Genomic DNA, 57671 nt, shown 5'->3' on the forward strand with positions numbered 1-57671 from the left:
TCGGGGGAGCACTGCAGGGCGAAGTCCAGGGCGATCTCCAGGCCCAGCTCGCCCGCCCTGGCCACGAAGCGGTCGAAGTCCTCGATCGTGCCCAGATCCGGGTGGATCGCGTCGTGGCCGCCCTCGGGGGAGCCGATCGCCCAGGGCACGCCGACGTCGTCCGCCCCGGCGGACAGGGTGTTGTTGGGGCCCTTGCGGAAGGTCGTGCCGATGGGGTGGACGGGCGGCAGGTAGACCACGTCGAAGCCCATCGCCGCGATCGCCGGCAGTCGGCGCGCGGCCGTCTCGAAGGTGCCGTGCGGACGCTCGGGGGTGCCCTCGGAGCGGGGGAAGAACTCGTACCAGGAGCCGTACAGCGCCCGTTCGCGCTCCACCAGCAGCGGCAGCGGATCCGAGGCGGTGACCAGGTCCCGCAGCGGATACCGCCCCAACACCGCATCCACGTTCGCCGCGAACGCCGCTTCCAGCCTCGACTCGGCCGGCAGCGAGTCGTCCCGCAGCGCCTCCGCGGCGGCCAGCACAGTCGCCCGCCCTGCCTTGTCGGGCACACCGGCGGCCGCCTGCTCGTACAGCTCGCCGCCCTCCTCCAGGACCAGACCGACGTCAATGCCGGCCGGAACCTTGATCCGAGCGGCGTGGCGCCACGTGGCCACCGGATCGCTCCAGGCCTCCACATGGAACGTCCAGCGGCCCACCGAGGGCGGCGTCACCTTGGCGCCCCAGCGGTCGCTCCCCGGGGCCAGTTCGTGCATCGGCGTCCACGGGCCCGGGCGGCCGTCCGGGTCGGTCAGCACGGCATTGGCGGCCACGGCGTCATGGCCCTCACGGAACACGGTGGCGGTGACCTCGAAGGTCTCGCCGGCGACCGCCTTCGCCGGATACCGGCCGCACTCCACGGCCGGCTGTACGTCCCGTACTGGGATGCGGCCGATCGTCCCGGTCCTGGCCCGGGTCCTCGTCTTGGTCCTGCCCATGGTTCACCTCCACCGTGCTCGAGGCCGGGCACCAGGCCCGGCCGGGGGTCCAAGCTGTGCCGGAAGGCGGCTACCTCCCGGCGAGGAAACGCCACCGTCGTGATCTCGACGGACCCGGCCGCGCAGCGGCGCGGACGGAGGCCCGTTCGTCCTGCTCCCGGAGGTACGCCGCCGGGGTGATGCGCAGATACCGATCGGCCGCGTCCGCGGCCTCGCGCGCGCAGCGCTTGCCCATCAGCACGCACAGCGTGTAGCCGGCGTCCTCGAACGTGGCGCGCACCGCACGGTCGGCCGGGGCCGCGAGCATGGCGCGTTCCCAGGCCCGGTATCGCCGCAGTTGCCGGGCGACTTCGGCTTTGGCCGGTAGCAGCATGGCGCCGTTCACCTTCCGGGCTGCTCGATGACGCGTCTCCCGACCGTCGGGCGGAACCCGTGCGCGCACACGCACGGGTTCCGTTACGGGCATCGAGGTCTTCACACATGGTGCATGGTCGACGACGCAGCGTCCTGTTGGAGCTTCAACTACCTCAGATGTCTGCTCGTGTTGCACGAACGGCGTACCGCACCCACCCTGGAGTGACTCAGAAGCGATCAGCGCTCACGCTCCGTGCTCGGGGACCCGTCCCGCAGGGGCGAGGAGAGCGGGAGCTTTCGCGGTGAGGAGGTAACGACGGTGAAGACCGCAGTGCCCTGCTACTACCACCTCGACGTGGAAGTGAGCCCCGAACGGGTGGGTCAGGTCAGCCGAATTCTGGCCGCTCACCTCCGGTACTGGGACCTGGAGACCCTTGTCGAGCCCGTCCGCCACGGCACCGAGATGCTGCTGCGGGCCATCGACGAGCACGCGACGGACAAGAACACCTCGATCGAGATGTGGTGGAACGGCCAGCACCTCATCACCGCCATCGGCGACAACGACCGCGCCCTGCGCCCGGACCACGAGCTGCGTGCCTGCCTGCAGCACCTCGCCGCGATGAGCGACGGCTGGGGCTGCTGCGCCACCGAGACCGGCAGCAAGGTCATCTGGTTCTCGCAGCGCGCCCGCGCCGGCGAACGTGCCCCGCTGGTTCCGGCGGCGCCCGCGCCCAGCCTGCGCGAGGCGCTGAAGGTGCCCCGCGAGGTGCCGGTCACGGCCATCGCCGACGCGGCGGGCATCCGGGACGGCGCCCTGGAGGAGGCCCGGTGACGGCGAGACGGAGCCGCAAAGAGGTTCGCACAGGGGTGCCCGCCTGGAGCGGGCACCCCTATCCGCTGGGCGCCGCCTTCGACGGACAGGGCACGAACTTCGCCCTGTTCAGCGAGGTCGCCGACCGCGTCGAGCTCGTCCTCGTCGACGACAAGGACCGGCACACCCCCATCCCGCTCACCGAGGTCGACGGCTTCGTCTGGCACGGCTATCTGCCCGGCGTCGGCCCGGGACAGCGCTACGGCTACCGGGTCCACGGCCCCTGGGCCCCGGACCTCGGCCACCGGTGCAATCCGGCCAAGCTGCTGCTCGACCCGTACAGCCGGGCGGTGGACGGCCAGGTGGACAACCACGCCTCCCTCTTCGAACGCAGTCCCGGCGCCCCGTCCCCGGCGGACAGCGCCGGGCACACCATGCTCGGCGTGGTGACCGATCCGTACTTTGACTGGGGCGACGACCGACCGCCCCGGCGGCCGTACGCCGACACCGTCATCTACGAGGCACACGTACGCGGCCTCACCCGCACCCACCCCGACGTCCCGCCCGAACTGCGCGGCACCTACGCCGGCCTCGCACACCCCGCGATCGTCGAGCACCTGACGTCCCTCGGTGTGACCGCCGTCGAGCTCATGCCGGTCCACCAGTACGTCCAGGACGGCGTCCTGCTCGACCGGGGCCTGTCCAACTACTGGGGCTACAACACGATCGGCTTCTTCGCTCCCCACAACGCCTACGCCGCCCACGGCACCCGCGGCCAGCAGGTCGACGAGTTCAAGTCGATGGTGAAGGCGCTGCACGCGGCCGGCCTCGAAGTGATCCTCGACGTCGTCTACAACCACACCGCCGAGGGCAACGAGCGCGGCCCCACCCTCTCCTTCCGCGGCATCGACAACGCCTCCTACTACCGCCTGGTGGACGGCGACTGGGCGCACTACTACGACACCACCGGCACCGGCAACAGCCTGCTGATGCGCCACCCGTACGTGCTCCAGCTGATCATGGACTCACTGCGCTACTGGGTCACCGAGATGCACGTCGACGGCTTCCGTTTCGACCTCGCGGCCACCCTGGCCCGCCAGTTCCACGAGGTGGACCGCCTCTCGGCGTTCTTCGACCTGATCCAGCAGGACCCGGTGATCAGCCGCGTCAAGCTGATCGCCGAGCCGTGGGACGTGGGGGAGGGCGGCTACCAGGTCGGCAACTTCCCGCCGCTGTGGTCGGAGTGGAACGGCAAGTACCGCGACGCCGTACGGGACTTCTGGCGCGGCGAACCGGACTCGCTCGGCGAGTTCGCCTCCCGCCTGACCGGCTCCTCCGACCTGTACGCGCACAGCCGGCGCCGGCCGCGGGCCAGCGTCAACTTCGTCACCGCGCACGACGGGTTCACCCTGCGCGACCTCGTCTCGTACAACGACAAGCACAACGAGGCCAACGGCGAGGGCAACCGCGACGGCGAGAGCCACAACCGGTCCTGGAACTGCGGGGCGGAGGGCGAGACCGACGACCCGGCCGTCCTGCAACTGCGGGCCCGACAGCAGCGCAACTTCCTCGTCACGCTGCTGCTCTCCCAGGGCATCCCCATGCTCTGCCACGGCGACGAACTCGGCCGCACCCAACGCGGCAACAACAACGCCTACTGCCAGGACAACGAGATCTCCTGGATCGACTGGCACCTCACCGACGACCAGCGCGCCCTCGCCGACTTCACCCGCTACGTCATCGCCCTGCGCGCCGCCCACCCCGTCCTGCGCCGCCGCCGCTTCTTCCAGGGCGAAACACCGACCCACCCCGAGCAGCCGCTGCCCGACCTGGTGTGGCTGCAGCCGGACGGCCGCGAGATGTCCGACGACGACTGGCACCGCTCCGACGCCCACTCCCTGGCCGTCTTCCTCAACGGCGACGCCATCGCCGAACCCGACTGGTGCGGCCAGCCCGTCGTGGACGACTCCTTCCTGCTGCTCCTCAACGGCTACTGGGAACCGGTGGAGTTCCGCCTGCCGGACGCCACGTACGGCGACCGCTGGACCACGTTGATCGACACGGCCGAATCACAGGGCCCCCCGGACGAGTCGGAACACAAGTCAGGGACCGCTCTCCTGATCGAACGCCGCAGCTTGGTCCTCTTGTCGAGACCCTCGCGACAACGCCCCTAAAGGGGGCGCGGGGACTGCGCGACAAGTCCCCACGGCGCCGCACACGACGGACAAACGCATCGCGGCCCCCCGTAGTCGCACTCAACGACCGCTACCGTTCGCGACGCGAAGTCACCGTGAACTGCGCCCCATCCGGATCCCGCAACACCGCCTCGTCGCTCCCCTTCGACAACACACTCCCACCGTGCAACTCCGCCGCCCGCGTACACTCCGCCACGTCCGCGACAGCGAAGTGCACCTGCCAGTGCGGCCGAATCGTCGGGTCCGGCGCAGCCTCCAACGCCCCCGACTCGATACGCGCCACGACATCGCCCCCACTGCGCAGCACGACCTCACCGCCCTCGTAGCGCACCTCGCAGCAGCCGGGCCGCTCCGACGCCCAGTCGAGGACCTCGCCGTAGAACATGGCGGCGTCGAACGCGTCGCGGGTGTGGAGGCGGATGAAGGTCGGCGCGGCGCGGCGCCAGTTCTCCCAGTTGGACATCAGCTCCCCCTCCCAGATGCCGAACGTCGCCCCGTCCCGGTCGGCCAGCAGGGCCGCCCGCCCCGGTGGCAGCGACAGCGGCCCGACGGCCGTGGTGCCGCCACGCTCCTGCACCCGTGCCACGGCCTCGTCCGCACTGGGCACGGCGAAATACGGCGTCCACGCCACCGCCATCTGCCACATGGAGGCGACCGCGGCGATCCCGGCCACCGGCACGCTCTCCGCCAGCGCGACCCAGAAGCGATCGCCCAGCTTGGCCGGCCGCCAGCGCCAGCCCAGTACGGCCGAGTAGAAGTCCTGGGTGGCCTCCAGGTCGCGGCTGGTCAGGCTCACCCAGCAGGGTGCGCCGAACACGGAGTGTGTGGACACGACCTCGGCCGTGCCCCTGGAGGTTCTTGCGTCGTCGTTCATGGCAGTCGCGTCCTGGTCTCGCCCGACCGGCGGCCACCGGTCTGCTCCCAGTGTCCAACCGGATCCGCTCCCGGGCCTGTCGAGTACCCCCGGCAGGGCGCCGAAACGGGCCGATGCCGGGTCTCGTCCTTCACTGGCACACGACAGGCAAAGAGACGAGGATGGAGGCGTGGCAGCGACACCCCATGAGCCCGCCGACGAGACCGACCGGATCCTGGCGCTGGAAGAGGAAGTCGACCAGCTCAAGGAGGCCGTGGTCTCGCACGCGGTGGTGGACCAGGCGATCGGCATGGTCGTGGCGCTCGGGCGCGTGTCGCCCGACCAGGGCTGGGCTGTGCTGAAGGACGTCTCCCAGCACACGAACATCAAGCTCCGCAACGTCGCGGAACTGATCCTCATCTGGGGCCGGGACGGGAGGATGCCGCCCGAAATCCGCGTCGAACTCGAAGAGGCCCTGGAGCGTTACGGCCCGACGCAGATTCCGGGATCGGCACAGGAGTGACTCACCCTTTCGGGTTTCACCGTGCTTCGGCGAGCAGTTCCTCCCGCAGATGGGCGAAGCAGCCGCTGAGCAGCCGGGAGACATGCATCTGTGAGATGCCGAGCTGACTGGCGATGCGGCTCTGGGTCATCCCGCCGAAGAAGCGCAGGTAGAGGATCGTCCGTTCACGCTCCGGAAGCCGCTGCAGACACGGCTTGACGGCAACGCGGTCGACGACCACGTCGTACGCCGGGTCGGGGCCGCCGATCGCGTCCCCCAGCGCGTAACCGTCCGTGCCGGGCATCTCCGCCTCCAGCGACAGCGCGGAGAAGCACTCCAGCGCCTCCATTCCGGTGCGCACCTCGCTCTCGCTCAGATGCGCGTGCTCGGCGATCTCGGGAATGGTGGGCGGGCGCCCCGGGGTCCTCTGCGACAGTTCCTTCGCGGAGCTGCGCACCCGGTTGCGCAGGTCCTGGACCCGGCGCGGCACGTGCAGCGTCCACATGTGGTCACGGAAGTGCCGCTTGATCTCGCCGGTGATGGTGGGCACCGCGTACGCCTCGAAGGCGTGGCCGCGTGCCGGGTCGTAGTGGTCGACGGCCTTCACCAGTCCCAGTGCGGCCACCTGGTACAGGTCCTCGAGGGACTCGCCGCGGCCCTTGAACCGGACGGCGATCCGCTCCGCCATGGGCAACCAGGCCTGGACCAGATCGTCCCTGAGCGCCTTGCGGTCCGGCCCGTCGGGCATTTCCACGAGCCGGTCGAACGCCTCCGCGGTGTCAGGGGCGTCGTCGTGCGGATGCTGCTTCGTTCTGGTGGTGGCACTCATCGGTGCGCACCTCCTCAGCAGGTGCTGGCTGGACAGACACCGTGGGAGGCGCGGTCTCGGACCTCATGGAGGACACCCAGGGGCCTGGGGGGGCCGGCTCCCACGGACGTGCCTCCTGTCCGAAGCACATATGGGTCAATTCCCTGTGAAACGGCATCCGAAACAAAATTCATGAATGCCACTACGTGTTACCGCCGGATAACTATGTGTTTGTCCCGTGTTTGTGGAGAGACGGGGTCCCACTGCCGCCCTTGGGCTGTCACCTCTGCTGCGACGCCCTGCGCGGCCTCCTCACTGCTGGGCCGCCTGGCTCGCTGATCTTGGCCCGCGAACGTGATGTGCGGCACGTGGGTGAACACGCCCGCCGGGCCGGAAAGCGGATTCTTCCTGCCCACGGCTTGATCGGTGATCAAGAGGGCGAATGGGCTGGCCACAGCGCATTCTGCTCATTTGACAGTGCACTGAGCGCAAAGATAGGAAGCAGCTCTCTGAGGTCGAGAGGTGGACTGTGTACGAGCCGAACGTGGTCGGGGACTGGCACGAGTACGACGAGCATGCCGGTCTGCGTGTCCGCGTCCACGGGCTGGAAGCCGCCGAGCCGCCGCGCGGACGGGACGAGGCCGCCGAGGGGCTGACCTACTTCCGGCTCCGCGTCACCGTCGAGAACCGCGGCGAGAGGCACCTCGGCATCCACCTCGAGGACGGTCAGATCGACGTGCGGATCGGCCGCGACGGCGAGGCCGCGTTCATCGACTGGCGCAACTCCCAGTTCATCGAGGGCTTCGACGTCTACCCCCTGCGCCGGGCCACCGCCGTGCTCTACGCCGCCGGCCCGGAGGAGAGCCTGAGCCAGGTCGACGTCCAGATCCAGCTGCGCGTCGAGGAGGAGTGGGCCGACCGCCGGCTGTGGACCGGTGGCCTCGGCCTGCAGGAGAGCACCGGCCCGCACACCGTCACCCTGCGCGACGGCCTCGCGCGCCAGGTGAGCAACTTCCTGCGGGACCAGGCCGAAGAGGGCACCGCCTGACGCGAGAGCGTCCGCCCTAGTGCGGGATGCCGTCGATGATCTCGCGGGCACCCTGACGCAGCAGCGCCACGGCGACCGACGTGCCCAGCGTGGCCGGGTCCAGCCGGCCCGCCCACTCGTGGGCGTTCAGCCGCGTCTTGCCGTCCGGCGTGAACACACACGCCCGCAGGGACAGCTCGCCGCCGCGGTCCACGCGCGCGTACCCGGCGATCGGGCTGTTGCAGTGCCCCTGAAGGACGTGCAGGAACATGCGCTCGGCGGTGGCCTCCCGATAGGTGTCCGGGTCACCGAGGCCGCTCACCGCGTCGATGAGCGCGGTGTCGCCCTCCCGGACCTGCAGCGCGAGGATGCCCGCGCCGATCGGCGGCATCATCGTCTCGGGGGAGAGGACCTCGCTGATCACGTCACCGCGGCCGATGCGCTCCAGGCCGGACACCGCCAGCAGCAGCGCGTCCGCCTCACCGGCGGCCAGCTTCTCCAGCCGCCGGTTGGCGTTGCCGCGGAACGGCACGCACTCCAGATGCGCGTGCGTGGCGGCCAGCTGGGCGACCCGGCGCACCGATGACGTCCCGATCCGGGTCCCGGCCGGCAACTCGTCCAGCGTGAGCCCGTCGGGATGGATGAGGGCGTCCCGGATGTCGTCCCGCTTCAGAAACGCGGCGAACGTCGTCCCCGCGGGCAGCGGCCGGTCGGCGGGGATGTCCTTGAGGCAGTGCACGGCGAGATCGGCCTCGCCCGCCAGCAGAGCAGCGTCGACCTCCTTGGTGAACGCCCCCTTGCCCTCGACCTTGGACAGATCGCCCATCCATTTGTCACCGGTCGTCTTCACCGGCACGACCTCGGTGCGCACACCGGGGTACAGAACCGCCAACTCGGCGCGGACACGCTCCACTTGTGCGAGCGCCATCGGCGAGTCGCGGGAGACGATACGGATCAGTTCGGGGACGGACATGACGCCACGATAGACCGTCAGAACCTCGCGTCCGCACGGTACTGCCCCATTTCCGTCCCGCCCTTGCCGCCCGCCCCGTCCCTGACACCCGCGCCCACCGGCACACTCAGCACCGCCAGCGCCCCCACCGTCACCAGGCCCCCGACCAGGAACGTGCCGCGCACCCCGACCGCGGACAGCAGCGTGCCCCCGAGCAGCGCACCCGCGGCGACACCCACGTTGAAGGCCGCAGAGTTGGCCGCCAGGGCCGTCTCGGTGCGGCCCGGCGCCACCCGGAGCACCTCGTTCTGCGTCGCCATGAAGGCGGGCGCGACCGACGCGCCCAGCAGCATGATCAGTACGACGCTCGCCGCCGGGACGGGGCCCGTCGCCCACAGGCCGAGCAGCGCCACCGCCTGGGCCGCCACCGGCACGGTCAGGGTGGCCCGCGGAAAGCGGTCGAGAAGCGGCCCGGTCACCGTGATCCCGGCCAGCGCCGCCCCGCCGAACGCGAACAGCACGGCGCTCACCGCGTCCTCGCCCAGTCCGCTCACCTCGTCGAGGAAGGCGACGACGTATGTGAACGCGGCGAAGGCACCGGTGACCGACAGGGCGGTGACCGTCAGCACGACGTAGAACCTGCCTCGGTCGGGGGCCGCGCCGTAAGCGGAGTGGCCGTCCTGCGGGCGGGACGACGGCAGCAGGACGCCGATGGTCACGAGGGACACCAGCGCGAGCACGCCGAGCAGGGCGAAGGGCGTCCGCCAGCCGACGTGTGTGCCCAGCCAGGTCCCGGCCGGAACCCCGGCCACCGTGGCCAGGGAACCGCCGACGGACAGCAGCCCGATGATCCGCCCCCGGCGCTCCGGGGGGAACAGACCGACCGCGACCGGTCCCATCACCGCCCAGAACAACGCCTGTGCCAGCGCCGTCGCCACTCTCGCCGCCAACAGCACGCCGTACGACACTCCGCCCAGCGCCGACACCCAACTGGCCGCGGCGAGCAGGCCCAGGAGTCCCGCGAGCAGATACCGGTGCGGCACGGAACGGGTGACATGGGCCAGGGGCAGTGACACGACGGCCACGGTCAGGCCGTACCCGGTGACCAGGGCGCCGACGGCCGCGAGCGGCACCCGCAGGTCCTCGGCCATGAGCGGGAGCAGGCCGACGGGCAGGTTCTCGGTGGTGTTGAAGGTGAACGCCGCCAGCATCAGCGCCGCGACGACGGCAGCCCGCTGCCAGGGGGCGGGACGTATGCTGCCCATTCAACTGCCTTTCCGACCGGGGGAGTCGGGGCAAGCGTGCTGGGCCGCGGCGGGCGGCTCTACTCTTTCGGTCCAGGACGAATCCTCGGTCCGGGGCGCATCGTTGCTCAACTCGGAGGCCCGGAGGTCGCCATGCCGCTCGCCCTGCATCTCGGCACCGCCGACCTCACGCGCTGCCGGTTCGCGATCTCGCCGCTGTGCCAGACCCACGAGGCGCTGCGGCTGCTGCGCCGGCCGTCCCGGCACGGCTACCACCGGGGCTGGCTGTGCCGTATGCGACGTACCGTCGCCGACCTCGACCTGGCACCGCTGTGGCTGTTCATCCCGCCGCCCGGCGGCTACACCCCGGACTTCCTCGGCGCGCCCCCTCAGGAGCCGTACCCGTCCTTCGACGACGAGCTGGCCCGCATGCGTGCCACCGACCCCGCCCTGGCCCACGCGGAGATGGCCCGCTCCCTGGCCTGTACCCCGGGTCTCGCCGAGTCGCCGCGGGGGCGGGCCGCGCTCGACGATCCCGCCGCCACCGTCCGGCGCCTCGCCGACCTCACCGAACGGGCCTGGCACGCCCTGCTGGCCCCGGACTGGCCGCGCCACCGAGCCGTTCTCGAGGCGGACATCGCGCACCGCTCGCGGCAGGCGGCGAACGGCGGCCTCGACACGCTGCTCACCGGTCTGCACCCGGCCGTCGACTGGGCCGGCCACACCCTCACCCTGCGCCGGTACGGCGACGTGCCGGACGCCCAACGCCCGGACGGCAGAGGCGTGTTGCTCATGCCGAGCGTGTTCGTGTGGCCGGACGTCGTGGGCGGCTTCGCCCGGCCCTGGCAGCCGACGGTCATCTACCCCGCCCGAGGCATGGGTCGTCTGCACAGCGCGCCCGAACCGCGGCCGCCGGAAGCGCTGGCCCGGCTGGTCGGCCATCAGCGCGCGGCCGTTCTCGCCGGCCTCGGCACCGCGTCGTCGACGACGGATCTGGCCCGCCGTCACGGCCTGGCGCCCTCGACCGTGTCGGCCCACCTGTCAGTCTTGCGGGAGGCGGGCCTGCTGGAGTCCGGGCGACAGGGCCACTACGTCCTGTACCGGCGGACGGCCCTGGGCGACGCCCTCGTCGAGGGGGACGCCGGCCCAGGGGCCGAATGACAGCGACCCGGTCGGGGGATCAGGCGTTCGGGTCGAACGCGATGCCGGAGGGCTTGGCCGACGCCAGGTGGTTCGCGAAGTTGGCGTCCTTCAGGCCGAAGTTGGCGCTGCCGAAGTTGTACGCGACCAGCTTGTCGCGCACACCCGACGGGTAGCCGTTCCAGCCGACCAGCGGCGGGTACTGCCAGGTGCCCTTGTGGTTCTCCGGCGGCTCGTCGTTGGAGCCCGCGAGGCGGAAGCAGTGGGTGCTGATGCCGTCCTTGTGGTACACGATCTTCGCGTGCGTGCCGTCGAAGCGCACCGAGGACGCGGCGCTGATGGTGAACGAGCCGTGGTTGGACGTCGAGACGTACCGCACCGCGTTGTTCTGCACCCACACCACGACGTGCTCCCAGTCGTGCCGGTGCCCGCCTATGCTGCTGCCCGCCACCGCCTGGTCCTTCTCGAAGTACAGGGCGTACATGTAGGCGCACCAGCCGTTGTTGCACTTGTAGCGCGAGTACCCGTTGGTGTTGTCGAGGTCCGAGGCGTCGCGGCAGTTGCCGTTGAGCGAACCGGTCGGGTTCAGACCACCGTTGACGGTTCCGTCGGGGCCGATGGCGGGGGTGGAGTAGCAGCCGTCCGTGTCGTAGTCGTAGGCCGGCTGGTACGTCTGCTCGGCCGCCTCGGCGTTGGCGGGGAGCGCCGCGGGCGGGGCGGCGAAGGCGGTGCTCGGGAAGGCGATGACGAGCGCGGCGGCACCGGCCGTACCGGTGATCCAGCGCCTGCGGTGCGTGCGGGACGTCTGTGACGACACTGCGTCCTCCTCCTGGTTCGGGCGCAGCCCAACGGCTGTGGGGGGAAAGGCAGTTCAGGATCCTGGCTTTCCACTTCCGTGCCAAGAGCCACGGACGTACCGCTGGTAACGATCAGCGCAACAGTTGGGACCGAAGCCGCGGCATAGGCTCTTGCGGAGCCGTGTCAACGTTTCGTCGAGCCGCGTCACCCGGTCCCGTCGGGCCGCGTCACACGCTCTCGTCGGGCAGGTCGGCCGCCGACGCCTCCGGCGTGACGTCGAGCCTCAGGCGCAGCCAGGACGGCTGGCGCAACAGCCCGGAGCGGGTGCGGACGCTGTAGCGGACCTCTCCGACCAGCCGGGGCCGCACCCAGTGCGCGCCCGGCACCCGCGGGGCGGGGTCGAAGGGGCAGGTGTCCGTCTCGGACACCCGCAGCAGTTCGGCCAGTTGCGACCGCTCGGCCTCGCTCCAGCCGGTGCCCACATTGCCGACGTACCTCAGCCGTCCGGCCGCACGCTGTCCGACCAGCACCGCGCCCGGCAGGCCCGTGAGCCGTCCCTTGCCGGGCAGCCAGCCCCCGACGATGACGTCCTCGCTGTGCATGTTGCGGATCTTGATCCAGGCGCGCGAGCGCACCCCGGGTTCATACACCGAGTCGAGCCGCTTGCAGACGAGCCCTTCCAACCCGTGCTCGCGGGTCGCCTGCAGGGCGTCGGCGCCGTGTCCGACCACCGCGGCCGGTGTCGACCAGTACGGCCCGGCGAGGCCCAGCTCCTCCAGCTGCCCGCGGCGCCGGGTGTAGGGCAGCGTGACGAGGGAGCGGCCCGCCAGGTGCATCACGTCGAACAGCACCAGGTGCACGGGCGTCCGGGCCGCCATCCGTGCGGCCCGTGCGGGTGCGTGCGCCAGACCCATGCGGGACTGCAGCAACTGGAAGTTCGCGCGTCCCTGTTCGTCCAGCGCCAGGATCTCCCCGTCCAGGACGGCCGCGGTGGAACCCAGCGCCTCACCGAGCGGCCGCAGTTCCGGATAGGCGGCCGTGATGTCCTCGCCCGAACGGGCGCGCAGCAGGAGGCTGCCGTCCCCTTCGAGATAGACCACCGCGCGCTGGCCGTCCTGCTTGGTCTCGTACGCCCAGCGCGCGTCCTGGGCGGCGGGCGGCAGGGTGCCGGTCGTGGCGAGCATGGGAGGGATCAGCGGCAGGCTCACCTGTCAGTTGTCGACGGCTCCGACCCCCGCCACGCACGCCTGCCGCGGTTTTCCCCTGAACGGCGGCCCTGGCGTCCTTCGTCCGACCGGCGGAACGGCTCTCAGTGCTCCCCGCTCGGCGGCACGGCCCGTACCAGGCCCGACTGATAGGCCATGACGACGAGTTGGGCGCGGTCTCGGGCGCCCAGTTTGGTCATGGCGCGGTGGACGTGGGTGCGCACGGTCAGCGGGCTGACGAAGAGCTTCTCGGCGATCTCCTCGTTGGAGTGGCCCTCGGCGACCCAGGCCATGACCTCCCGTTCGCGGGCGGTGAGGGCGGCCAGGTCCTCGGGCGCGGTCGACTGCGAGCTCTCGGCGGGAGAGGACAGGAACCGGGTGATCAGCGTGCGGGTCGCGGTGGGGGAGAGAAGGGACTCGCCGGCGGCCACGGTCCGGATGCCGTCGAGCAGCACGTCCGCGGTGACGTCCTTGCCGAGGAAGCCGCTCGCCCCGGCCCGCAGGGCCTGTGCGACGTACTCGTCGATCTCGAACGTGGTGAGGATCAGCACGCGCACCGCCGCGAGGTCCGGGTCGGCGCAGATGGCGGACGTGGCGGCCAGTCCGTCGGTGCCGGGCATGCGGATGTCCATCAGGACCAGGTCGGGGCGGTGGGTGCGGGCGAGGGCGACGGCCTCTGCGCCGTCGGTGGCCTCGCCGACCACCTCCATGTCCGCGCAGGAGTCGATGAGGATCCGGAAGGTGGCCCGCAGCAGGGCCTGGTCGTCGGCGAGGAGTACACGGATGGTCATGGGCGGGGTTCTTCCGGTTCCGGAGCGGTCGGGTACAGCTTCCAGGGAACGGCCCGGCTCGTCGTCGTGCGTCTGCCGACATTCGTCCGTACTCGGATCGCAGTACGCGCCGCGGGCAAGGTCATCCCCGAGGGGGAGCCCGGACCCGCCCTCACCACACGCACGGCAGCTCCACGTCGATCACCGTCGGCCCTCCGGCCGGGCTCGACATCCGCACCGTGCCGTCGAGCGCCGCGACCCGGCGCCGCACCCCCGGCAGCCCCGAACCGCCGGACTCCTCGGCCCCGCCGTGACCCTAGTCGGCCACCTCGACGCGGAGCCCGCGCCGCATGCGGGCGATCCGGACGGAGGCCTCGGACGAGCCACTGGTCTTGGCGACGTTGGTGAGCGCCTCGGCCACCACGAAGCGGGCGGCCACCACGAAGTAGGCGACCGCCTCCACCGCCGAGGGCGCCCTCGGGCCGTCGCCCTCCACACCCTCCACCTCCACGGTGACCCGCGGCCCGCCCGCTCCCGGCCGCCAGCGCGCGCACGGCGCCGATCCCGCCGCGGTCGGTCAGGATCGGCGGATGGATGCCGCGCACCACGTGCCGCAGCTCCGCCAGTGCCTGCTCGGCCTGCTCCTGGGCGTCGTCCAGCAGCTTGCGAGCGGCGTCCGGATCACGGTCGCAGGCGCGTTGGGCGAGCCCGATCCGCCGTGCGGACCGCTGAAGTCCTCGACCGTCTGGGCCTGTTCGCCGACGACCGGGCCCCCGCCGTCGACCGGTGGCTGGAACGGAAACTCGACGGGAAGTCCCCGGGCATTCATTGCGCCGTCGAAGCCTGGGTTCGCACTCTCCTTGACGGTGGCCCACGGTCTGAGCCTCGCTTCCGGCATACGGCATGGGCCTACCTGCGCGAGCTCCAGCCGGTGCTGCTGGAGTGGTCCAGCCGCTATGACCACCTGCGAGAGGTCACCCCGGAGGACATCATCGCGGTCCCGGACGCTGTCACCGGCAAACAGCGCGAAAGCCGGATCGTCGCCCTGCGGTCACTGTTCCGGCACGCGAAGAAGAACGACCAGATCTTCCGCAACCCGACGATCCGCATCCGTGTCCTCCGGCAGACCGGCGGCGTCCTCCAAGCCCTCGTCCAGGCAGACATCGACGAGGCCGTCGCCACCGCCACCACCCCGGACATCCGGCTCATCATCGCCCTGGCCGCCGTTCACGCGGCACGGCCGAAGATGGTCCGCACCATGCAGTTGGAGGACGTCGACGAGGGCAACCGGCGCATCACCGTCGGCGGCCACATCCGCCCGCTCGACGACCTCACCCGTCGTGTGGTCCTGGACTCGCTCGACCACCGCCGCAACCGCCGAACGCGGCCAACCCCCACCTGCTGATCACCCAGAAGACCGCTGTCGAACTCGGCCCGGCCACTCGCCCACGGCGCCGACCCCCTCCACCTCGCCCTCGTCTTCGGCATCGACGTGAAGACCGCCATCCGCTATGCGGACTCGGCCCGGCAGCTTCTCCAGGCCGACCTCGAAGCCGATCCCGCGTGTTCGCCACGAACCCACGGGGCAACCCCCCGACAATGGCAGTCTCGGACCTCGGGTTCCCGCTGAAGAAGCTTCAGTTTCCACGAACTCGCGGGGATCACGGCCCTGTTCCCCCGAAGCTACGGCAAAAGCGAGCAAGTAAAGCCCTCTGTAGTCAGAGTGACGCACAGTCAGAGCGAGCAAGGTGGGGTCCGGGAACATCGCCGGCCTGGAGGGCGGCGATGTTCCCGGACCCCACCGCCGAACCGGTCCACCTGGGTTGCTCGCCTGGCCTGCGCCGAGATGCGGGGCGGCTCCCCGTGGCGCAGAATTAGTGAGAGCGTCCCAGCAGCAGCAACGGTCGGGCCTGCGGGGGCGGAGCAGTGACTGGCCGGTCCGCGCGTACGGGCGCCCTCCTGCAGACCGCACCGCAGCGACCTATTCCCCGCCAGGTCCAGCCGCGCCGCGCGCGTCCGAGTGCGAGGAAAGGGGAGCATCCGTGACCACGCCAAACACCTCGATCCTGTTCTACAGGTCCGACAACGGCCAAGCCGGCACGGGCACTCTCTCCGGCGGCCGCTGGCAGGCCAAGGCGACGCTGCGCCTCCCGACCGGGTACACGCACGGCGCCGCGAGCCGTGACTCGCTGCTGCTCTACAACCAGAGCACCGGGGCCGGGGAGGTCGGCACCTTCACGGGCGGCACGTACACCCGCGTCAAGACCTACGGGTTCGCCCCGGACTGGACCTTCATCGAGGCGTCCGCCGACTCCGTGATCTTCTACAACGCGACCGGCCGCGGAGTAACGGGCACCCTCACGAACGGCGCGTTCCAGCAGGTCCGCGTGTACAACGACTTCAGCTCGGGCTGGGGCACCATGGCCTCCTCCAGCGACACTCTGGTCGCGGCGGCCCGGCACGGTTCTAGCGAGTTCCCCTGGAGCAACGTGGGGTACGGCACCCTCTCCGGCGGCGTCTACACGGACAAGGGCAGCATCCCGAGGGACGACTTCTTGGGGGCGTTGACCGCCACGAGCGACTCCGTGCTGTCGTGGGCAAGGGCGGGCGGCGAACTCGAGTTCCGGGTGTCCAAGGCTTCCAACGGCACCGGCATCTCCTTCCAGAAGATCGGAACCTCCGGCATCTGGAACAAGGTGGGCCGGACCTCGGACAGCCTGTTCTTCTACAAGGACGACGGAACCGCCTGGACCTCGACGCTGGTGAACGGCAACTACACCAACGTCGGCTCGCTAGCCCAGGTCTCCTCGGGCTGGACCCTCATTGAGGGCGGTGTGTGAGCCCACTCCCCCAGGGACAGTGGGACGGGGGCCTGAGCCAGCAGGGCCAGCAGTCGCACCAAGGGGCGGGCCAAAGCGTTGCCCTCCCCGGCGAGCTGGTCCAAGGACACCTCCCAGGTGTGCCGCACCACGGCGCGGGCGACCTGCGGATGGGAGGCAGTCGGGTGCGCCGCTCCCAACAGGAACCGCAGTTCCTGCTCCAGGGCCGCCTGGCGGCAGGCGGCAAATGTGCGGTAGCGGCTCGTGGGTCCGGCCAGATAGGTGCCAGCCGCGTGCAACGCCAGTGGCAGCCCGCCCAGTCGCGCCGCCAGCTCCCGGGCCTGCTCGGCGGTGCCGGCTGCGGGAGCAGCGTCCAGCAGGACCTGCCCCGCAGGTCGCACCGGCAGCGGCTCCAGCGGCAGCAGCCGTGCGCACGGACCCCAGGTCTGCTCGCTGCCATCCCGGCTGGTCACCACCAGCAGCCCCGGCCGTGCGGACGGATCCAGCCGCGGTAGTCGGCCACCGGATCCCCCGCCGGGCCGATCTCGTGCGGCTCGTCGGCGTTGTCCACCACCAGCAGCCACCGCCGCACGCGGCCCAACTGTCGCCAGACCACATCCGGCAGGCTCGCCTGCCCCGCTCGCGCGGCCTCCAGCTCTGCCTCTGGCAGGCCGCAGGCCAGCGCCGCCTGCACCATCTGCTGCGCCAGCTCGGCGCCGTCGCGCCAGCGCACCCAAAACACTCGCCAGCCCGCCGCCTGGGCCTGGGTGGCCAGTTGCGCGGCCACTGTTGTCTTGCCCATCCCGCCGACCGCGCACAGCACCGCGAACCGGCCTTGTGGCCGCCGAAGCATGCCTGCCAGCACGGCGAGTTCTTCCTCACGCCCGCGCACGCGCCGAACATGCGGGGGGCGTAACGAAGCCTGCGGGCCTCGGGCCAGTCGGCTCACCGGTGCCAGCCACGCCGGGGGCCTTGCTGCGGCATCCAGATGCCGGCCCCCCCAGCAACAGCCCGATGCTGACCGCCACCAGCACGGCGAACACCGGCCAGATCACCCACGCCTGCGCCGCCCAGCCAGGCACCGCGGCACTGGCGTAGTTGGTCACCGGCCCCAGCACGGCCGCCACCAACGCGGCCCCTCCCGCTACCGCCGACCCGGCCCACGCACCCCGTCTACGCCCCATGGTCTGCCGCCCCCGTCCACCGTCACCAGGATGCTCCCGCCTGGATCACGTCCATGGAAGGTTGCGGGTGGTCACGACGCGGGCGGCGGTGTTGCTGCGGTTCAGCGGCCGGATGCCCAGCCCGCTGCTTGAACGCCGTCATCCACCGCGCGGCGCGGCCCGGGCACCAAGGCAGGCAGCAGGTCGAGCCGCTTGTCCATGTCGAGGCGGAAGGTGCCGTACGGGTTGATGTTCGACCAGAACAGCGCAGTCAGTTCCTCGCCGGTCCTCGTCGGACAGCTTCTTCGCCCAATCCGGTTCGGCGAGGACCTGCTGCAACAGCAGGGTGTTGGCGTGCACCTGGGCGGACTGGACTACTGGAGTAGGTGCAGCGCGAGCATCGAGGTCTCGGCGTGTTCCTTGTCCGGGCCGGTCAGAGCGCCGTCCTTGCCGTAGTGCAGGACCATGTTCGTCGACTTCCAGTACTCCACCACCTGAAGCCCGCCGTGGATCTCCCGGCGCAGCTCGGGGCGGGCCAGGTAATCGCACGCGAAGGTCGTACGGACCCCACGGCCCAGTTCTTCAGGAGCGGCAAAGGTGGGGTGATTGGGGCCGCCCCGGGTGAAGCGTCGCAGCACCTGCTCCGCCTCCGCCGTCCCGAGACGGAGCGCGGTGGCGTACTTGACCATCTGGTGCGTGTCCACGTAGTTCGACTCAATCTCGGCATCCGTGCAGTGCCGCAGCAGGCCCTCGATCATCGCCGCGACCTCGGCCGACGAACAAGACTTGAGCTGGGAGTAGATGCAGACGTTCTTGCGCTCCACGTGCCAGTAGCGCGCTCCACCATGTCCACCGCATCTTTCAATCAAGTGACTTAGGTTGTAGGTGTGCAAACCCGCGGCGGCTCGAGGGACTGGCCGTTGCGGTGATCGGCGAAGTCCCGGTGCGGTGGTGATCATGGCAGGCAGGACCTTGCGGGAGGAGCAGGTCAGCGCGACCCGGGAGCTGCTCCTGACCGCGGCCGAGCGGCTCTTCGCCGAACACGGCGTGTACGCGGTGTCCAACCGGCAGGTCAGCGAGGCCGCGGGACAGGGCAACAACACGGCGGTGGGCTACCACTTCGGCACCAAGACCGACCTGGTCCGCGCCATCGTCCGGCGGCACGCCACGCGCATCGAGGAGATCCGCGCCCGCCTGGTCGCCGACCTGGCGGACCCCGACGACGTGCGCGGCTGGGTGGACTGCCTCGTCCGCCCGGCGCTCGAACACCTCGCCGCGCTCGGCAGCCCCACCTGGTACGCGCGGTTCTGCGCGCAGGTCGTCTCGGATCCGGCCCTGCACCGGATCATGGTCGAGGAGGCCCTCACCTCCCCGTCCCTCCAGACGATCATCGAGGGCCTGAATCGGTGCCTGCCCGACCTTCCGGCCGAGGTCCGCACCGAACGCGGCGAGATGGTCCGGCACCTGATCGTCCACGTCGCCGCCGAGCGCGAGCGCGCCCTCGCCGAGCACACCCCCACCCCGCGCCCGTCCTGGGACGCCGCCGCCACGGGCCTCGCCGACGCCGTCGTCGGCATGTGGCTGGCACCCGTCACACCGGGCCGCTGACGCCCCCGTCCAAGGAGCGACGACCGTGACAGCGACTCTCGGCGGAGGCCGCCGCGGAGGCGCCGGACAGGGAGGGCCATGAGCCCGCGTCAGACGGCCCCGCCGATGGGCGGCGCCCCCCACGACCGATCTGCCTGCCAGCGCGCCGCCCTCGCCCGCGGTGCCGGCCAGCACGTCCTGATCGTCGCGGGCGAGCCCGAGCTAGCCGAACTGCTCTCGACCACCCTGGAGCTGGCCGGCTACCGGATCAGCCTCAGCGGCACCGGCGCCGAGGCGCTGGCACGGGTCGCCGAACACCACTTCGATCTGGTCGTCTTCGACACCGCCCTGCCGGACATGGCCGACTTCAGCCGCGAGCGCCGTCCCACGCTCCCGTACCGCCCACCCGTCCTCCTCCTCACCGATTACGACGCCCTGCCCCGGCTCGTGCCCGAACTCGGCCTGGGGGAGCGGGACTACGTCACCAAGCCCTTCCGGGTGGCCGAGGTCCTCGCCAGGATCCTGGTGCTGCTGCGCGGCACCCGCCCCCGCCCGCCCAGGGACAACCCCCTGCGGTACGGCGACCTCGCGCTCGACGACACCGCGTGCCGGGCGACGCGCGGGACGCGGGCGCTGGACCTCACACCCGCCGAGTACCGCCTGCTGCGCCATCTCCTGGTCAACGCGCACCGGGTGCTGTCCAAGGAGCAGATCGGCCGCTACGTCTGGGGCGGCCACCGCGACGACAACGCGATCGAGCAGCTCGTCTCCCGTCTGCGCCGCAAGGTCGACCGGGGCGCCCCGGCGCTGATCCACACGCGCAGGGGCTTCGGGTACTGGCTGGGCCGGGCCGACGCCGATTCCTGACGCCGACGGGACAATCCCCCTGGAGTAGGGCGCAGTTGGGCCCCTCGTGTGATCTGAGCCACGTCAGTCTCCTGTCAGGAAACTGACCGGAAGGCGTCAGACCCCTGTGTTTGCCTGTGCTCATCGAGGCCGATCCCCCCCACCTCCGAGGAGCACCATCGCCGACACCCTGACCGGCACCGCACCCGAAGCGCCGGACGCCGTCCCCGAGTTCCCGATGCCCCGGCAGTCCCGCTGCCCCTTCGACCCGCCGCCCGCCCTCAAGGAACTGCAGGAGCAGGGGCCGCTCACCAAGGTGCGGCTGTGGGACGGCAGCGAGCCCTGGCTCGTGACCCGCTACGCCGAGCAGCGCGCCCTGCTGGGCGACCCGCGCGTCAGCGCCGACACCGACCGGCCGGGCTACCCGACCAAGGCCGGCCCCGAGGCCGGTGAGGGCAAGCTCAGCTTCATCATGATGGACGACCCCGAACACGCCCAGTTGCGCCGGATGGTGACGGCGCCGTTCGCCGTGAAGAAGGTCGAGGCGCTGCGGCCCGCCGTACAGCGCATCGTGGACGGCCTGATCGACGACATGCTGGCCGGCCCCGCCCCGGTGGACTTCGTGGACGTGTTCGCCCTGCCGATCCCCTCGCTGGTCATCTGCGAGCTGCTGGGCGTGCCGTACGAAGAGCACGAGTTCTTCCAGGAGAACACCAAGACCATGGTCCGCACGACCGCCACGCCCGAGGAGCGGGGCGCGGCGAGCCGCGAGGTCGCGGGCTACCTGGCTGGCCTCCACAGGCCATCGAGATGGCCCTGCTCCTGCTGATCGCGGGCCACGAGACGGCCGACTGGACCCCCGAGGAGCTGCGTCAGCTGGCCGGCTTCTTCCACCGCATGGTCGACGACTTCCTGGCCTACGCGGTCGACGAGGAGAGCGAGCAGCAGCCCGCGGCACCGGCCGGGGCCGCCTGACGGATCACCTCGCGCGGATCACGCCGACTTCGAGCGAGGGCGCCGGTCGGCCGAGCCGGGCGCCGTAACTGCCTCTCCAGGCGGCGTCGGCTCCCGCAGCCCGCTGAGAAGCAGCCGGCCCAGCGCCGGCAGGGCGATCAGAGGAAGGAGCGCTGTCCGCAGCGAGGTGGCGTCGGCCAGCGCACCGATGACCGGGGCGGCGAGACCACCCACGCTCACCGTCAGCCCGAGCGTGACACCGCTGGCGGTGCCCACCCGCCGGGGCAGGTAGTCCTGGCCGAGCGTGACGTGCAGCGAGAACGGGACGTACAGGCCGGCCGAGGTCAGGGCGACGAACAGATACACCGGTGGCCCGGGTGCCAGGACCACACCGGCCACCGCGAGCACCGTCAGCACATACGCGCGGCGGACCACCGCCAGGCGCCCGTACCGGTCGGCGAGCCGCCCCCCGGCCACGGTGCCCACCGCGCCGCCGAGATAGAGCACGCACAGCGCGGCCGTGCCGGCCATGTCTCCGCCGCCGGTCCGCTGCCGGACGTGGAGGGAGACGAACGCGCTCAACCCGACGAACACGATCGACCGGCACACGACGGCGCCGGACAGCCGCAGGAACGACCCCCAGTCGTCGCGGCCGACGCCCTCGCCCAGGCTCGCGGACCCGCCACGGCTGCCGGCCGAGCGCACGGCCGCGGCGCACAGGGCCGCCCCCACGACCGCCGGGCCGACGAGCAGGGGCGAGGCGCCCAGGCCTCCGGTGGCGACCACCGAGGCCACCAGCAGCGGCGCGAGGGCGAAACCGACGTTGCCGCCGAGGGAGAACCAGCCCATCGCCGTATGACTGCCGTGCGCGGCGTCGCGGGCCGCGCGGGCGGCCTCCGGGTGGTACGCGGCGACGCCGATCCCCGACACGGCCACCACCGCCAGCGTGAGCGCGTAGGAACCCATGACGCCGCTCAGTGCGACGCCGGCACCGCCCGTCAACGCGCTCAGCGGCAGCAGCCACGGCATCGACCGTCGGTCGGTGAGCGCCCCGAACAGCGGCTGCACCACCGACGACAGCAAGGACGCGGCGAGCACGACGCCCGAGGCGGCGGCGTAGCTGTAGGCGCGCTCGGCGACGAAGTAGGGGACGAGGGCCGCCACGGCGCCTTGGTAGACGTCGACACAGGCGTGGCCCAGGGACAGCAGTGTGATGGCGCGGTTGCGTTTCGTGGACACCCTGCGATCGTCGTGCGGCAGCACCGTGGCCCGCTTTCGATAATCTGTCGAACTGTGTCGAACATCCGCCACACACCGATCGCGCCGACCCGCGCCCAGGTGCTCGCCGCCGGGGAGCGCATCGACGCACACCGGCACGACGACCACCAGATCGTCTACGCGGGCTCCGGCGTCCTCGCCGTCACCACCGACGCCGGGACCTGGTTCGCGCCCGGCAACCGCGCCATCTGGGTCCCCGCGGGCACCGTCCACGCGCATCGCGCCCACGGCCACCTGGACCTCCACCTGGTCGGCCTGCCCGCCGACGACACCCCGCTCGGCCTGAACGCCCCCACCGTCCTCGCCGTCAGCCCGCTGCTGCGCGAGCTGATCCTCGCCTACACCCGCGATCCCGGCGACGACAGCCCCGAGCGCCGCCGCCTGCTCGCCGTCCTGCGCGACCAACTGCGCGCTTCACCCCAGCAGCCTTTGCGCCTGCCCACCCCGACCGATCCGCGCCTGGTCGCGGTCTGCGCGCTCGTTCACGCCGACCCCGCCGACTCACGCACGCTCGCCGCGCTCGGCGCCGCCACCGGAGCGGGCGAGCGCACCCTCAGCCGGCTCTTCCGCCACGAGTTCGGCATGACGTTCCCGCAATGGCGCACCCAGTCGCGCCTTTACCACGCCTTGCGCCTGCTCGCCGAGGACACACCCGTCACGACCGTCGCACACCGTTGCGGCTGGTCCTCCGCCAGCGCCTTCATCGACGTCTTCCGCCGCTCCTTCGGCCACACGCCCGGAACCCACAACCGCCGTACCCGGCGAAGGCGGCCGGGGGCGGATGACGGGTCGTGATCTACCCTCCGGTAGCATCCGGCGGCAGGCCATCCAAGGAGGAGCCGTGCCCCGGTCCCAACGCTCGCCCCTGCTGCTCGCCGGCCTGCTGGCCACAGCGGGCGTCGCCCACCTCTGCGCCCCACGCCGATTCGACGAGATCGTGCCGCGCGCCCTGCCGGGGACGCCCCGGACCTGGACGTACGCCAGTGGAGCCGCCGAACTGGCGCTGGCGGCCGGGCTGGCGCTGCCGCGCACCCGCAAGGCCGCCGCGCTGGCCACGGCGGCCTTCTTCGTCGGCGTGTTCCCCGCGAACGTGCAGATGGCCGCCGACTGGCGGCACCGCCCCGCGCCGCAGAAGGCCGCCGCCCTCGGCCGGCTGCCACTGCAGGTCCCGCTCGTTCTGTGGGCCCGGAGCATCGCCAAGAGGGCGGAGGGCCGGTCGTGAGCGCACAGCTGAAGGTCGGCGACAAGATCGAGGACTTCTCGCTGCCGGACGAGACCGGCACCACCCGCAGCCTCACCGAGCTGCTCGCCGAGGGACCGGTGGTGCTCTTCTTCTACCCCGCCGCCCTCACCCCGGGCTGCACCGCGGAGGCCTGCCACTTCCGGGATCTCGCCGCCGAGTTCGCGGCGGTCGGCGCACGGCCCGTGGGCATCAGCGGCGACGCGGTCGAACGCCAGCAGGAGTTTGCCGACCGGCACACCCTCGGCATGCCGCTGCTGTCCGACGCCGACGGAACCGTCCGCGAGCGGTTCGGCGTGACCCGTGGCTTCTCGCTGGCCCCGACGAAGCGGGTCACCTTCGTCATAGGGCAGGACCGCACGGTCCTGGAGGTCGTCCGCAGCGAACTGCGTATGAACACCCACGCCGACCGGGCCCTCGCAGCACTGCGCAAATGAGCCGAGGGCCCCGCGGAGCCGCGGCCGGTGCGCGCGCCGTGGTTCCGCGGGCGTAACCGCCCGGGCATCGCGGTTGATGCGGTGACGCGCAGGACTCATGCTGGACGACATGGAGCGCGTCTCCGCTGCGGCGATCATCGATGCCCAGGGTGTCGTCACCGGGTGGAGCGAGGGTGCCCACCGTCTGACGGGTCTGACCGCCGAGGAAGCCGTGGGACGGCCGGTGCGGGAGCTGCTCGCCGAGCAGCCGCCGCCCGAAGCCGTGGCCGCGCTGACCGGCACCGCCGTGGTGCGGCACCGGGACGGCTCACCCGTCGCCCTGCAGCTGACGGCGTGCCCGGTGCTGGGCGAGGACGGCGGCCCGGGCGGATACGTGATCACCACCGCATCCCCGGGCGAGCACGAGCCCACCCTGGCCGAGCGGGCCTTCCAGCAGGCGTCCATGTCGATGTCCGTGTTCGACACCGACCAGCGCTACCTGCGGCTCAACGAAGCGGCCTGCAAGGTCATGGGCGTGCCCGAGGAAGTGCTGCTCGGCCGCTCCTTCCCCGAGACCGTGGAGGACGGGGTACACAGCCGGGGTTTCCTGTGGCATCTGCGCCAGGTCGCCGAGACGGGCAGGCCGCTGCGCTACGAGAGCTTCACGGGCGCTCCGGCCCTGAACCGGGAGCATGCCTGGACGACCGACATGTGGCCGGTGCGGGACTCCTCCGGCGCGCTGATCGGGACCGCGCTCGCCGCGTTCGACAGCTCGGACCAGTACTGGGCGCGGCAGCGGCTGGCCCTGCTGAACGAGGCGGCCGCCACCATCGGTACGACGCTGGACGTGGTGCGCACCGCCGAGGAGATGGTCGGGGTCGTGGTGCCCCGGTTCGCGGACTTCGCCAGTGTGGACCTGTTCGACTGGGTCCTCGGCGCCGACGAACCGCCCGCGCTGGCCGGCACGGACATCGCCCTGCGCCGCGTCGCCCACGGCTCCTGCACCGAGGGCACCCCGGAGGCGGCCGTGCACCTGGGCGAGGTGGACTACTACCCGCCCTTCTCGCCACCCGCCCGCGCGATCCTGGAAGGCCGGGTGATCCAGAGCCAGGCGGGCGAACCGGCGTTCATGCGGTGGGTCGCCGAACGCAACGCCCGGGCCCCGGCCGGCCGCCGCCACCGAGTCGGCGCCCACTCGATGATGGCGGTGCCCCTGCGGGCCCGCGGCACCACCCTCGGTGTCGCGGTGGCGGTGCGGATCAAGCAGGCGGACGACTACGTCGACGAGGACGCCCTGTTCGCCGAGGAACTGGCCAGCCGGGCCGCCGTCTGCGTCGACAACGCCCGCCGCTTCGCCCGGGAACGCACCACCGCACTGTCCCTGCAGCACAACCTGCTGCCCCGGGGACTGACCGGACAGGCGGCCGTCGAGGTGGCCCACCGCTACCGTCCCTCCGGTTCGCAGGCCGGCATCGGCGGCGACTGGTTCGACGTGATCCCGCTGTCCGGGAGCCGGGTCGCCCTCGTCGTCGGCGACGTCGTCGGGCACGGCATCCCGTCGTCGGCCACCATGGGCCGCCTGTGCACGGCCGTACGCACCCTCGCCGACGTGGACCTGCCGCCCGACGAACTCCTCACCCACCTCGACGACCTGGTCACCCACCTCGCCGGGGACGACATCGACGAGGTCGCCGAACTCGGCGCCACCTGCCTGTACTCCGTCTACGACCCCGTATCCCGCCGCCTCGACCTCGCCGCCGCCGGCCATCCACCGCCGGTCCTCGTCCTGCCCGACGGCAGCACACAGATCCTCGAGATGAACGCGGGACCGCCGCTCGGCGTCGGCGGACTGCCCTTCGAGGCGATGGAGGTGGAGCTGCCGGAGGGTTCCCTGGTCGCCCTGTACACGGACGGCCTCATCGAGGACCGCGACCGCGACATCGACCACGCCACCGACGAACTGTGCCGCGCCCTGACCGCGCCCGCCGAGAGCCTCGACGCCCTGTGCGACACCGTGCTCAAGGCCGTCCTGCCCGAGGACCCCAGTGACGACGTGGCCCTGCTGCTGGCCCGCACGCGGGCCCTGGGCGAGGACCGCATCGCCACCTGGGACGTCCTGCCGGACCCCGAGCACGTGGCGAGGACCCGGCAGGCCGCCACGGACCAGCTGACCGCGTGGGGACTGGACGAGGCCGCCTTCGTCACCGAACTCGTCGTCAGTGAACTCGTCACCAACGCCATCCGCTACGGTGCACCGCCCATCCAGCTCCGGCTGATCCGTGACCGCACCCTCATCTGCGAGGTCTCCGACGGCAGTTCCACCTCACCGCACCTGCGCCGGGCCCACGCCTACGACGAGGGCGGCCGCGGACTGCTGCTGGTCGCCCAGCTCACCCAGCGCTGGGGCAGCAGGCAGACCGGCAGCGGCAAGACGATCTGGGCCGAACAGCCGCTGCCGCCGGTGTGATCACTCGAAGGGGCAGCCGGGGTTGGGCACGTCCTCGGAGAACGGCGCGCCGTGCGGGAGTATGTAGAACACCTCCAGGACGAGCGTGGTGTCGCCCAGGTTCCGGCCGAGGTGGACGTCGCTCGGTCCGCCCGGCTCGCGCACGACGGTGCCCTGCGGATAGACGCCGTCGGAGGCGCAGTCGGAGTGGTAGTGGCTGAGCGTGCCCTGCTTCACGTATCCGTACACCGGACCGTCGTGGTAGTGCCAGCCGGTGGCCTGGCCGGGCGGCACCGTGACCTCGCGCAGGACGTAGTCGGTGTCGCCGACGGTGGTCTGGCTGATGGTGCGGCCGGTGACGCCCGGGCCCGGGGGTGTCGCGTGGGCGGGGCCGCAGACGAGGACGGTGGCGGTGGCGACGGCGCCGGTGAGGGCGGTACGGAGTGCGATGCGCATGCGGGGAGCCTCCTGGGGGAGATGGTTTCCGCCGCGAACATAAAGGCAGACAAGGCCAGTTGGGGGCGGAACCCGAAGATCCGCAAGGCGCTCAGGTGGCCGTGCCTCCCGGCGGCCGCTCCCGTACGACCTCCTCGGCCGCCTTGTCGTCCCGCAGCCCCAGGAATCGCGGATGCCGCAGCATGCCGTCCCGGGTCCACTCGGTGAAGTAGATCTGCGCGACCAGCTCCGGCCGCGCCCACCGCGCGCCCGCCTCCCGCACCGGCCCGTCGAAGGGCGAGCGGTCGACCCGCATGCCGTCCAGACGCTCCCGCAGATCGAGCAGCGTGCGCCGGTCGAAGCCGGTGCCGACCTTGCCCGCGTACCGCAGCCGCCCCCGCTCGTGATAGCCGAGCAGGAGTGCACCGAGCCCCACCCGGCTCCCGGCCGGCTCGGTGAACCCGGCGACGACGAACTCCTGCCCCTGCGCGCACTTCAGCTTCAGCCAGTCCCGGGACCGGCGCGGCTGGTAGTCCCCGTCGGCCCGCTTGGCGATCAGCCCCTCCCAGCCCCGGGCACAGGCGTCGGCCAGGAGCTCTGCCCCGCCCGCGTTGCGATGGGGCGTCATCCGCAGCGGCGAGCGGTAGGTCAGTGCGCGCCGCAGCAGGGACTTGCGGGCTCTCAGCGGCAGCCGTGCGGTGTCCTGGCCGTCCAGCCTGAGCAGGTCGAAGACGTAGTACGTCACGGCGACACCGCTCGCTTCGACGTCCTGCCGTCGGGTCAGGCCCATGCGCTGCTGGAGCCGGGCGAAGTCGGTGCGGCCGCGCGAGAACGCGACGATCTCCCCGTCGACGGTGAAGTCCGCACAGGACTGCTCGCCGAGCGCGTCCACGACCTCCGGGTAGGTGGCGTCGAGCCGGCGTCCCCTGCGGGACAGCAGCCAGACCCGCCCGCCCTCACGCACCGCCAGCACCCGCACCCCGTCCAGCTTCCGCTCGAACAGCCACTCCTCGCCGGAGAAGTCCCGCCGCTCGCTCAGCGTGGCCAGCATGGGCTGCGCGGCCAGTTCCGCCCCCGGCCGGGCCTTCCGCAACAGCCGCTGCTGCTCAGCGGGAAGGCCGTCCAGAAGAGCCGTCGGCACCGTTCACCCCTCGTCGCCGTCCGCGGCGACCTGGGCGAGGGTACGGCCGGTCAGCGCCGAACGGGCCCGGTACGGGTCGGGGGTGCCGTGCACGTGGGCCCGGCTGCCCTTCGCGGCCTTCACCAGCAGCCATGCCTCCCGGTCGCCGTCCTGCCCGCCGCGGAACCGGGTGAGGGCGTACTCGCCGTGCAGCTTCGATCCCCTCAGCCGGAACGTGGCGTGCCCGCGCTCGATGGACTCGTCGAAGTCCACGGGGCGTCCCTTGCGGTCGTGGCTCAGCGGCTCGTACGTGCCGTGGTCCCAGACGATGACCGTTCCGCCCCCGTACTCGCCCTTCGGGATCACGCCCTCGAACTCCTCGTACTCCAGCGGATGGTCCTCGGTCGGCATGGCGAGCCGCTTGTCGTGCGGATCGTCGGAGGGCCCCTTCGGCACCGACCAGGACTTCAGTACGTCGTCCACCTGAAGCCGGAAGTCGAAGTGCAGCGTGCTGGCGTCATGGATCTGCACCACGAACCGCGGCTCCTCACCCGAGCCCGCCCCACGCCCCTCCGGCTCACGCGTCCGCCCGAAGTCCCGCTTCCCCCGGTAATCCCGCAGCCGGTCCTTCTCACCCACGACCGCCTCCTTCCCGAACGCCCCGAGTACCCCGCCGACGGCCGCCTCAATGCCTGGACCGACGCGTCGCCCAGCTCCTCGACGCGGGGCAGGAGCCCCGGGCCGGTCAGAACTCCTCGTGCGCTTCGGGATCCCCGCCGATGCGCCGGTGGGCGCGGTCCGCGATCGCCGTCATCTGGACGGGGCTGAGGTCGAAGCCGAAGACGTCCAGGTTCTCGCGTTGCCGCCCGGGGTCGGCGGACTTCGGCACGGGGACGGCGCCGAGCTGGATGTGCCAGCGCAGCACGGTCTGGCCCGGCGTCACACCGTGTGCCTCGGCGATGGAGAGGATCACGGGATCGTCCAGCAGGGCGGTGCCGCGGCCCAGGGGGCTCCAGCTCTCGGTCAGGATGCCCTTGCCGGTGTGGAAGGCGCGCAGTTGCGCCTGCGGGAACAGCGGGTGCAGCTCGATCTGGTTGACCGAGGGCAGGACGCCGGTCTCCTTCTCCAGCCGCTCGATGTGCTCGGGCGTGAAGTTGGAGACGCCGATCGACCGGACGAGACCGTCCTCGCGCAGCTTGATCATCGCCTTCCAGGAGTCGACGTACTTGTCGACGCGGGGGAGCGGCCAGTGGATGAGGTAGAGGTCCACGTGGTCCAGGCCGAGGCGGGCGCGGGACTCCTCGAAGGAGGCGAGGGTCTCCTCGTAGCCGTGGTGCCGGCCCGGGAGTTTCGTCGTCACCACCAGCTCCTCGCGGGGGACGCCGCTGCGGGCGACGGCTCGGCCGACCCCTGTCTCGTTGCGGTAGTTCGTCGCCGTGTCGACGAGGCGGTAGCCCAGCTCCAGGGCGCCCACAACCGCCTGTTCCGCCTGCGCGTCGTCCAGCGGCCAGGTGCCCAGACCGAGGGCGGGGATCGTCGTACCGTCGTTGAGCGTGTGTGCCGGGATGCTGATCACTGTCGGACCTTCCCTCGACTGTGCCGTACACCCAGCGTCACGGATAGGGTGAGGATTGATCAACCGGACGGGTGGGGGATGAGGGCGGCGGACGGCATGGGCGGCACCGAGGAGAGGCGGGCGACGGGATCGACGCGTCCCACGTCACGGGACGTCGCCCGGCTCGCCGGTGTGTCGCACACGGCTGTCTCCTTCGTCTTCAACGGCCGCGCCGAGGGCAACCTCTCGCCCGCCACTCAGGAACGCATCCGCGAGGCCGCCGCCCAGCTGGGCTACCGCCCCGACCCCGTCGCCCGCGGCCTGCGCCGCCGCCGTACCGCCGTGATCGGCCTCGTCACCGACGAGATCGCCTCCTCTCCCTTCGCCGGCCGGCTGCTGCGCGGCGCCATGGAGACCGCCTGGGCGAGCGACCACCTCGTGCTGACCATCGACTCCGGCGGCGACCCGGCCAAGGAGGACGCGGCCGTCGCCGAACTCCTCGACCGGCGCGTGGACGGGATCATCTACGCGGCCATGTCCCTGCGCAGCGTCCGCGTCCCCGAGGGCCTGCACCGCACCCACTCCGTCCTCGCCAACTGCCTGCCCGAGGACGACTCCCTGCCCGCCGTCATCCCCGCCGAGCGCGCGGGCGGCCGTACGGCGGCCCGGCTGCTGCTGGACCAGGGGCACCACAGGGTCGCCATGGTGGGCGGCCAGGACGACATCGCCTCCGTCGACCGCCTGCGCGGCTTCCGGGACGCGCTGCGCGCCGAGGGGATCACCGTCCCCAAGGAGTGGGTCGTCAGGAGCGGGGGCGAGATCAGCGGCGGGTTCGAGGGCGCGATGCGTGTCCTCGACGGTGTGCCCGCGGACCGGCGGCCCACCGGGATCTTCTGCTACAACGACCGGGTCGCGGCGGGCGTCCTGCACGCCGCGACCCGGCTCGGCATCGCCGTCCCCCGCGAGCTGTCGGTGGTCGGTTACGACGACCAGGAGCACATGGCCGAGTTCCTCACCCCGCCCCTCACCAGCGTCGCGCTGCCCCACCGGGCGATGGGCGAGGCCGCCGCACGGCTGGTCCTCGACTCCATCGACACCGGCAGGACACCGCCCGCGACCGTACGGCGCCTCGCCTGCCCGGTGATCAGTCGTGCGTCGGTGGGACCAGCTCCCAGCCGGTGACGGCCGCCGCGGCACCCGTGACGACCAGCTCGGGCACGTCGTCCGGCCGCCGGTAGACCCGCTCGGTGACCGTCGCCCGGTCGCCGACGAACAGCTCCAGCAGCGACCCGTCGACGAGGATCCGCACCTCACCGGCCGGCGCCGCCTCTTCGGGCCCTGTCCTGGGCCGGTCGCCGCCGTCGATCGTGACCGTGCCCTGACTGTACGGCGCCTCGCCTGCCCGGTGATCAGTCGTGCGTCGGTGGGACCAGCTCCCAGCCGGTGACGGCCGCCGCGCAGCCCGTGACGACCAGCTCGGGCACGTCGTCCGGCCGCCGGTAGACCCGCTCGGTGACCGTCGCCCGGTCGCCGACGAACAGCTCCAGCAGCGACCCGTCGACGAGGATCCGCACCTCACCGGCCGGTGCCCGCACGACGATCGGCCCCGCTCCCTCGGGTCCTGTCCGGGGCCAGTCCCCGCGGTCGAGCGTCACCGTGCCCTCCCCGGGGTCCAGCAGGACCCTCAACTCCGCGCCCGAGGCCGACCGCAGCAGGCTCACCGTGGTCCGGCCGGACGCGGTGACGGTCAGGTCGTACGCCTCCGGCAGCGGCGTAGGAAGGCCCGGTGCGGTCACGAAGGGCCCGTCCGCACGCAGCAGTTCGAGCTCCGGAGCCGGTACGACCCGCAGCGACCCGTCCGGATGCGTCTCCACGACCCTCGGCGCGGTCAGGACACCGGCCCAGCCCGCCCGGTCGACGTCGCTCTGCTCGCGGGCCTCCCAGGACCAGCCCCACATCAACGCCCGGTCCGGCTCCTGGAGCACGGCGGGCGCGTAGAAGTCCCGCCCGTGGTCCAGCCGCCCGCCCACGCGGGCCTCGAAGCGCAACCCGTCCTCGTCGCCGTACGGCTGGAGACGGCCCGTCAGATACCCGGTGGAGACGGGGTCTCCGTCCCACAGGGACACCACGAGCACCCACTCCCCGCCCGCCGTCGCATACAACTGCGGGCACTCCCAGCCCACCGCCTTGTCGCCGAAGGCCTCCACCGCGACCGGGTCGTTGCCGTCCAGGAGCACCCCGGCGAACCGCCAGTCGGCCAGGTCGTCGCAGTCGTACAGCAGCACCGACGGCGTCCCGTCGGCATGCCCCGCACCGACCAGCGCCCAGCGTCGGCCACCGCACCGGAAGACGAACGGGTCGCGGAACATCACCACGTCCAGGTCGGCGGGCGGGCCGGTCACCACCGGCGCCGGCACTGGCCGCCAGTCGGTCAGCGTCTCGTCCTCCGGTACCAGCGCCCGCGCCAGGCAGATCGAGCCGAGACCGGTGTGCTGCCGGTCGACGCCCGTGTACACGGCCGTAGGCACCCCGTCGTCGTCGACCAGGCAGCCCGACCAGCAGCCCGCCTCGTCCGGGCCGCCGGGGGTCGGGGCGAGCGCGATCGGATGGTGCTCCCAGTGGACGAGGTCGTGGCTGGAGACATGGCCCCAGTGGACGTTCGCGTGCACCGGGGCGTCGGGATTGTGCTGGTAGAAGAGGTGGTGGCGGCCCCGCCAAAGGAAGGGACCGTTCGGGTCGTTGATCCAGTTGGCGGGGGGACGGACCCGGAAGCGCGGGGCGTTCGGCTCCGTGGACTGAGCGGCGACGCTCAACGGTTGACTCCTGCGGACGTGATGCCCTCACGCAGAGGGCGCTGACCGACGACGAACACGGCGACGGCGGGGATCATGGAGAGCACGACACCGGCGAGCACCACCGAGATGGAGCCGGTGCCCAGGTTGCCCTGGAGGGAGACCAGGCCCAGCGGGAGGGTGTAGTTCTGGCCGGAGGTCTCGAGGATCAGGGGGCGGAAGAACTCGTTCCAGTGGTAGTTGAAGGCCAGGACGCCGACGATCGCGAGACCGGGCGCGGCCAGCGGGGCGTACACGGACCGGAAGATCCGCCAGGGCCCGCAGCCGTCCAGCATGGCCGCCTCGCCCAGGTCCTTGGGCATGCCCAGGAAGTACTGGCGCATCAGGAAGGTGCCGAAGGCGGTCGGGAAGGCCGGGATGATCAGACCGAGCAGGGTGTCGGTCAGGCCCATCGACTTCAGCACCAGGAACACCGGCACGATCGTGACCTGCAGCGGCACCATCATGGTCGCCAGGACCAGCGCGAACAGCGGCTTCTTGAACCGGAATTCGAGGCGGGCGAAGGCGTATCCGGCAAGGCCCGCCGTGATCATCTGGCCGATCGCGATCAGCGCGGTCACCAGGGTCGAGTTCAGGGCGAGCAGCCATACGTCGATCTGGTCGAAGACCCCGCGGTACGACTCCAGGGTGGGGTCAGTCGGGATGATCTTCGGCGGCAGGTCGAAGGACTCGGCCGGGGTGCGCAGGGAGGTGGAGATCGTCCAGATGACCGGGCCGAGGGTCAGCAGCGCGCATACGGTCAGTCCGGCGATCCGCGCCCACGGCGCCACCGAGGACCGGGCACGGCTGAGGTTCATTGTCGCTTGGCTCATGGGACTCACCCGGCTCACTGGTAGTGGACGAAACGCCGGCTGAGCCGGAACTGGAGGGCGGTGACGGCCATGATCAGCACGAAGAGCAGGACGCCCACCGCGGACGCCTCGCCGAAGCGGAGCTGCTCGAAGGCGCTCTCGTAGATGACCATCACGACGGTGCGGGTGGCGTCGCCCGGCCCGCCGTTGGTGAGGACGTACGGCTGCTCGAAGACCTGGAGCGCGTTGATGATGCCGACCACCGACGCGACCAGCAGCGTCGGAGACAGCAGCGGCAGGGTGATGTTCAGGTGCTTGCGCAGGCCCGTCGCGCCGTCCAGGGAGGCGGCCTCGTGGATCTCCTTCGGGATGTTGTTGAGACCCCCGACGAACAGCAGGAACGAGAAACCGAACTGCTGCCACACGTAGACCAGGATCACCGTGGCCATCGCCGCGTTCTCGGACGTCAGCCACGGCACCGGAGCGATCCCGACCAGGCCGATCAGCCAGTTCACCATCCCGAAGTCCTGGTTGAACAGGTACTTCATCACCACCGAGATCGACGCGGCGGACAGCACCAGCGGGAAGAAGAACGCCGAGCGGAACATCGACCGCAGCCACACCGGCATGCGCCCGTTCACCGCGAGCGCCAGGACGAGGGCGATCAGCAGCTGCAGCGCGACCGCGAACACCATGAAGACCAGGGTGTTGCGGAAGGAGACGAGCACGGTCGAATCGCCGAAGACCTCACGGTAGTTGGCGGCCCCCGCGAAGCTCGGGTCGTCGATGACGTTCCAGTGGAAGAGGCTCAGCACCACCGAGCCGGCGATCGGAACGACCGTGAAGACGACGATGCCGACGATCGTCGGCGCCAGGAACAGCGTGGCCAGCAGCCGGGCGCCGCGGTCGCGGGCGGACGGCCGGGGCGCGACGGCCGGGGCGGCGGTCGGCGGCTTCGGCCGTACGGCCGGTATCTGGGTGTTCGTCATACGTCACGCTCCATGGCCTTCTCCAGATCGCTCTGCATCCGCCGCAGCGCGGGGGTCACCGAACGCCGGGAGGCCAGCGCGGTACCGGTGTGCTTCAGCAGCACCTGCTCGACCTCGGCGACCTGCGGGGGCGCGGGGATCGGCCCGGTGTCGGGGAACTTGTCGAGGGTGTCGTAGAAGACCTGCCAGTGGTTCGGGCCGGTCTCCCGGTAGCGGTCGGCGGTCAGCATCGAGCGGCGCGCCGGGGTGGTCTGGTTGGTCTCGAACAGCCGCACAAGGGTGTCCCTGCGGGCGGCGTACTTGATGAACTCCCAGGCCTCTTCCTGCTTCTTCGACGTGCGCAGCAGTGCGTAGCCCGCGGCGCCGTACTGCATGCGCTGGGTGCGCCAGCGCGGGAAGTACTGCACGTCGAAGCCGTCGGTCTTCATTCCTGCGAGATGCAGGCCGCCCGCCCAGAAACCGCCCGCGGGCGTGACCCCGACCCGGCCGGTGGAGAACACGCCGATGAGGTTCTGGCCGTTGCCGCCCTCGGGGCGCGTGCACAGGCCCTCCTGGATGAGGGAGGCGAGATAGTCGTACGCCTCCTCCACGCGGGCGTCGGTGGCCTGCGGGGTCGTCCAGCGGAAACCGCCGCCGCGCCCCTGGCGCCGGTCCGCCGGGTAGAAGGAGTCCCACAGCCAGGCGCCGCCCGGCGCCTTGGACTCGGTGAGGAGGTTGGTGTCGTTGGCGAACAGCCACGGCACCACGCCGCCCCAGAGCCGGTTGGTCCAGAAGTACGGCGTGAACTGGGAGCCGCTGGACTTCTTCATGTCCCGCAGCAGCGTGGTGAAGTCGTCGCGGGTCCAGTCGGCCGGCGGGAAGCTCGCGCCCGCCCGCTTCAGCACCTGGGTGTTGAAGTACATGTCGGCCGCGTTGAACTCGACCGGCAGCTGGTAGAGGCTCCCCTCGTACATCATCGACTCCACCAGCGACGGGTGGACGTCGGCGAAGTACTCGCGCAGCTCCTCGGCGTCCCGCTTCACCCAGTCGTCCAGCGGGACGCCGAGGCGCTGCGCGAACAGCTGCACGCCCTCGGTGGCGACGTACACGAGATCGGGCGCCGTGCCCGCAGCGATCTGGGTGAGGATCTTCGCGAAGAAGTCCGACCAGTCGACGGCCTGTACGGCGTTGATCCGCAGCTTGATGTCGGGGTGGACCTTCTTGAAGCCCTCGGTGAGCGTGCGGATGGCCTCCGGCCCGTAGGCGGGGCCGAGCGTGGCGACGACGAGGGAGCCGTCGTCCCGGCCGGGGATGTCGGCTCCGGTGAGCCGGTCCCAGCTCGCGGCGGTACCGGCCAGCGCGGCGGCTCCCGCGCCGTAGGCGCCGTACCGCAGCAGGGTGCGGCGGGTGAGATGCGAGTCGGTCATTCAGGGTGGGCCTAACTCGTGTTAGCCGAATCTGATGACCCAGATGATGTGAAGCGCGTTACGGGCCTGTCAAGAGTCGCGAACGACTTGACCTTTAACGAGTTAGGCCGCACAGTCCTGATCCACATGAGCCGCCGTTCTGAGCCTCGACGACGAGAGGAACGATGTGTGATGCGTGGATTGTCCAGGAGAGCGCTCTTCGCCGGGTCGGCGGCGGGCGCGGCGACCGCACTGCTGCCCGCCGCGAGCCCCGCCGTCGCGAAACCCAAGGCCGCTGCCGCCTGTGCCAGTTACCGCGCCGCGTACCACTTCACGGTCCCCGACCAGTGGAAGAACGACCCGCAGCGGCCGGTGTGGATCGACGGCGAGTACCACTACTACTACCTGTACAACGCGGACTATTTCTCCGGCGTCGAAGGCACCGCCTGGCGCCTGGCCACCAGCACCGACCTGGTGTCCTTCACGGACCGCGGGGTCGCCGTGCCCAAGGACACGACCCCCAACGGCGACGTCTGGTCGGGCTCGGCGGTGGTGGACACGCAGGGCACCGCTGGTTTCGGTGCCGGCGCGGTGATCGTGATCGCGACCATGTCGCCCGGCGGCGGCACCGACCGCCAGGCGCAGTTCCTGTACTACTCGACCGACGGGGGGCGCACGTTCACCCACTACGGCACCGATCCCGTCCTGCCCACGCCCAGCGCCGGCGCCGACTTCCGCGACCCCAAGGTGATCCGCGACGAGGACCGCGACCGCTGGGTGATGGCGCTCGCCGAGGGCACCAAGGTGGGCTTCTACCACTCCGCCGACCTCAAGTCGTGGACGTACGCGGGCGGCTTCATCAGGGAGGGGATCGGGACGCTGGAGTGTCCCGACCTGTTCCGCATCACCGCCGAGGACGGCACGGTGAAGTGGGTGCTGGGCGTCAGCGCCAACGGCAAGGGCTCGGGGCTGCCCAACACCTACGCGTACTGGACGGGGTCCTTCGACGGCAGCGCGTTCACCGCCGACGCCGCCGATCCGCAGTGGCTCGACCACGGCTGGGACTGGTACGGAGCCGTCACCTTCGACAAGCACCGCAGCGACGGCTCGGTGGACCCGTCCGTCCGGTACGCGATGGGCTGGCTGAACAACTGGGACTACGCGCATCGCACGCCCACCATCGACTGCGACGGCTTCAACGGCACCGACTCGACCGTCCGGGAGATCACCCTGAAACGGGCCTCCTCCGGAACGTACTACCTCGCCTCACAGCCGGTCGCCGCACTGGACGACCACGTCTCCCGCACGCTGAACCTGGGCGACCTGGAGGTCACCGGCACCCGCGTGCTCGACTACCGCGGCACGGCCTACGAGGTGACCTGCGAGATCACCTGGGACCGGCTCACCGGCGCCGGCCTGCAACTGCGCCGCTCACCCGACGGGGGCCGCCACGTCGACGCCGGGATCTACGGCGACTACGCCTTCCTCAACCGCCGCCCCACCGTCAACCCCGACGCCTCCGGCCGGTGGCAGGAGAGCCACAGCCCGTTCGAGCCGTCCGCCCGCACGGTGAAGCTGCGCATCCTGGTCGACCGTACGTCCGTGGAGATGTTCGTGGACGACGGCCGGTACGTGCACTCGTCGGCCGCCTTCCCCTATCTGATCGACACCGGGCTCGCGCTGTTCACGATCGACGGAACGGCGGTGTTCCGGAACACGGTGATACGGGAGTTCGCCGTGGGGTGAGCCGGGAGTCCGCCACAGGGCGAGTTGCGGTGAGTAGGGTCGACGGCATGCAGGGCGTGCGCGTGGTGCTCACCGGGGGAAGGTCCCACACCGGCAAGTCGACCGTGGCCCGGGCCGTCGCCGAGCGGCTCGGGTTCGACTGCCGCTCGACGGACAAGCTCGCCCGCCACCCGGGGCGGCCCTGGCGGACGGCGGAGTGGGACCCGCCACCGCATGTCGCCGAGCACTACGCCGGCCTCGACGTGGACGAGCTGATCCGGTCGGTGCTCGACCACTACGCACGCCTGTGGCCGCGCATCGAGGAACTGATCACCGACCGGGCCACCGGAGACGGCCCGGGCCTGGTCCTGGAGGGCTCAGCGCTGTGGCCCGCCCGGGTGGCCGGGCTGACGTCCGTGCCGCACACGGGAGCCGTCTGGCTCACGGCCGACGAGGCGGTGCTGCGTGAGCGCATGCGGTCGTCGGCCCGCTACGAGGAAGCGACGGACCGGGAGCGGCACCTGGTGGACAAGTTCCCGGCCCGGGCCGAACGCTTCCAGACGCTGGTGGCGCAGGCCGTGGACGCGCACGGCCTGCGCCGCATCGACACGGACGGCCGCTCGGTGGACCGGCTGGCGGACGCGGTGCTGACGGCCGTGGACCGGCCCGTACGCTGAGGCCCTGTCGTCACGCCCGCCGAACACTGTCACGATCTTCTTGGAACCGGCTCGGACCCGGAGCCGGTGCGGACGACCGACGGAGCGCGCATGACGACGGGCAGGTCCCCTGCGGACGGGACGGAGCAGGCCATCGGGATCGAGGTGAACCCGGTCGCCGGACACATCGGGGCGGAGATCACAGGCGTCGACCTGGCCGGGGACCTGGACGACGCCCTGGTCGCCGCGATCCGGGCGGCGGTGCTGCGCTGGAAGGTGGTGTTCTTCCGCGGGCAGCGGCTGGACCACGCCGCCCATGTCGCCTTCGCGCGCCGCTTCGGCGAACCGGTCGTGCTGAGGCGGCGCGGGAAGGCCTCCCCGCCGGACGTCCCCGAGATCGAAACCACCGCCGACCGGCTGGAGTTGGGCGGACGCTTCGGCATGGAGCACGACGAGTGGCTGCGCCGCCGCCGGCATACCCTCCTGCGCGGCTGGCACTGCGACCACGGCGCCCGCATCGACCCGCCCGCCGCGACGATCCTGCGCGCCGAGACCGTACCGCCCTACGGCGGCGACACGACCTGGTCGAACCTGGCGGCCGCGTACGCCGGACTGTCCGGCCCGGTCAGGGAGTTCGTGGACGGCCTCCGAGCCGAGCACCGTCTCGGCGTCGGCTACCAGCCCCGGCCCGGCGACGACGCGTACGTCCGCCATCTGCTGGACCATCAGGTCGCCTCGCTGCATCCGCTGGTGCGCGTCCATCCGGAGACGGGGGAGCGGGTCCTCTACGTCAACGGCTACTACGTCGAGCAGATCGCCGACCTCTCCCGGGCCGAGAGCCGGGCGATCCTCGACATGCTGCTCGAGCAGGCGGTGCGCCCCGAGTACACGGTCCGCTTCCGCTGGGAGCCCGGCAGCGTGGCGTTCTGGGACAACCGGGCCACCATCCACCTCGCTCCCGGCGACAACGCCCACCTCGACTTTCCGCGGATCATGCACCGCGTGATGCTCGCCGGGGAGGTGCCGGTCGGGGTGGACGGCAAGCCGTCGGAGCCGATCACCGGGACGGAGCCGGGGCGCTGGTAGCCGACGCGGGCGGATCAGGTGAACGACGCGCGCGGCCCCGGCGCTCAGGAGGCCGCCCGGCCGTGCGAGTGCTTCCCACGCTTTCAGCGGGCGAGCAGTTCCCGTAGTGCCTTCGCGATGTCGTCGGGCGCCTCCTCGGCCATGAAGTGGCCGCAGGTGACCGCGGTGTGCCGCAGGTCGGCCGCCCAGGCGCGCCACAGCGCGACGGCGTCGAAGCCGAGGGCCGCGCCCCAGTCCTGCTGAAGGACACTGACCGGCATGCCGAGGGTGCGGCCCGCGGCGCGGTCGGCCCGGTCGTGCTCGATGTCGATGCCGGCGGAGGCCCGGTAGTCGGCGACGATCGAGGGCACCGCCTCCCGGCAGGCCGCCAGGTAGGCGGCGCGGACCTCCGCCGGGACAGCTCGTGGATCGGCCGTCCAGGTGTCGAGGAAGTGGCCGAAGAAGGCGTCCGGGGCGGCGCCGATCATGCGTTCGGGCAGGCCCGGCGGCTGGGCCATCAGATAGAGGTGGAAGCCGACGGCGGCGGTGACGCCGTGCATCACCTCCCACATGTCGAGGGTGGGCAGGACGTCCAGACACGCGAGATGGGTGACCGTCTCGGGGTGATCGAGTGCGGCACGGAAGGCCACCAGGGCGCCACGGTCGTGCCCGGCCAACGCGAAGCGCTCGTGCCCCAGTTCGCGGGCCAGGGCCACGATGTCCGCGGCCATGGTGCGCTTGGCGTAGACGGTGCCGTCGGTCTCCGCCGGTTTGTCGCTGGCGCCGTAGCCGCGCAGGTCGGGGCAGATCACGGTGTGGTCGGCGGCGAGGCCGACCGCCACATGACGCCACATCAGGTGGGTCTGCGGGAAGCCGTGCAGCAGGACGACGGGGGTGCCGGAGCCGCCGACGGCCGTGTGCAGGGACACTCCGTCGGCGACGGGGACGCGGTGATGATCGAAGCCGGCGATGACAGGTGCCACGGCTCCGCTCCTTCCTGTACGAGTCGACTGGTTGCGATCGACTGGTTGCGGATCGAGTGGTGGAGGATGCCTCTGGGGGATCTTGTTTCTCGATGCTCCTCCGGGCGGATGAGCAGTGGATGAGCAACGCCGGGGCGACCCGCGACGGTGGAAGGCGGTGGAAGACGTGCGGCCAGGCTTCGGCGTGCTCGGGCCGGTCACGGCCTGGGACGCGGACGGGAACACGATCGCCCTGAAGGGACCGAGACACCGCTCGGTTCTGGCCCGGCTGATCGTCGCCCGGGGGCGCGTCGTGCCGGTCTCCCGCCTGGTCGACGACCTCTGGACGGACCCGCCCGCCGACGCGGTGGGCGCCGTGCGCACGTTCGTCGCCGCACTGCGCCGCGCCCTCGAACCCGGTCGCCCGCCCCGCAGCCCGGCCAGACTGCTGGTCACCGACGGCCCGGGCTACGCCCTGCGCGCCGCGACGGACGCGGTGGACGCCTGGCGCTTCGAGCACACGGTCGCCGAGGCCGCGACGCTGCCCCCCGAGGAGGCGACCGTACGGCTGGTAGAGGCGCTCGGCTGGTGGCGCGGCCCCGCCTACGCGGAGTTCGCCGACCAGCCGTGGGCGCGGGCCGACAGCCGCCGCCTGACCGAGCTGCGCCTGCATGCCGTAGAGCTGCGTGCCGAGGCGCTGATGTCCCTCGGCCCGGCCGACCGGGCGGCGGCGGATCTTCGCGCCCACGCGGCCGAGCACCCCTGGCGTGAGAACGCCTGGCGCCTGCTGGCGCTCGCGCTGTACCGCACGGGCCGGCAGGCCGACGCGCTGGACGTGCTGCGCCGGGCCCGGGCGCTGCTGGCCGAGCAACTGGGCATCGACCCGGGACCGCGACTGCGTGCCCTGGAGGCGGACATCCTGCGGCAGGCTGACCACCTCGGCCAGGCGCAGGAGACCCCTACAGGTCGACGGGACGGCCTCGCCGGTCGCCGGGACAGTCCCGCCGGCCGGGTCTGGGAGCAGGTCGCCGCCGCCTACGACCGCACCGTCGCGCCCGACGCCCGGGCCCGCCTGGAGTCGACGACCGGTCTGCTGCGCAGCCTCGCCGTCACCGGCGGCAGTGGCCTGCTCGCCGCCCGCGAGCACCGGGTCACGGCGATCGCGGCCGCCGAGGAACTGGGCGACCCCGAACTGACGGCCCGGGTGATCGGCGCCTACGACGTCCCGGCGATCTGGACCCGCCTCGACGACCCGGAACAGGCCGCACACGTGGTCGCGGCCGCCGAGCGCACGCTCACCGCCCTGCCTGCCGAAGGAGGTGCCGAAGGACAGGAGGCGGCCAAGGCCCGTCTGCTGGCCACGATCGCCCTGGAGTCACGCGGCACCCCGCTCGCCCGTGGCCCTCAAGCCGCCCGTCAGGCCGAGGAGGTCGCCCGCCGGCTGGACGACCCGGTGCTGCTGGCGTTCGCCCTCAACGCGGCCTTCATGCAGTGCTTCGACCGCACCGGGCTGGCGCCACGACGTGACGAGATCGGAGCGGAGCTGGTGGCCATCTCCGTCCGAGGAGGCCTCGCCAACTTCGAGATCCTCGGCCACCTCGTGCGGCTCCAGGCCCGCAGCGCACTCGGTGACTTCACCGCGGCCGACCGACATGCGGCCGCCGCGGACGCCCTGGCCGTACGCCACGAACGGCCGCTGGTGGGCGTGTTCACCGGCTGGTACGCCGCACTGCGGCTGGACGCCACCGGCCGTGCATCGGTGACGGAAGTGGAGGCGGCCTACCGGAACGCGGCCGGCCTGCTGCCCGACGCGGGCATGCCCGGCCTGGCCGACGGCCTGCTGCCGCTCGCGCTCCTGTGCCTGCGTGTGCGGCACGAGCTGCCCCTCCGCTCCGCCTTCGACCACCACACGGACTGGGGCCCGTACGCCCCCTGGGCGCGCCCCTTGCTCCTCCTCGACCAGGGCCACCGCCCGCAGGCCGCCGATGCCCTGCGCGCGACGCCCGACCCGCCCCGTGACCTCCTCCAGGAGGCCCTGTGGTGCCTCATCGCCCGAGCGGCACTGGTCCTTGGCGACCGGCGGACCATGGCCCGTGCCCACACGGCCCTCGCTCCGGCGGCGAACGAACTCGCCGGTGCCGGCAGCGGATTGCTCACCCTCGGCCCGGTCTCCGGTCACCTGGCCGACCTGGCCACCGCCCTCGGGCGCCCGGGTGAACTGTTTGACGAAACTCGTCGTCGTACAGGTGAATGATCCAAAACGCTCGTGCCCGGTACCGGACTTCGGCAGGGCGCGTCCGCGGGCCCCGGCCTGCGATGAGGAAGGAAGCGCATGCCGACTCCCGGGCGCCGTACCGCCGCCACGCTCCTCGACATACTGCTGCACGCCGCCGAGGAGACCCCGGAGCAGGTCGTCGTCCATGTCCGCTCGGACGGCAGCGAACACACCGTCACCTTCGCCGAACTCCACGACGACGCCCTGCGCGTGGCCGGGGGGCTGCGCGCGGCAGGACTCCAACCCGGCACCCCCGTGCCTGTGCTCGCGGAACTCGGCGAGGATTTCCAGCCGATGTTCTGGGGAGCGCTGGCGGCGGGACTCGTGCCCGTGCCGCTCGCCCCGGAGGTGCGTCGGGTGGGACCGGTGTGGGAGTTCCTCGGCAGGCCCGCCGTCATGGTGGACGACTCCACCGAAGCCCTGCTCGCCGAGCTCCCCGGTCCGGTCCGCGCCCTCCGCCTGGATGCGCTGCGCGAGGGCCCCCCGCCGCCCGCGCTGCCCCGCCGGGGCTCCCAGGACCTCGCCTTCCTCCAGTTCTCCTCCGGCAGCACCGGCGCGCCCAAGGGCGTGGAACTCACCCACGAGGCCGTGCTCGCGAACCTCGGGCAGATCCGCACCGCCATGGCGATCAGCCGGGACGACGTGGTGGCGACCTGGATGCCGTACTTCCACGACATGGGCCTGATAGGCACCCACCTCGTCCCCATGGCGGCAGGCCTGAAACAGGTGCGTCTCGAACCGCTGGCGTTCGCCAAGCGCCCGGCCCGCTGGCTCGAAGCGGTGACACGGCACCGGGCCACCCTGCTGTCGGCGGCCAACTTCGCGCTGGCGCTGGCCGTGCGGCGGGTGCCGGACAGCGCCTGGGCCGCACTGGACCTGAGCTGCGTACGGCTGATGCTCGTGGGCGCCGAGCCGATCGCACCGCGCGTGTGGCGGGAGTTCACCGTCAAGGCGGCCGCGGCGGGACTGGACGCCAGGGCCATGCTGCCCGTGTACGGACTGGCCGAGGCCACTCTCGCCGTGACCGTGCCCCCGCTCGGGGAGACCGCCACGCCCCGACTGCTGGACCGGGCGGCGCTCAGCCGTGGCCGGGCCGTGGCCGCCCAACCCGGACCGGACGCCGTCGAACTGATGGATGTGGGCCGACCGGTGCCGGACTGCGAGATCCGGGTCACCGACGACTCCGGCAGGCTGCTCGGCGACCGGCGCGTAGGTCACATCGAGGTACGCGGTCCCCAGGTGGCCCGCGGCTACCACCGCGCCCCTGACGCGAGCGCGGCCGCGTTCTCCGGCGGCTGGCTGCGCACCGGCGACCTCGGCTTCCTGGACGCGGGCCGACTGTGCGTCACCGGCCGGCACAAGGACGTGGTCTTCGTCGGCGGCCGTACCTTCCACGCACCCGACCTCGAGGAGACCGCCGCCGCGACGCCGGGGCTGCCCGAGGGGACGCTGGCGGCGATCGGGTCCACCGACCCGGACACCGGGGGCGACTGCGTCGTGGTGTTCGTGCAGTGGGCGCGGCCGAACCTGGCCACTGCCCTTCCCGTGCTCGACGCGGCGGTCGCCAGGGTCCGGGAGGCACTGGGTCACGACGACGTACGGGTGCTGCCCTTGCCGCCCGGGGCGTTTCCGCGCACGACGAGCGGCAAGCTGCGGCGCGCTCTGATGCGCGTCCGGTTCGAGGCGGGTGCCTATGCGGCGGTCGAGGAGCGGTTGTCGACGGCGCGGGGCGCGGCCGAGCCGGCCCGGGCGGACGAGTACGGTCCGCAGGGGCCCGTGCCGCGTTCGCGGCGTGACGTCGAGGAAGTGATCCGGGTCATCTGGGCACGGACCCTGGATCTCGCGCCGGCTGACATCGGCCGCACCGCCCGGTTCTTCGCGCTCGGGGGCTCCTCGCTGAAAGCGATGGCCGTGCTAGCCGAGATCGAGGACGCCTTCTCCGTCACGGTGGAACCCCGCGTGCTGCGCGACCATGACACCGTGGCCGCGATGGCCGGGCATGTGCTGGCCCAATTGGGCTTGCGGCAGACGGAAATTGCTGGGACGTCAGCCATGGACTCCGGCTCCGCGGCGAGAGCGGCGGGCGCCGAGCGCGCCTCGGTGTCGTCCGGCGAGAACGCCGGCAACCGGCCGATGGCGGTTCTCGGCATGGCCTGCCGGTTCCCCGGAGCCCCGACGCCCGAGGCGTTCTGGGAACTGCTCGTCTCCGGGCGGGACACGGTGACGGCCGTGCCCGAGGACCGCGGCGAGGGCTGGGAGAGCGCACCCGGCGACCCGGCCCTCTTCGGGTCGTTCCTCCCCGATCCCGGGCTCTTCGACGCCGCCTTCTTCGGCCTGGACGACGAGGAGGCCCGCGCGACCGACCCACAGGCGCGGATCTTCCTGGAGCTGGCCCACGAGGCCCTGGAGCGCGCCGGGTACGCGGGGCCGCGTCGTACCGGCCGCAGGATCGGCGTGTTCGCCGCCGTCGGTGACAGCGGATACCGCGAGATCCTGGCCGCCGCCACGGACGGCGACCTCGCCGCCCACCCCGGCGCGCTCACCGGCAACCTGCCCAACCTGATCGCCGCCCGCCTCTCCCAGGCACTCGACCTCGACGGTCCCGCCCTCGCGGTGGACACCGCGTGCTCCTCCGCGCTCGTGGCGCTCCACCTGGCGCGGCGCAGCCTCCAGAGCGGCGAGTGCGACATCGCCGTGGTCGGCGGCGTCCAGCTCGCCCTCACCCCCACCGGCCACCGGCTGCTCGCACGCGCCGGCGCACTGTCCCCGACGGGCAGCAGCCGCCCCTTCGGCGCCGCCGCCGACGGAATCGTGCCCGGGGAGGGCGGAGCTGCCCTCGTCCTCGCCCGCCTGGACGACGCGCTGCGGGACGACGATCCGGTGCTCGCCCTGATCCGCGGCACAGCCGTCAACAACGACGGCCGGTCGCTCAGCCTGCTCGCCCCCAACCCGCGCACCCAGCGCGAGGTCATCACCCGGGCCTACGGCGAGTGCGGCATCGGCCCCGACGCGGTGTCGTACGTCGAGGCACACGGAACCGGCACTCCGGTCGGCGACCCGATCGAGGCGCAGTCACTCGGGCACGCCTTCCCGCCCCGCACCGACGGGCTCCCGCGCCTGCTCGGCTCGGTCAAGGCGAACATCGGACACCTGCTCAACGCCGCCGGCCTGCCGGGCCTGGTCAAGACGGTCCTGGCACTCCAGCACCGCCGGATCCCGCCCGCCCCGAACACCACCCCGCCCCCGCCGTACCTGGAACGCGTCGCCCCCGGCTTCGAACTCGTCACCGAGCAGCGGGAATGGCGGATCCCCGGACCCCGGCCCCTGATCGCGGGAGTCAACGCCTTCGGCTTCGGCGGCACCAACGCACACGCCGTGCTGGAGGAGGCGCCCACCCGGACTCCCTCCGCAGGCCCCGCCGCCGACGGCCCCCATCTGCTCACGCTGTCGGCCCACAGCGCCGACGCGCTGCGCACATCCGCAGCCGACCTGGCCACATACGTACGGACGCACCCGGATCTGCGGGAGGCCGACCTCTGCGCCGCCGTCAACACCGCGCGCGACGACCGTCCCCACCGCCTCGCCGTCGTCGCGGACGGCGACCTCGCGGACCGCCTCGCCGCCGCCCGCAAGGCGGACTTCACGATCGCCCGGTCCCGCCCACGAACGGTGTTCCTGCTCCCGGGGCAGGGAGCACAGCGCCCCGGCCAGGGCGGCGCCCTGTACCGCTCGGCTCCTTCGTTTCGCGACGTGCTGGACGAGGCCTCGTCGCTGACCGGGCCCATACTCGGGCGCTCGCTCGCGGAGTGGTGCCTCGACCCCCGTGTCGATCCCGGGGAGCTGGCCAGGACGGAGGTGGCCCAGCCGCTGCTCGTCACGTTCGGGGTGGGCCTGGCCCGGCAGTTGGCGGAGTGGGGCCTGGCCCCGGACGCGGTCGCCGGACACAGCGTGGGTGAGATCGCCGCCGCCTGTGCCGCCGGGGCGCTGAGCCTCGCCGAGGCGGTGGGGTTCGCCGCGGAGCGCGGACGCCTGATGGGCGAACTCGCCCTGCCCGGAGCGATGGCCGCCGTCAGGGGCGACGAGGACACCGTCGCCCAGCTCGTCTCCGCATCCGGCGGCTCGCTGAGCGTGGCCGCTGTCAACGGGCCCCGGCAGGTGGTGATCTCGGGAGCCGAGGAGGCCGTCGAGCATGCCCTCGCCGAGCTGACGGAACGGGGCGTGGCCACGCGCAGACTCCGCGTCTCCCATGCTTTCCACTCGCCGCTGCTGGAGCCGGTCCTCGCACCGCTGCGGGACGCCGCGAAGGCACTGACGGTCAAACCGGCGGCCGTACCGATGCTGAGCACGGTCACCGGCGACTGGCGACCCGGCCTCACCCCGGGCTACTGGCAGGAGCATGCCGTCCAGCCGGTGCGGTTCGGCGCCGCTGTGGCACGGCTGCTGGACGAGGGCTACGACACCTTCGTGGAACTCGGCCCGGGGAACACCCTGGGCGGGGCGGTCCGCGCGGTCGCCGGCGCGCACGGCACCTCGGACGTGGCTGTCCTGACGGCAGGCGTTGCCTCAGGCCCAGGCCGTGACGCCGCTGCCCCCGGGGCACGGGCCTTGCTGGAGACCGCGGGCCGACTGTGGGCGCGGGGTGCGGTCCTGGACCGGGCGGCTCTGGACGGGGCGGCCGCGCGTCCTGGGGCGCCTCTGCCGACCTATCCGTTCCAGCGCACTCGCTACTGGCCGCGCACGCCCGGTGCGGCGACCGCGGTGCGGCGCCTGGACTGGCGCGACGCGCCGCTCACACCGGCAGCGGGGCCCCGCGTCGTGCGGCTGATCGGCGCTGACCAGCCGCTCGGCCGGGCCCTGGCCGAGCGGCTCGTCGGCCGGGGGGTGACGGTACTGGGGGAGGACGGCGCCGACGGGCTGGTCGCCGCGTCGGCGGACACCGTGGTGTGGCTGGGAGCCGAGGACGGCTCCGGCGACGGAAGCCGGCAGATCCCGGACGCCGCCACGAGCGCAGCCGTCACCTCACTGCGCCACGTCCTCGACCTGTTCTCCGCCGGCTGCGCCCGCCTGCTGGTGGTCACCGAGGACGCGTACGTCACCGGGACCGCGCCGGAACAGGCGCGTCCGACGCAGGCACTCCTGCACGGCTTCACGCTGGCACTCCCGGAGGAGCACAAGGGGCTCGCCGCCCGCAGCGTCGACCTCTCCTCCCGCGACACGCTCGACGCCCGGGTGGACGCCTTGGAACGCGAACTGTGGTCGGCCCACGAGCCGGGCGCGGACGGCGCGTTCGCGTGGCGCTCCGGACGCAGACTCAGCCGTATGCCGAGCGACGTACCCGACTCAGCGGACGCACCGGACGCACCGGACGCTCCCACAGCGATCGATGCCCTCCCGCCGGACGGCACCTACCTGATCACCGGGGGAGCCGGCGGGCTCGGTTCCGCGCTCGCACGCGACCTGGCGGGCCGCGGCGCATGCCGGCTCATCCTGACCGGACGCTCCGAGACCGCGCCCGACGACCTCCTCACCGAGCTCAACGCCCAAGGCGCCCAGGCCCGGTACCACGCGGCCGACATGGCCGACGAAGCCGCCGTCGACGCCCTGTCGGCCACCCTGCCCCCGCTCGACGGGGTGTTCCACGCCGCCGGTACGGTCCGGCCCGGCACCCTCCGCGCCAAGACCGACGGCGAGATCGAGCAGGTGCTGGCCGCGAAGGTGCGGGGCACGGTGCTGCTCGCCGAGGCGCTGCGGCGGCACGGCCGGAGGCCCGCGGTGTGCGTCGCCTTCTCCTCCGTCTCCTCGGTGCTGCCCGGCCTGGCGGGCGCGCTCGGCGACTACGCGGCGGCCAACGCCTTCCTGGACGCCTTCGCCGCCGCCGAACGAGCGGCGGGCCGGCCCTGGCAGGCGATCGGGTTCGGGCCCGTCGCCGATGCGGGACTGGCGTCCGCCCTCCAGCCAGGCCCCCGTGACGCCGGTCGTGGCGAAGCTCCCGGTGCACCGGCCGGGACCCGGTTGCGCGCTCGCGGACTGACCCCGATGACCGCGCGGGCCGCGATCGCCGCGCTGCGGACCGCCGTCGCCACCGATGCCGCGCACCTGCTGGTGGCCCCCGCGACGACACCCGCGCCCGCGGTGGCCCGCGCAGCGGAGCGCCCGGACGGCACGCGTGACAGCGCGTCTCGCTCGCCCCGTATATCGCCGGACGGCACGCACGACAGTGCACCTCGCGTGCCCAGCACCTCACCGGACGGCGGCGACGATGCCTCGGCCGACCCGGCCCGCGTCACGGAACTCATACGCCGCCTGCTGGCCGAGGCGCTGCACCGCGCCCCCGAGGACATCGGCGACGACGAGCAGTTCCTCGGCCTCGGGCTCGACTCCCTGACCGCCGTCGACCTCGCACGCCGCCTGGAGACGGAACTCGGGCTGCCCCTGCCCGCAACGCTGCTCTTCGAGTACCGGACGATCGGCGAACTGACCGGCTACCTCGGCGGACAGGCCACGACCGCCCCGCACGCCTCCGCCCCCGTGGACCGCGGCCGCCAGGACACCCCGCGCCCCCTCACCCCGTATCCCGTCACCCCGCTCCAACGCGCGTTCCTCACCACGGAGGCGCTGTACGAGGGCGTCACCGCCTACGGCTACCTGCGCCAGACCATCCGAGGCCCCCTCGACCCCGACCTCCTCGGCCGGGCGCTGGCCCACCTCGCGGCACGCCACCCCATGCTGCGCCTGCGCCTCACCACGAACGCCGTGGACGCCTCGGACGGAACACCGCCGCGCCAGTACACCGCGCCCGCCGACCCCGGCGACCGTGCTCCCCGCTGGTACGAGGTGCACGAGCCGGACGACACGGCACCGCCGCTGCGCGACCTCGAACAGCGGCTGTACAACCGCCCGTTCGACCTGACCGGCGAAGACCCGGTGCGTGCCGTGCTGGTCCGCGACCGCCGGGACGCACACCTCGCCCACCTGCTGCTGGTCGTCCACCACAGCGCCGCGGACGGGTACAGCCTGAAGGTCCTGTGCGAGGAGCTCTGGTCGCTCTACACCACGCTCTCCCAAGGCCGCCCTGTCCAACTCCCCGCCCTGCGCGCCGAGTTCGCCGACCACGCGGACCTCGTCACCGCCGACCGCACGTCGCCGGCCTTCACCCGGGACCAGCAGTACTGGCGTGACCGCATCGCCCGGCACGCCGCGGCGGCCACGGCCCCGGCCCTGCCGTACGACGGCGACCCGGAAGCACTCCCGGAGCCACCGCTCACCCACCATCAGACGGCCGTCGACGCACCGCTCACGGCGGCGCTGCGCGAGCTGGCCGCACGGCACGGGGTCTCCCTCTTCCACCTGCTGCTCGCGGTGTACTGCCGCTGCCTGGCCCGCTGGAGCGGACAGCGCTCCGTCGCCGTGAACGTGGCGCGTGCCCGCCGCGAGGCGCCCCTGCCCGGCATCGACCGCCTCGTGGGCCCGCTCGCCGACACCCTGCCGGTGTTCGCCGACGTCGACCCCGACGAGCCCGTGACCGCGCTGGCCCGGCGGCTGCGGGGGATCTGGGGCGAGGCGGAGTCCCACGCGACGCTCTCCAGCCCCGACATCGCCGCGCTGCTGCCCGCCATCGGCCTCGGCCCACGCACGGTCGCCCCGGCCGGCTTCAGTTTCGCCCGTTTCCCCGTGAGCCACGGCCGTGACTGGCCGGTCACGGTGACGCCGACCGCAGCGGCCACCGCCTCGGCCGCGACCCGGCTCGGACTGCTGTGCTGGGAGTCCGACACTGCTCTGCGCCTGTCCTGGAACCACCCCGCTCACCTCTTCCGGCGCGCGACTGTCGAGCGCCTCGCCGCGGACTTCCTGGACGAACTGCGCGCCGCGACGGGACAGCCATCGGCCGCAGCCGTCGCACCGGATCCCGCGGACCGCGCCACCGCGGCATCGGATGTCGTGGAGTGCGCCGTCACACCGGCTGCCACGGGGCGCACCCTCGCACTTCCCGCGTCGCGGACGCCCTGCGAGGACGGCATCGTGGACCGCCTCCGCACCCGGTTCCGCGCGGCGCCGACAGCCGTGGCCGTCAACACCGGCGGCACGACACTCACTTACGCCGAACTCGACCACGCCTCCGCCGCCCTCGCGGCCCGGCTGCGGGCGCACGGCGTCCAGCCCGGCGACCTGGTCGGCCTGCTCACCGAACCGGGCGCGGACACCGTCGTCGGCGTCGTCGGCATCCTCCGCGCGGGCGCGGGCTGGGTGCCCCTGGACGCCGGTCACCCCCTCGCCCGGCTGCAGGACCAGCTGAACCGCACCGGCGTCGGCGTGGTGGTGTGCCACACGGCGACGCGCACGGCCACCGGCGAGCTGGCCGGCATCACCCCGGTCGCCGCCGACGACCCGTCACCGACCCCACCGCAGCCGGACCCGATGTCGCCCGCCGACCCCGACGCCATCGCCTACGTGATCTTCACCTCGGGCTCGACCGGCCGCCCCAAGGCCGTACCGATCACGCACCGCTCCATGCTCACCTACCTCGACTGGTCCCTGACCACGTTCGGATACGGCCCCGGAGACCACCTCGTGCAGACGGCGTCCGTCTGCTTCGACGCCTCCGTACGCCAGTTGCTGGCACCGCTGCTGGCCGGCGCCACGATCCACACCCTCACCCGGGACCTCCTCCACGACCCCGAAGCACTGCTGGACCGCATCGTCGACGACCGCATCACGGTGTGGAGTTCGGTGCCGACTCTCTGGGAGCGACTGCTCACCGCCGCCGAAACCCGGGCGCGGCAGAACGGGACACCACCGGACCTGTCGGCACTGCGCTGGGTCCACGTGGGTGGCGAGGCGCTGCCCGCCGCCCATGTGCGCCGCTGGTTCGACCTGCTCGACACCTGCGGGGGAGCAGCGCACAGGGTCGCCAACCTGTACGGGCCCACCGAGGCCACCATCAACGCCACCTGCCACATCATCGACACCCGGCCCGCCGACGACGTACGGCAGTTGCCGATCGGCCGACCGGTGGCCGGGACCGAACTGGCCGTCGTCACCGAGGACGGGCGTCCCTGCGGGCATGGCGAGTCCGGCGAACTGCTCATCGGCGGCACAGGACTGACACCCGGTTACCTGGGCGAGCCCCGGCTCACCGCGGAGGCCTTCGTCGAACGCGACGGCCGCCGCTGGTACCGCAGCGGTGACCGGGTCCGCCGGACCGGGGACGGCGCACTGGAGTTCCTCGGTCGGCTCGACGACCAGGTCAAGGTCCGCGGCCACCGCGTGGAGCTCGGCGAGGTCGAGGCCGCGCTGCTAACCCACCCGGACGTCGCCCGGGCCGCCGTGCTTCTCGCCGACGGACGACTGGTGGCGTACGTCGAACCCCGGCCCGGCTCCGGCGAGCCCGACGCCCGCGAGGTGCACGCCTTCCTGTCCCGCACTCTGCCGCCGTACATGCTGCCCGGACGCATCCGCTCGATCCCGGTGATACCGCTGACCGGCACCGGCAAGATCGACCGCACTCTGCTGGCCCGCGAATCAGCACATGTTCGATCCGGGCCGGGAAGCACTCCCGAAAGCCCTACGGAAACCCCTCCCGCCACCCCGACCGAGCGCACCCTGGCGCGCATCTGGTCGGCCCTGCTGGACGTACCGGATGTTCGGCGCGAGGACGACTTCTTCGCGCTCGGCGGCGACTCGATCATGGTGCTGGAGCTCTTCGCCCGCCTGCGCGAGCAGCTGCCCGCGGTGCCACGGCCGACGGCCATCTACACGCACCGCACGCTGAGCGCACTCGCCTCGGTGCTCGACACCGCTGCCACGAGCCCCGCGTTCGACGCGACCGCGACCGCGGCCTCTGCGCGACCCATGGACCCCTACCCCCTCACGCCCTCCCAGAGGGGATTCCTGCTCGCCGAGACCATCAACCCCGGGGTGGGCTCCGGCTGGCTCGCCCGGTTCCGGCTCAGCGGGCCGCTGCGCCACGACGTCTTCCAGCGCGCCGTCGACGTCCTGGTGGCCCGGCATCCGATGCTGCGCACCGTCTTCCCCGCAGGCGCCCGCCCACCGGTCCAGCAGGAGCTGCCGGACTCACTACGCCTGCCCGTGGAGGCGGAGACCCTCGCGCATCCCGACCTCCTGGAGCAGCGGACCGCCGAGGAGGCACGACGCCGACTCGAGCCCTGGGCCTGGCCGTTGCTGCGTCTGCGGCTGTTCACCGTGGCCCCCACCGAGCACGTGCTCCTCGTCCACGCGCACCACCTCATCGGCGACGGCTACAGCGCCGCCCTGCTGGCCCGCGAGCTGCTCACCGTGTACGACCGCCTCGACCGCGGCCTCCCGCACGGCCTGCCGCCGCTCGACGGCTCCTTCCGCGACCACGTCGCCCTGTCCGCCGTACGCCCGCGACCGCGTGGCCCCGAGGCCGAGGAGTACTGGGCCCGCCTCCACGCGCCCTACACGCCCCCTGTGCTGCGCCGACCGACCGCCGAGAACGGCGATGCACAACCGGCGTTCCACACCTCGGGGTTCACCCTGGACGCCGCCACGACCGCAGGGCTGCGCCGACTCGCCCGAGCCGCGCAGCGCACGCTGTACGCGCCGCTGCTCACCGCGTACTACCGCGCCCTCACGGAACTCACCGGCCAACGCGACCTGATACTCGGGCTCGCCGTCACCGGACGCGAGGAATCCACGGCGGACGCGCATCGGGTGTTCGGCCCGTTCGCGGAAGCGGTCACGCTGCGACCTGCCATGCCGGGCCTGGACGGAAGGGCCCAACCAGCCATGTTTGCCGACGACTTGCGGCGCCTTTCCGTGGAGGCGGACCTGGCCAGGGCCGAGGGCCCCAGCGATGTGCGCACGGCGGCGGGACTGCCGTGCCACGCCCAGTTCTTCTTCACCTTCCTCGACTTCACGTCCCTCGGATCCGAGGCCGTCGGCGGCCTGGCCCTGCGCACGGACGAGTCCGACACCGCGCTCGCCCCGCCGCCGGTGGGCACCGACGTGTTCCTGTCCGTGCGGCCGTCGGCGGACGGGGAGGGTCTCCGGGTCACCGTCCGGGCCTCGGCGGCGGCCCTCACAGCCCGCGAAGTCGCCGGGTTCGCCGAAGAGATACGGACGCAGGTGCGGGATGCGCTGAGCGACGCCGATCCGGCCACCGCCCGCCGACGGCGCCCTCACCTCGACGCCGCGCTCGTCGGCTACCTGCCCGCCCCGCACCACCTCGCCGCCCTCGCCGGACTGCCGTACGACAGCCCCGGCCTGGGGCGTGAGGAGATACGGGCGCTCCTCTTCCCGGACGGCCGGGCCCGACTGCTGGAGGAGACCGGTACCCCGCTCGGGAACTCCGGTTTCGTCGCCCTGCCTCTCTTCGCCGACGAACTGGCGACGGGTGGCGATCTGGCGGCCCGCACCGCCCGCGCCGTCGAGCACGCCGCCTCCCTCGGCGCCCGCTGCGTCTCGCTCGCCGGCATGATCCCGTCCCTCACCGGCTACGGCTACGACGTCCTGCGGGAGACGACGACGAGCGCGGCGATCACCACCGGCCACGCGTCGACGACCGTCGCCGTCGTCAAGACGGTCCAGGCCGCGCTCACGGCGACCGGCCGCCGCCTCGACGGCCTGTCCCTCGCCGTCGTCGGGTGCGGCTCGATCGGCACCTCGTCCCTCCGGCTGCTGCTGACGACGGCCCCCTGCCCACCGGCCCGGCTGCTGCTGTGCGACCTGCCGGGCAGCACCGCGCGACTGAAGCGGCTCGCGGCAGACCTGTCGTCCGGTCATCCGGCGATGCCGGTCCGGGTCGCCGAGTCGAGCCGGACCCTGCCCGCGGCGGTCTACGAGGCCGACGTGATCGTCACCGCCGTGAGCGGCGCGACGGCCCTCCTCGACGTCGACAGGCTCCGCCCCGGCACGGTCGTCGTGGACGACTCCTTCCCGCACTGCTTCGACACCGCGAAGGCGCTCGAGCGGATGAGCCGCGACCAGGACGTGCTGGTCGTCGGAGGCGGGCTGCTGGCCCTCGATGCCACCGAGACCCGGCTGAGTGAGGACCTGCCGGGCGTGGCGAGCGCGGGCTTCGCTCTGCGGTCCGGGATTCCGGACACCTTGGCCTCGTGCCGGCTGGAGTCACTGCTCCATGCCCATCTCGCCGATTCCGGCCGCACGCCGAGCGAACTCCCGTTGATCCATGGCCTCGTCGACCTGCCCCGGGCCCTCGCCCACTGGGACGCGGCCGAGGCCGCCGGAGTCCGGCCCGCCCCGCTGCACCTGCTGGACCGCGTCATCGCCGAGAGAGAAGGGCTGACCCTCAGGCCTCCGGGCGCCACCCCAGCGCCGGACCCAGACGGGTCGCGACATCGGTCAGGATCTGCACATAGTCCTCGTGCTCGAAGGTGAAGGGCAGCGCGAACGCCACCTCGTCCACCTCGCGGAACGCGGCGTGGGCGTGGAGGCGTTCGGCGATCTCCTCCGCGGTGCCGACGAGGTCCGGCGCGAACAGCAGCCGGGCCGGACCCTGCGGTGACGCGGTCCGCGCAGCGCGCTTGGCGACGTACTCCTCGTACTTCGCCCGCTGTTCGGGAGTGGCGGAGTCGGTGGGGATGACGACGAGGCCCTGGGAGACGCGGGCGTTGTCGCCGTCGGGGTGGTGGGCGCGGAAGGCGCGGATGTGCGAGAGCTGGATCTGCGCGAAGTCCGGTGACTCTTCGGTGCCTTCGGGGCCTTCCGCCTTGACGACGCTGCTGGTCAGGAAGTTCATCCCGTGCTCGCCGGCCCACTGCGCCGAACGCAGGCTGCCGCCGCCGTACCACATACGGCTGCCCAGTCCGGGCGACTGCGGCTGGACCCGGTCCGAGAACACTTCAAATCCTTCGACACCGCTGAAGTCCGTGGCCGGCTTGCCCCGTACGAAGTCCAGCAGGCGCCGCACCCGCTCGTAGCCGAAGTCCTCGGCATCGGCCGTGTCGGGGTACAGGGCCTCCTTGACGCGGTCGTAGTGCATCGGCGGGCCCACGCTGATGCCCGGGTTGAGGCGGCCGCCCGACAGCAGGTCGACCGTCGCCAGGTCCTCGGCCAGCCGCAGCGGGTTCTCCCAGCCGAGCGGGATGACCGCGGTGCCGAGCTCGATGCGGCGGGTGCGCTGGGAGGCGGCCGCGAGGACGGCGACGGGGGAGGAGATTCCGTACTGGAGATGACGGTGGCGGAGCCACGCGCTGTCGAAGCCGAGCCGTTCGCCCAGCTCGATGATCTCGAGGGTGGACTCGTGGCCCCGGCGCGGATCCGCCTCGTCGAACAACCCGATGGTGAGGAAGCCCAGCTTGCGAAGCGGTCGTGAGGCCGGCGGCACGGGCTCCTCCATCGGTCATCGATCATGTCGTACGGCAGTGCCAACCTGCTCGCCGCCGATGATGTTCCCGTCCTCCCAGGTCAGGTCGCCCAGGTCAGCTCAGGGGAATCGTGACCTCGTCCTCGACCGGCGGGTCGATCTCCTGGGCGCGGTTGCCGGTCGCGGCGTAGCAGCGCAGGCGGACGGTCTCCGGCGTGACGTCCAGGCGCAGGAAGCACTTGAAGAACGGCGGGCTGTAGGTCGCCGAGCTCGGCGAGAACAACTGGGTGTAGATCTTGCGCACGGGCAGGCGGAACCGCGCGGTGCGGTCGGGTCGGCGGCCGGCGCCGAGCAGGCTGGCGACCACCCGGGTGCGCCAGGTGATGCGGGCGGCCGACTGCTGGGCGCGGGTCAGCGGGATGCCCAGGCGCTCGGCGACGACGGCCGCCGCCTCCGCCTCGGTGAGGGTGAAGAAGCGGCGCATGTGCAGCCGGCGGCCGTAGAGCTTGCTGTAGAAGGACAGCGAGTCGCCCCGCAGGGGATAGCAGCGGAAGTCCTTCTCGGTGACGTTCGCGATGTCGACCCGCGGAATGGTGTGCGTGGCGTGCATGAACGCACCGCCGCCGCCCGAGACGACGTACTGGATGGTGCGGCCGTCCACCTGCACCGGGTAGCGCTGGTAGTTGTGGATGTCGCCGCCGATCGCCGCGACGTAGCGGTGGGCCGGGTCACGGACGATCTCGTCGACCGTGCCGCCCCCTTCGATCGTGCAGGGGTGGTGCTCGCCGTCCACATACAGGGGCTGGCCCGTGATGAGAATCTTCGGCCGGGGATCCTTGGACACCTCGCGCAGCCACGCACCCTGTTCGGCGTCGATGGTCCCCAGCAGCCCCGTGTCGATCCCTACGATCCGCACCGGCCCGGCGTCGATCGCCCAGTACGGCCCCGGCTGCACGGCCTGTTGGGCCGGAGCCGACCTCGACTCGCGGGCCTGCGCGAGCCGTTGGCCGTCCCCCTTGCTCGGCCGGTGCCACAAAAGCGACCGCAGCCATGCCTTGCTCAGCGGGCGCGGCGCGGGCTCGGGTTCGAGGGGCGGGGCGTCACCGCAGAAGACGCGCATGAACGCGCCGAGGTCCTCGTACCAGTCGTGGTTGCCCGGTATCGCGTACATGGGCGCCTGGTAGTCCTGGTACGGCCGGAAGAACTTGGTGCCGTAGTCGTCGGCACTGCCCACCGGATAGATCACGTCACTCGCGACGACCGCGAACCGCGTGTCCTGACCCACCTTCAGCAGGCCCGGCACGACGGCGTACTGGGGCTCGTCGCCCTCGCCGGTGTCACCGATGACGAGGAAGGAGAAGCGGTCCGGGTCGTCGCGCCGGATCACCTTGTCGGCGGGTGCCCCGGCGGCCGCCCGCTGCGCCACCCAGCGGCTGCGGGTACGGCCCGTGGGGTCCCCGAACCAGGACGCGAGCACGCCGTTGCGGGCGGCCCAGAGCGTCTTCGGGCTGAGCCAGGAGATCTTCTCGACCTTGTGCGGCATCAGCCGCTTGTACTCGCCGAGTTCGGCGGCGCCCCAGCCGGCGCCCTCGGCGGTATCGCGTGAGGAGTCAGACACTGGTGCACCGTAACAATGATCTAGAGAGGGCCGAGAGGGGGAGGCGGGAGTCCGGCGCGTCGCGGGACCCCCGCCTCACCGCGCGTCACCACTTGCGGGCGTACGGTTCCCGGCGCGGCTGCCGGCTGCCCGTCGCGGAGGACGTGAACTGCGAGTCGGCGCCGGGGCGTTGTGCGGGAGCAGTGCCTGGTCGGCTGCGGCGTGCTGCCGCGGCGGGCCGCGGCGGGCTGTTCGCTCCGGATCGGCTCCCCTCACCCTCGCCGAGGACAAGGAGCGGATCGAACATCACCACCACTCCGGCCAGCAGGAGGAAGATCACCGGTCCCAGAAGCATGGGCAACAGCAGAGAGGTGGGCGAGTCACCCGCCCAGGAGGCGCCGGTCGTGCCGTGCAGATGCACGCTGACCGCGGCCATGCCCGTGTAGTGCATCCCGGAGACCGCCACACCCATGATCATGCTGGCGCCGAGGCTGGTCAGGAAACCGCGGATGGTGACGGCCGCCCACAGCGCGGCGGTCGCGGCGACGATGGCGATCAGGACCGAGAGCCCGACAG

Annotated in this window: 44 protein-coding genes and 4 pseudogenes (1 of these 48 running past the window's edge); 21 read left to right on the forward strand and 27 right to left on the reverse strand. The window is 72.2% G+C overall.

All coding sequences use genetic code 11. From position 1 onward, the window contains the following. On the reverse strand, positions 1-974 hold a 974-nt coding region (locus ACZ7L6_RS32785), incomplete at its 3' end, for a maltotransferase domain-containing protein (RefSeq protein ID WP_471930212.1). A gap of 70 nt (positions 975-1044) precedes the next feature. Next, complete coding sequence (locus ACZ7L6_RS32790; RefSeq protein ID WP_471930214.1) at positions 1045-1347, reverse strand: DUF5133 domain-containing protein; 303 nt, start codon at positions 1345-1347, stop codon at positions 1045-1047. 300 nt (positions 1348-1647) lie between these two features. On the opposite strand from ACZ7L6_RS32790, the gene ACZ7L6_RS32795 reads away from it, so the two are divergent. Both ACZ7L6_RS32795 and glgX read left to right on the forward strand, forming a co-directional pair. Next, positions 1648-2160 (forward strand): pep a2, encoded by a 513-nt coding sequence (locus tag ACZ7L6_RS32795; RefSeq protein WP_471930216.1) that lies wholly within the window; start codon positions 1648-1650, stop codon positions 2158-2160. Between the two features lie 35 nt (positions 2161-2195). Further along, positions 2196-4313: a glycogen debranching protein GlgX gene (gene glgX / locus ACZ7L6_RS32800; protein WP_471930218.1), complete on the forward strand. Its 2118-nt coding sequence runs from the start codon at positions 2196-2198 to the stop codon at positions 4311-4313. Positions 4314-4404: 91 nt separating this feature from the next. Here glgX and ACZ7L6_RS32805 read toward each other — a convergent pair whose 3' ends face one another. Next, a complete protein-coding gene (locus tag ACZ7L6_RS32805) occupies positions 4405-5208 on the reverse strand; it encodes a VOC family protein (RefSeq protein ID WP_471930220.1) in 804 nt (267 codons plus the stop codon). 169 nt (positions 5209-5377) lie between these two features. Between ACZ7L6_RS32805 and ACZ7L6_RS32810 the strand changes: the two genes are divergently transcribed. Further along, positions 5378-5710 (forward strand): ANTAR domain-containing protein, encoded by a 333-nt coding sequence (locus tag ACZ7L6_RS32810; RefSeq protein ID WP_471930222.1) that lies wholly within the window; start codon positions 5378-5380, stop codon positions 5708-5710. A gap of 16 nt (positions 5711-5726) precedes the next feature. Here the strand turns inward: ACZ7L6_RS32810 and ACZ7L6_RS32815 are convergent, their stop codons facing one another. Next, positions 5727-6518 carry an RNA polymerase sigma factor SigF gene (locus tag ACZ7L6_RS32815; RefSeq protein ID WP_471930224.1) on the reverse strand — a complete coding sequence of 264 codons (792 nt, stop codon included), beginning with the start codon at positions 6516-6518 and terminating at the stop codon, positions 5727-5729. A 508-nt stretch (positions 6519-7026) separates the two neighbouring features. Here ACZ7L6_RS32815 and ACZ7L6_RS32820 point away from each other — a divergent pair. After that, positions 7027-7545 carry a hypothetical protein gene (locus tag ACZ7L6_RS32820; RefSeq protein WP_471930226.1) on the forward strand — a complete coding sequence of 173 codons (519 nt, stop codon included), beginning with the start codon at positions 7027-7029 and terminating at the stop codon, positions 7543-7545. Positions 7546-7561: 16 nt separating this feature from the next. Here ACZ7L6_RS32820 and hemC read toward each other — a convergent pair whose 3' ends face one another. Continuing rightward, positions 7562-8497: a hydroxymethylbilane synthase gene (gene hemC / locus ACZ7L6_RS32825; protein ID WP_471930228.1), complete on the reverse strand. Its 936-nt coding sequence runs from the start codon at positions 8495-8497 to the stop codon at positions 7562-7564. Positions 8498-8514: 17 nt separating this feature from the next. Continuing rightward, entirely contained in the window at positions 8515-9741 is a 1227-nt protein-coding gene (locus tag ACZ7L6_RS32830) for an MFS transporter (protein ID WP_471930230.1), read from the reverse strand. A 132-nt stretch (positions 9742-9873) separates the two neighbouring features. Between ACZ7L6_RS32830 and ACZ7L6_RS32835 the strand changes: the two genes are divergently transcribed. Continuing rightward, entirely contained in the window at positions 9874-10881 is a 1008-nt protein-coding gene (locus tag ACZ7L6_RS32835) for a DUF5937 family protein (RefSeq protein ID WP_471930232.1), read from the forward strand. 19 nt (positions 10882-10900) lie between these two features. Here the strand turns inward: ACZ7L6_RS32835 and ACZ7L6_RS32840 are convergent, their stop codons facing one another. From ACZ7L6_RS32840 to ACZ7L6_RS32855, 4 genes and pseudogenes are all read right to left on the reverse strand, one after another. Continuing rightward, a complete protein-coding gene (locus tag ACZ7L6_RS32840; protein WP_471930234.1) occupies positions 10901-11677 on the reverse strand; it encodes an NPP1 family protein in 777 nt (258 codons plus the stop codon). Between the two features lie 208 nt (positions 11678-11885). Then, complete coding sequence (gene ligD / locus ACZ7L6_RS32845; RefSeq protein ID WP_471930236.1) at positions 11886-12866, reverse strand: non-homologous end-joining DNA ligase; 981 nt, start codon at positions 12864-12866, stop codon at positions 11886-11888. Positions 12867-12967: 101 nt separating this feature from the next. Further along, entirely contained in the window at positions 12968-13654 is a 687-nt protein-coding gene (locus tag ACZ7L6_RS32850; protein WP_471930238.1) for a response regulator transcription factor, read from the reverse strand. Positions 13655-13805: 151 nt separating this feature from the next. Then, a pseudogene (locus tag ACZ7L6_RS32855) lies at positions 13806-14349 on the reverse strand (sensor histidine kinase); the annotation flags it as partial. Between the two features lie 2 nt (positions 14350-14351). Between ACZ7L6_RS32855 and ACZ7L6_RS32860 the strand changes: the two are divergent. Together ACZ7L6_RS32860 and ACZ7L6_RS32865 are read left to right on the forward strand one after the other, a co-directional pair. Beyond that, entirely contained in the window at positions 14352-15038 is a 687-nt protein-coding gene (locus ACZ7L6_RS32860; protein WP_471930550.1) for a hypothetical protein, read from the forward strand. 637 nt (positions 15039-15675) lie between these two features. Continuing rightward, positions 15676-16473, forward strand: a complete 798-nt coding sequence (locus ACZ7L6_RS32865; protein ID WP_471930240.1) for a hypothetical protein — start codon at positions 15676-15678, stop codon at positions 16471-16473. Here the strand turns inward: ACZ7L6_RS32865 and ACZ7L6_RS32870 are convergent. The 3 genes from ACZ7L6_RS32870 to ACZ7L6_RS32880 all read right to left on the reverse strand — a co-directional run bounded on the left by ACZ7L6_RS32870 (position 16407) and on the right by ACZ7L6_RS32880 (position 18574). Further along, positions 16407-16925: a hypothetical protein gene (locus ACZ7L6_RS32870; RefSeq protein WP_471930242.1), complete on the reverse strand. Its 519-nt coding sequence runs from the start codon at positions 16923-16925 to the stop codon at positions 16407-16409. The two genes, ACZ7L6_RS32865 and ACZ7L6_RS32870, sit on opposite strands and share 67 nt — an antisense overlap. Further along, entirely contained in the window at positions 16922-17344 is a 423-nt protein-coding gene (locus ACZ7L6_RS32875; RefSeq protein ID WP_471930244.1) for an AAA family ATPase, read from the reverse strand. Before ACZ7L6_RS32875 ends, ACZ7L6_RS32870 begins: the two co-directional genes overlap by 4 nt. A 645-nt stretch (positions 17345-17989) precedes the next feature. Further along, complete coding sequence (locus ACZ7L6_RS32880) at positions 17990-18574, reverse strand: Tn3 family transposase (RefSeq protein WP_471930246.1); 585 nt, start codon at positions 18572-18574, stop codon at positions 17990-17992. Between ACZ7L6_RS32880 and ACZ7L6_RS32885 the strand changes: the two genes are divergently transcribed. From ACZ7L6_RS32885 to ACZ7L6_RS32900, 4 genes and pseudogenes are all read left to right on the forward strand, one after another. Continuing rightward, a complete protein-coding gene (locus tag ACZ7L6_RS32885) occupies positions 18573-19223 on the forward strand; it encodes a TetR/AcrR family transcriptional regulator (RefSeq protein ID WP_471930248.1) in 651 nt (216 codons plus the stop codon). The genes ACZ7L6_RS32880 and ACZ7L6_RS32885 overlap by 2 nt on opposite strands. A gap of 105 nt (positions 19224-19328) precedes the next feature. Continuing rightward, the gene (locus ACZ7L6_RS32890; RefSeq protein WP_471930536.1) at positions 19329-20069 is read left to right on the forward strand and encodes a response regulator transcription factor; all 741 of its coding nucleotides are present in this window, start codon (positions 19329-19331) and stop codon (positions 20067-20069) included. 157 nt (positions 20070-20226) lie between these two features. Continuing rightward, a pseudogene (locus ACZ7L6_RS32895) lies at positions 20227-20844 on the forward strand (cytochrome P450 family protein); the annotation flags it as partial. Positions 20845-20894: 50 nt separating this feature from the next. Beyond that, positions 20895-21023 (forward strand): annotated as a pseudogene (locus ACZ7L6_RS32900) (MarR family transcriptional regulator); the annotation flags it as partial. 18 nt (positions 21024-21041) lie between these two features. Here the strand turns inward: ACZ7L6_RS32900 and ACZ7L6_RS32905 are convergent. Continuing rightward, positions 21042-22241, reverse strand: a complete 1200-nt coding sequence (locus ACZ7L6_RS32905; RefSeq protein WP_471930250.1) for an MFS transporter — start codon at positions 22239-22241, stop codon at positions 21042-21044. A 54-nt stretch (positions 22242-22295) separates the two neighbouring features. On the opposite strand from ACZ7L6_RS32905, the gene ACZ7L6_RS32910 reads away from it, so the two are divergent. The 4 genes from ACZ7L6_RS32910 to ACZ7L6_RS32925 all read left to right on the forward strand — a co-directional run bounded on the left by ACZ7L6_RS32910 (position 22296) and on the right by ACZ7L6_RS32925 (position 26403). Then, positions 22296-23075, forward strand: a complete 780-nt coding sequence (locus ACZ7L6_RS32910; RefSeq protein ID WP_471930252.1) for an AraC family transcriptional regulator — start codon at positions 22296-22298, stop codon at positions 23073-23075. A gap of 46 nt (positions 23076-23121) precedes the next feature. After that, positions 23122-23502, forward strand: coding sequence for a DoxX family protein (locus ACZ7L6_RS32915; RefSeq protein WP_471930254.1), 381 nt, complete (start codon positions 23122-23124; stop codon positions 23500-23502). Further along, a complete protein-coding gene (locus ACZ7L6_RS32920) occupies positions 23499-23957 on the forward strand; it encodes a peroxiredoxin (protein ID WP_471930256.1) in 459 nt (152 codons plus the stop codon). The genes ACZ7L6_RS32915 and ACZ7L6_RS32920 overlap by 4 nt, the downstream gene beginning before the upstream one ends. 109 nt (positions 23958-24066) lie before the next feature. Further along, entirely contained in the window at positions 24067-26403 is a 2337-nt protein-coding gene (locus ACZ7L6_RS32925) for a SpoIIE family protein phosphatase (RefSeq protein WP_471930538.1), read from the forward strand. On the opposite strand, the gene ACZ7L6_RS32930 is transcribed toward ACZ7L6_RS32925, so the two are convergent. From ACZ7L6_RS32930 to ACZ7L6_RS32945, 4 genes are all read right to left on the reverse strand, one after another. Continuing rightward, positions 26404-26838 carry a cupin domain-containing protein gene (locus ACZ7L6_RS32930; RefSeq protein ID WP_471930258.1) on the reverse strand — a complete coding sequence of 145 codons (435 nt, stop codon included), beginning with the start codon at positions 26836-26838 and terminating at the stop codon, positions 26404-26406. A gap of 91 nt (positions 26839-26929) precedes the next feature. After that, on the reverse strand, positions 26930-27958 hold the full coding sequence (gene ligD, locus ACZ7L6_RS32935; RefSeq protein ID WP_471930260.1) for a non-homologous end-joining DNA ligase: 1029 nt from the start codon (positions 27956-27958) through the stop codon (positions 26930-26932). Positions 27959-27961: 3 nt separating this feature from the next. Then, positions 27962-28576 (reverse strand): DNA polymerase ligase N-terminal domain-containing protein, encoded by a 615-nt coding sequence (locus ACZ7L6_RS32940; RefSeq protein ID WP_471930262.1) that lies wholly within the window; start codon positions 28574-28576, stop codon positions 27962-27964. Positions 28577-28682: 106 nt separating this feature from the next. Next, positions 28683-29513 (reverse strand): aldo/keto reductase, encoded by an 831-nt coding sequence (locus tag ACZ7L6_RS32945; protein ID WP_471930264.1) that lies wholly within the window; start codon positions 29511-29513, stop codon positions 28683-28685. A 96-nt stretch (positions 29514-29609) separates the two neighbouring features. Here ACZ7L6_RS32945 and ACZ7L6_RS32950 point away from each other — a divergent pair, with 96 nt between their 5' ends. After that, positions 29610-30674 (forward strand): LacI family DNA-binding transcriptional regulator, encoded by a 1065-nt coding sequence (locus ACZ7L6_RS32950; RefSeq protein WP_471930540.1) that lies wholly within the window; start codon positions 29610-29612, stop codon positions 30672-30674. On the opposite strand, the pseudogene ACZ7L6_RS32955 reads toward ACZ7L6_RS32950, so the two are convergent. The 5 genes and pseudogenes from ACZ7L6_RS32955 to ACZ7L6_RS32975 all read right to left on the reverse strand — a co-directional run. Beyond that, positions 30637-30873, reverse strand: a pseudogene (locus ACZ7L6_RS32955) (GH32 C-terminal domain-containing protein); the annotation flags it as partial. The gene ACZ7L6_RS32950 and the pseudogene ACZ7L6_RS32955 overlap by 38 nt on opposite strands. 28 nt (positions 30874-30901) lie before the next feature. Further along, on the reverse strand, positions 30902-32305 hold the full coding sequence (locus ACZ7L6_RS32960) for a glycoside hydrolase family 32 protein (RefSeq protein ID WP_471930266.1): 1404 nt from the start codon (positions 32303-32305) through the stop codon (positions 30902-30904). Beyond that, a complete protein-coding gene (locus ACZ7L6_RS32965) occupies positions 32302-33156 on the reverse strand; it encodes a carbohydrate ABC transporter permease (RefSeq protein WP_471930268.1) in 855 nt (284 codons plus the stop codon). Before ACZ7L6_RS32965 ends, ACZ7L6_RS32960 begins: the two co-directional genes overlap by 4 nt. Before the next feature lie 14 nt (positions 33157-33170). Further along, positions 33171-34124, reverse strand: coding sequence for a carbohydrate ABC transporter permease (locus ACZ7L6_RS32970; RefSeq protein ID WP_471930270.1), 954 nt, complete (start codon positions 34122-34124; stop codon positions 33171-33173). After that, positions 34121-35530: an extracellular solute-binding protein gene (locus ACZ7L6_RS32975; RefSeq protein WP_471930272.1), complete on the reverse strand. Its 1410-nt coding sequence runs from the start codon at positions 35528-35530 to the stop codon at positions 34121-34123. Before ACZ7L6_RS32975 ends, ACZ7L6_RS32970 begins: the two co-directional genes overlap by 4 nt. 171 nt (positions 35531-35701) lie before the next feature. On the opposite strand from ACZ7L6_RS32975, the gene ACZ7L6_RS32980 reads away from it, so the two are divergent. The 3 genes from ACZ7L6_RS32980 to ACZ7L6_RS32990 all read left to right on the forward strand — a co-directional run bounded on the left by ACZ7L6_RS32980 (position 35702) and on the right by ACZ7L6_RS32990 (position 38976). Further along, positions 35702-37255: a glycoside hydrolase family 32 protein gene (locus ACZ7L6_RS32980; RefSeq protein WP_471930274.1), complete on the forward strand. Its 1554-nt coding sequence runs from the start codon at positions 35702-35704 to the stop codon at positions 37253-37255. Positions 37256-37302: 47 nt separating this feature from the next. Next, the gene (locus ACZ7L6_RS32985) at positions 37303-37911 is read left to right on the forward strand and encodes a hypothetical protein (protein WP_471930276.1); all 609 of its coding nucleotides are present in this window, start codon (positions 37303-37305) and stop codon (positions 37909-37911) included. 90 nt (positions 37912-38001) lie between these two features. Next, positions 38002-38976 (forward strand): TauD/TfdA dioxygenase family protein, encoded by a 975-nt coding sequence (locus ACZ7L6_RS32990; RefSeq protein WP_471930278.1) that lies wholly within the window; start codon positions 38002-38004, stop codon positions 38974-38976. 83 nt (positions 38977-39059) lie between these two features. Here the strand turns inward: ACZ7L6_RS32990 and ACZ7L6_RS32995 are convergent, their stop codons facing one another. Then, complete coding sequence (locus ACZ7L6_RS32995) at positions 39060-39938, reverse strand: alpha/beta fold hydrolase (RefSeq protein ID WP_471930280.1); 879 nt, start codon at positions 39936-39938, stop codon at positions 39060-39062. 166 nt (positions 39939-40104) lie between these two features. Between ACZ7L6_RS32995 and ACZ7L6_RS33000 the strand changes: the two genes are divergently transcribed. Then, complete coding sequence (locus ACZ7L6_RS33000; protein ID WP_471930542.1) at positions 40105-42171, forward strand: AfsR/SARP family transcriptional regulator; 2067 nt, start codon at positions 40105-40107, stop codon at positions 42169-42171. Positions 42172-42249: 78 nt separating this feature from the next. Next, positions 42250-54570: an amino acid adenylation domain-containing protein gene (locus ACZ7L6_RS33005; protein WP_471930282.1), complete on the forward strand. Its 12321-nt coding sequence runs from the start codon at positions 42250-42252 to the stop codon at positions 54568-54570. Here the strand turns inward: ACZ7L6_RS33005 and ACZ7L6_RS33010 are convergent. The 3 genes from ACZ7L6_RS33010 to ACZ7L6_RS33020 all read right to left on the reverse strand — a co-directional run. Continuing rightward, complete coding sequence (locus ACZ7L6_RS33010) at positions 54482-55519, reverse strand: LLM class flavin-dependent oxidoreductase (RefSeq protein WP_471930544.1); 1038 nt, start codon at positions 55517-55519, stop codon at positions 54482-54484. The two genes, ACZ7L6_RS33005 and ACZ7L6_RS33010, sit on opposite strands and share 89 nt — an antisense overlap. A 94-nt stretch (positions 55520-55613) precedes the next feature. After that, entirely contained in the window at positions 55614-57116 is a 1503-nt protein-coding gene (locus ACZ7L6_RS33015; RefSeq protein WP_471930284.1) for a metallophosphoesterase family protein, read from the reverse strand. An 85-nt stretch (positions 57117-57201) separates the two neighbouring features. After that, on the reverse strand, positions 57202-57671 hold the 3' portion of the coding sequence (locus ACZ7L6_RS33020) for an MHYT domain-containing protein (RefSeq protein WP_471930286.1). Its footprint extends 436 nt past the window's final position; only the last 470 of its 906 coding nucleotides appear in the window; its start codon lies beyond the right edge, outside the window; its stop codon occupies positions 57202-57204.

The sequence above is a fragment of the Streptomyces sp. NPDC107522 genome (genome assembly GCF_055657525.1).

Coding starts and splice junctions, on each gene's coding strand:
- ACZ7L6_RS32790 (WP_471930214.1), bottom strand. CDS start 1,347: ATGCTGCTACCGGCCAAAGCCGAAGTCGCCCGGCAACTGCGGCGATAC.
- ACZ7L6_RS32805 (WP_471930220.1), bottom strand. CDS start 5,208: ATGAACGACGACGCAAGAACCTCCAGGGGCACGGCCGAGGTCGTGTCC.
- ACZ7L6_RS32815 (WP_471930224.1), bottom strand. CDS start 6,518: ATGAGTGCCACCACCAGAACGAAGCAGCATCCGCACGACGACGCCCCT.
- hemC (WP_471930228.1), bottom strand. CDS start 8,497: ATGTCCGTCCCCGAACTGATCCGTATCGTCTCCCGCGACTCGCCGATG.
- ACZ7L6_RS32830 (WP_471930230.1), bottom strand. CDS start 9,741: ATGGGCAGCATACGTCCCGCCCCCTGGCAGCGGGCTGCCGTCGTCGCG.
- ACZ7L6_RS32835 (WP_471930232.1), top strand. CDS start 9,874: ATGCCGCTCGCCCTGCATCTCGGCACCGCCGACCTCACGCGCTGCCGG.
- ACZ7L6_RS32850 (WP_471930238.1), bottom strand. CDS start 13,654: ATGACCATCCGTGTACTCCTCGCCGACGACCAGGCCCTGCTGCGGGCC.
- ACZ7L6_RS32885 (WP_471930248.1), top strand. CDS start 18,573: ATGGCAGGCAGGACCTTGCGGGAGGAGCAGGTCAGCGCGACCCGGGAG.
- ACZ7L6_RS32880 (WP_471930246.1), bottom strand. CDS start 18,574: ATGATCACCACCGCACCGGGACTTCGCCGATCACCGCAACGGCCAGTC.
- ACZ7L6_RS32890 (WP_471930536.1), top strand. CDS start 19,329: ATGGGCGGCGCCCCCCACGACCGATCTGCCTGCCAGCGCGCCGCCCTC.
- ACZ7L6_RS32925 (WP_471930538.1), top strand. CDS start 24,067: ATGGAGCGCGTCTCCGCTGCGGCGATCATCGATGCCCAGGGTGTCGTC.
- ACZ7L6_RS32930 (WP_471930258.1), bottom strand. CDS start 26,838: ATGCGCATCGCACTCCGTACCGCCCTCACCGGCGCCGTCGCCACCGCC.
- ACZ7L6_RS32950 (WP_471930540.1), top strand. CDS start 29,610: ATGGGCGGCACCGAGGAGAGGCGGGCGACGGGATCGACGCGTCCCACG.
- ACZ7L6_RS32965 (WP_471930268.1), bottom strand. CDS start 33,156: ATGAGCCAAGCGACAATGAACCTCAGCCGTGCCCGGTCCTCGGTGGCG.
- ACZ7L6_RS32970 (WP_471930270.1), bottom strand. CDS start 34,124: ATGACGAACACCCAGATACCGGCCGTACGGCCGAAGCCGCCGACCGCC.
- ACZ7L6_RS32975 (WP_471930272.1), bottom strand. CDS start 35,530: ATGACCGACTCGCATCTCACCCGCCGCACCCTGCTGCGGTACGGCGCC.
- ACZ7L6_RS32980 (WP_471930274.1), top strand. CDS start 35,702: ATGCGTGGATTGTCCAGGAGAGCGCTCTTCGCCGGGTCGGCGGCGGGC.
- ACZ7L6_RS32985 (WP_471930276.1), top strand. CDS start 37,303: ATGCAGGGCGTGCGCGTGGTGCTCACCGGGGGAAGGTCCCACACCGGC.
- ACZ7L6_RS32990 (WP_471930278.1), top strand. CDS start 38,002: ATGACGACGGGCAGGTCCCCTGCGGACGGGACGGAGCAGGCCATCGGG.
- ACZ7L6_RS33005 (WP_471930282.1), top strand. CDS start 42,250: ATGCCGACTCCCGGGCGCCGTACCGCCGCCACGCTCCTCGACATACTG.